This window comes from Microbacterium sp. A93, assembly GCF_051842835.1.
This window is the reverse complement of sequence record NZ_JBPXMT010000006.1, coordinates 1-56111: the sequence shown is the minus strand read 5'-3', so window position 1 is coordinate 56111 and position 56111 is coordinate 1. Positions and strand designations below refer to the sequence as shown.

52 protein-coding genes and 2 pseudogenes (1 of these 54 running past the window's edge) are annotated in these 56111 nt (G+C 65.2%); 25 read left to right on the top strand and 29 right to left on the bottom strand.

Translation table 11 applies throughout. The features are described from left to right. Positions 1–800, bottom strand: partial view of a LysR family transcriptional regulator gene (locus ACSU1G_RS15915; RefSeq protein ID WP_439280943.1) — the 5' portion only. Its footprint begins 163 nt before the window's first position; 800 of the gene's 963 nt are visible here — the first part of the coding sequence; its start codon is at positions 798–800; its stop codon lies off the left edge, out of view. A gap of 98 nt (positions 801–898) precedes the next feature. On the opposite strand from ACSU1G_RS15915, the gene ACSU1G_RS15910 reads away from it, so the two are divergent. The 3 genes from ACSU1G_RS15910 to ACSU1G_RS15900 are packed head-to-tail and all read left to right on the top strand — an operon-like array spanning position 899 to position 3505. Next, complete coding sequence (locus tag ACSU1G_RS15910; protein WP_439280942.1) at positions 899–1891, top strand: 2-hydroxyacid dehydrogenase; 993 nt, start codon at positions 899–901, stop codon at positions 1889–1891. A 4-nt stretch (positions 1892–1895) separates the two neighbouring features. After that, positions 1896–3011, top strand: coding sequence for a glycerate kinase (locus tag ACSU1G_RS15905; protein WP_439280941.1), 1116 nt, complete (start codon positions 1896–1898; stop codon positions 3009–3011). Next, positions 3008–3505: a mycothiol transferase gene (locus ACSU1G_RS15900; RefSeq protein WP_439280940.1), complete on the top strand. Its 498-nt coding sequence runs from the start codon at positions 3008–3010 to the stop codon at positions 3503–3505. The genes ACSU1G_RS15905 and ACSU1G_RS15900 overlap by 4 nt, the downstream gene beginning before the upstream one ends. 352 nt (positions 3506–3857) lie before the next feature. On the opposite strand, the gene ACSU1G_RS15895 is transcribed toward ACSU1G_RS15900, so the two are convergent. Then, a complete protein-coding gene (locus tag ACSU1G_RS15895) occupies positions 3858–4502 on the bottom strand; it encodes a FadR/GntR family transcriptional regulator (RefSeq protein ID WP_439280939.1) in 645 nt (214 codons plus the stop codon). A 314-nt stretch (positions 4503–4816) separates the two neighbouring features. On the opposite strand from ACSU1G_RS15895, the gene eat reads away from it, so the two are divergent. The 5 genes from eat to ACSU1G_RS15870 all read left to right on the top strand — a co-directional run bounded on the left by eat (position 4817) and on the right by ACSU1G_RS15870 (position 10745). Continuing rightward, a complete protein-coding gene (gene eat, locus ACSU1G_RS15890) occupies positions 4817–6253 on the top strand; it encodes an ethanolamine permease (protein WP_439280938.1) in 1437 nt (478 codons plus the stop codon). A gap of 70 nt (positions 6254–6323) precedes the next feature. Further along, entirely contained in the window at positions 6324–7697 is a 1374-nt protein-coding gene (locus tag ACSU1G_RS15885; protein WP_439280937.1) for a glutamine synthetase family protein, read from the top strand. 74 nt (positions 7698–7771) lie between these two features. Continuing rightward, on the top strand, positions 7772–8461 hold the full coding sequence (locus ACSU1G_RS15880; protein ID WP_439280936.1) for a gamma-glutamyl-gamma-aminobutyrate hydrolase family protein: 690 nt from the start codon (positions 7772–7774) through the stop codon (positions 8459–8461). After that, complete coding sequence (locus tag ACSU1G_RS15875; RefSeq protein WP_439280935.1) at positions 8458–9834, top strand: aldehyde dehydrogenase family protein; 1377 nt, start codon at positions 8458–8460, stop codon at positions 9832–9834. Before ACSU1G_RS15880 ends, ACSU1G_RS15875 begins: the two co-directional genes overlap by 4 nt. Before the next feature lie 104 nt (positions 9835–9938). Further along, complete coding sequence (locus tag ACSU1G_RS15870; RefSeq protein WP_439280934.1) at positions 9939–10745, top strand: 3-oxoacyl-ACP reductase; 807 nt, start codon at positions 9939–9941, stop codon at positions 10743–10745. A gap of 253 nt (positions 10746–10998) precedes the next feature. Here ACSU1G_RS15870 and ACSU1G_RS15865 read toward each other — a convergent pair whose 3' ends face one another. Both ACSU1G_RS15865 and ACSU1G_RS15860 read right to left on the bottom strand, forming a co-directional pair. After that, complete coding sequence (locus tag ACSU1G_RS15865) at positions 10999–11709, bottom strand: hypothetical protein (protein WP_439280933.1); 711 nt, start codon at positions 11707–11709, stop codon at positions 10999–11001. 38 nt (positions 11710–11747) lie between these two features. After that, entirely contained in the window at positions 11748–11984 is a 237-nt protein-coding gene (locus tag ACSU1G_RS15860) for a type II toxin-antitoxin system prevent-host-death family antitoxin (protein WP_439281270.1), read from the bottom strand. A gap of 129 nt (positions 11985–12113) precedes the next feature. On the opposite strand from ACSU1G_RS15860, the gene ACSU1G_RS15855 reads away from it, so the two are divergent. From ACSU1G_RS15855 to ACSU1G_RS15845, 3 genes are all read left to right on the top strand, one after another. Then, positions 12114–13727 carry an S-layer homology domain-containing protein gene (locus tag ACSU1G_RS15855; RefSeq protein WP_439280932.1) on the top strand — a complete coding sequence of 538 codons (1614 nt, stop codon included), beginning with the start codon at positions 12114–12116 and terminating at the stop codon, positions 13725–13727. A gap of 54 nt (positions 13728–13781) precedes the next feature. Next, complete coding sequence (locus ACSU1G_RS15850) at positions 13782–14045, top strand: ribbon-helix-helix protein, CopG family (RefSeq protein ID WP_439280931.1); 264 nt, start codon at positions 13782–13784, stop codon at positions 14043–14045. A 100-nt stretch (positions 14046–14145) separates the two neighbouring features. After that, positions 14146–14319: a hypothetical protein gene (locus ACSU1G_RS15845; protein ID WP_439280930.1), complete on the top strand. Its 174-nt coding sequence runs from the start codon at positions 14146–14148 to the stop codon at positions 14317–14319. A 98-nt stretch (positions 14320–14417) separates the two neighbouring features. Here ACSU1G_RS15845 and ACSU1G_RS15840 read toward each other — a convergent pair whose 3' ends face one another. After that, the gene (locus tag ACSU1G_RS15840; RefSeq protein ID WP_439280929.1) at positions 14418–15377 is read right to left on the bottom strand and encodes a LysR family transcriptional regulator; all 960 of its coding nucleotides are present in this window, start codon (positions 15375–15377) and stop codon (positions 14418–14420) included. Positions 15378–15515: 138 nt separating this feature from the next. Between ACSU1G_RS15840 and ACSU1G_RS15835 the strand changes: the two genes are divergently transcribed. The 3 genes from ACSU1G_RS15835 to ACSU1G_RS15825 are packed head-to-tail and all read left to right on the top strand — an operon-like array spanning position 15516 to position 18657. Then, entirely contained in the window at positions 15516–16748 is a 1233-nt protein-coding gene (locus ACSU1G_RS15835; protein ID WP_439280928.1) for an MFS transporter, read from the top strand. After that, positions 16745–17641, top strand: a complete 897-nt coding sequence (locus ACSU1G_RS15830; RefSeq protein WP_439280927.1) for an MBL fold metallo-hydrolase — start codon at positions 16745–16747, stop codon at positions 17639–17641. Before ACSU1G_RS15835 ends, ACSU1G_RS15830 begins: the two co-directional genes overlap by 4 nt. 41 nt (positions 17642–17682) lie before the next feature. Beyond that, on the top strand, positions 17683–18657 hold the full coding sequence (locus ACSU1G_RS15825; protein ID WP_439280926.1) for a fumarylacetoacetate hydrolase family protein: 975 nt from the start codon (positions 17683–17685) through the stop codon (positions 18655–18657). Between the two features lie 22 nt (positions 18658–18679). Here the strand turns inward: ACSU1G_RS15825 and tsaE are convergent, their stop codons facing one another. The 4 genes from tsaE to ACSU1G_RS15805 all read right to left on the bottom strand — a co-directional run bounded on the left by tsaE (position 18680) and on the right by ACSU1G_RS15805 (position 21251). Further along, positions 18680–19321, bottom strand: a complete 642-nt coding sequence (tsaE, locus tag ACSU1G_RS15820; protein WP_439280925.1) for a tRNA (adenosine(37)-N6)-threonylcarbamoyltransferase complex ATPase subunit type 1 TsaE — start codon at positions 19319–19321, stop codon at positions 18680–18682. Positions 19322–19326: 5 nt separating this feature from the next. Continuing rightward, positions 19327–20631 (bottom strand): alanine racemase, encoded by a 1305-nt coding sequence (alr, locus tag ACSU1G_RS15815; protein WP_439280924.1) that lies wholly within the window; start codon positions 20629–20631, stop codon positions 19327–19329. A 147-nt stretch (positions 20632–20778) separates the two neighbouring features. Continuing rightward, positions 20779–20922, bottom strand: coding sequence for a hypothetical protein (locus ACSU1G_RS15810; protein WP_439280923.1), 144 nt, complete (start codon positions 20920–20922; stop codon positions 20779–20781). Positions 20923–21113: 191 nt separating this feature from the next. After that, positions 21114–21251: a hypothetical protein gene (locus ACSU1G_RS15805; RefSeq protein ID WP_439280922.1), complete on the bottom strand. Its 138-nt coding sequence runs from the start codon at positions 21249–21251 to the stop codon at positions 21114–21116. A gap of 330 nt (positions 21252–21581) precedes the next feature. Here ACSU1G_RS15805 and rfbA point away from each other — a divergent pair, with 330 nt between their 5' ends. Both rfbA and ACSU1G_RS15795 read left to right on the top strand, forming a co-directional pair. Then, positions 21582–22484 (top strand): glucose-1-phosphate thymidylyltransferase RfbA, encoded by a 903-nt coding sequence (gene rfbA, locus ACSU1G_RS15800; RefSeq protein ID WP_439280921.1) that lies wholly within the window; start codon positions 21582–21584, stop codon positions 22482–22484. A 224-nt stretch (positions 22485–22708) separates the two neighbouring features. Next, complete coding sequence (locus ACSU1G_RS15795) at positions 22709–23323, top strand: methyltransferase (RefSeq protein ID WP_439280920.1); 615 nt, start codon at positions 22709–22711, stop codon at positions 23321–23323. Here the strand turns inward: ACSU1G_RS15795 and ACSU1G_RS15790 are convergent, their stop codons facing one another. The 4 genes from ACSU1G_RS15790 to ACSU1G_RS15775 all read right to left on the bottom strand — a co-directional run bounded on the left by ACSU1G_RS15790 (position 23324) and on the right by ACSU1G_RS15775 (position 25549). Beyond that, on the bottom strand, positions 23324–23890 hold the full coding sequence (locus ACSU1G_RS15790) for a zeta toxin family protein (protein ID WP_439280919.1): 567 nt from the start codon (positions 23888–23890) through the stop codon (positions 23324–23326). After that, positions 23890–24249 (bottom strand): TA system antitoxin ParD family protein, encoded by a 360-nt coding sequence (locus ACSU1G_RS15785; RefSeq protein WP_439280918.1) that lies wholly within the window; start codon positions 24247–24249, stop codon positions 23890–23892. The genes ACSU1G_RS15790 and ACSU1G_RS15785 overlap by 1 nt, the downstream gene beginning before the upstream one ends. A gap of 128 nt (positions 24250–24377) precedes the next feature. Next, the gene (locus tag ACSU1G_RS15780; RefSeq protein ID WP_439280917.1) at positions 24378–24611 is read right to left on the bottom strand and encodes a CDGSH iron-sulfur domain-containing protein; all 234 of its coding nucleotides are present in this window, start codon (positions 24609–24611) and stop codon (positions 24378–24380) included. Next, the gene (locus ACSU1G_RS15775; protein ID WP_439280916.1) at positions 24608–25549 is read right to left on the bottom strand and encodes an iron-containing redox enzyme family protein; all 942 of its coding nucleotides are present in this window, start codon (positions 25547–25549) and stop codon (positions 24608–24610) included. Before ACSU1G_RS15775 ends, ACSU1G_RS15780 begins: the two co-directional genes overlap by 4 nt. 152 nt (positions 25550–25701) lie before the next feature. On the opposite strand from ACSU1G_RS15775, the gene ACSU1G_RS15770 reads away from it, so the two are divergent. Next, entirely contained in the window at positions 25702–25872 is a 171-nt protein-coding gene (locus tag ACSU1G_RS15770) for a hypothetical protein (RefSeq protein ID WP_439280915.1), read from the top strand. Between the two features lie 70 nt (positions 25873–25942). Here ACSU1G_RS15770 and ACSU1G_RS15765 read toward each other — a convergent pair whose 3' ends face one another. Then, complete coding sequence (locus tag ACSU1G_RS15765) at positions 25943–27445, bottom strand: FAD-dependent oxidoreductase (RefSeq protein WP_439281269.1); 1503 nt, start codon at positions 27443–27445, stop codon at positions 25943–25945. A gap of 468 nt (positions 27446–27913) precedes the next feature. On the opposite strand from ACSU1G_RS15765, the gene ACSU1G_RS15760 reads away from it, so the two are divergent. Further along, positions 27914–28735 carry an alpha/beta fold hydrolase gene (locus ACSU1G_RS15760; RefSeq protein WP_439280914.1) on the top strand — a complete coding sequence of 274 codons (822 nt, stop codon included), beginning with the start codon at positions 27914–27916 and terminating at the stop codon, positions 28733–28735. A gap of 111 nt (positions 28736–28846) precedes the next feature. Here ACSU1G_RS15760 and ACSU1G_RS15755 read toward each other — a convergent pair whose 3' ends face one another. Then, complete coding sequence (locus ACSU1G_RS15755) at positions 28847–30310, bottom strand: NAD(P)H-hydrate dehydratase (protein ID WP_439280913.1); 1464 nt, start codon at positions 30308–30310, stop codon at positions 28847–28849. Positions 30311–30610: 300 nt separating this feature from the next. Between ACSU1G_RS15755 and ACSU1G_RS15750 the strand changes: the two genes are divergently transcribed. Together ACSU1G_RS15750 and ACSU1G_RS15745 are read left to right on the top strand one after the other, a co-directional pair. After that, the gene (locus tag ACSU1G_RS15750) at positions 30611–31000 is read left to right on the top strand and encodes a hypothetical protein (protein WP_439280912.1); all 390 of its coding nucleotides are present in this window, start codon (positions 30611–30613) and stop codon (positions 30998–31000) included. Between the two features lie 33 nt (positions 31001–31033). Then, positions 31034–32065, top strand: coding sequence for a hypothetical protein (locus ACSU1G_RS15745; RefSeq protein WP_439280911.1), 1032 nt, complete (start codon positions 31034–31036; stop codon positions 32063–32065). Here ACSU1G_RS15745 and ACSU1G_RS15740 read toward each other — a convergent pair. From ACSU1G_RS15740 to ACSU1G_RS15695, 10 genes are all read right to left on the bottom strand, one after another. Then, a complete protein-coding gene (locus ACSU1G_RS15740) occupies positions 32019–33080 on the bottom strand; it encodes an O-antigen ligase family protein (RefSeq protein WP_439280910.1) in 1062 nt (353 codons plus the stop codon). The two genes, ACSU1G_RS15745 and ACSU1G_RS15740, sit on opposite strands and share 47 nt — an antisense overlap. 493 nt (positions 33081–33573) lie before the next feature. Beyond that, a complete protein-coding gene (locus ACSU1G_RS15735) occupies positions 33574–33924 on the bottom strand; it encodes a holo-ACP synthase (protein ID WP_439280909.1) in 351 nt (116 codons plus the stop codon). 57 nt (positions 33925–33981) lie between these two features. After that, positions 33982–34644, bottom strand: a complete 663-nt coding sequence (locus ACSU1G_RS15730; RefSeq protein WP_439280908.1) for a hypothetical protein — start codon at positions 34642–34644, stop codon at positions 33982–33984. A gap of 14 nt (positions 34645–34658) precedes the next feature. Next, on the bottom strand, positions 34659–36788 hold the full coding sequence (glgX, locus tag ACSU1G_RS15725; RefSeq protein WP_439280907.1) for a glycogen debranching protein GlgX: 2130 nt from the start codon (positions 36786–36788) through the stop codon (positions 34659–34661). A gap of 75 nt (positions 36789–36863) precedes the next feature. Continuing rightward, positions 36864–38279 carry a sugar nucleotide-binding protein gene (locus ACSU1G_RS15720; protein ID WP_439280906.1) on the bottom strand — a complete coding sequence of 472 codons (1416 nt, stop codon included), beginning with the start codon at positions 38277–38279 and terminating at the stop codon, positions 36864–36866. 8 nt (positions 38280–38287) lie between these two features. Continuing rightward, positions 38288–39286, bottom strand: a complete 999-nt coding sequence (gene rfbB, locus ACSU1G_RS15715) for a dTDP-glucose 4,6-dehydratase (RefSeq protein ID WP_439280905.1) — start codon at positions 39284–39286, stop codon at positions 38288–38290. Between the two features lie 131 nt (positions 39287–39417). Next, complete coding sequence (locus ACSU1G_RS15710) at positions 39418–40401, bottom strand: Gfo/Idh/MocA family oxidoreductase (protein WP_439280904.1); 984 nt, start codon at positions 40399–40401, stop codon at positions 39418–39420. Further along, positions 40398–41522 (bottom strand): DegT/DnrJ/EryC1/StrS family aminotransferase, encoded by a 1125-nt coding sequence (locus ACSU1G_RS15705; protein WP_439280903.1) that lies wholly within the window; start codon positions 41520–41522, stop codon positions 40398–40400. The genes ACSU1G_RS15710 and ACSU1G_RS15705 overlap by 4 nt, the downstream gene beginning before the upstream one ends. Further along, positions 41512–42126: an acyltransferase gene (locus ACSU1G_RS15700; protein WP_439280902.1), complete on the bottom strand. Its 615-nt coding sequence runs from the start codon at positions 42124–42126 to the stop codon at positions 41512–41514. Before ACSU1G_RS15700 ends, ACSU1G_RS15705 begins: the two co-directional genes overlap by 11 nt. Next, positions 42116–43453: a nucleotide sugar dehydrogenase gene (locus tag ACSU1G_RS15695; protein ID WP_439280901.1), complete on the bottom strand. Its 1338-nt coding sequence runs from the start codon at positions 43451–43453 to the stop codon at positions 42116–42118. The genes ACSU1G_RS15700 and ACSU1G_RS15695 overlap by 11 nt, the downstream gene beginning before the upstream one ends. A gap of 918 nt (positions 43454–44371) precedes the next feature. Between ACSU1G_RS15695 and ACSU1G_RS15690 the strand changes: the two genes are divergently transcribed. After that, positions 44372–46072, top strand: a complete 1701-nt coding sequence (locus ACSU1G_RS15690) for a right-handed parallel beta-helix repeat-containing protein (protein WP_439280900.1) — start codon at positions 44372–44374, stop codon at positions 46070–46072. 95 nt (positions 46073–46167) lie between these two features. Here ACSU1G_RS15690 and ACSU1G_RS15685 read toward each other — a convergent pair. The 3 genes and pseudogenes from ACSU1G_RS15685 to ACSU1G_RS15675 form a co-directional block, all read right to left on the bottom strand. Then, positions 46168–46419 (bottom strand): annotated as a pseudogene (locus tag ACSU1G_RS15685) (IS110 family transposase); the annotation flags it as partial. Between the two features lie 290 nt (positions 46420–46709). Beyond that, positions 46710–48005: pseudogene (locus tag ACSU1G_RS15680) on the bottom strand (ISL3 family transposase); the annotation flags it as partial. Between the two features lie 177 nt (positions 48006–48182). After that, positions 48183–49415: a lipopolysaccharide biosynthesis protein gene (locus ACSU1G_RS15675; protein ID WP_439280899.1), complete on the bottom strand. Its 1233-nt coding sequence runs from the start codon at positions 49413–49415 to the stop codon at positions 48183–48185. 347 nt (positions 49416–49762) lie between these two features. Between ACSU1G_RS15675 and wecB the strand changes: the two genes are divergently transcribed. From wecB to ACSU1G_RS15655, 4 genes are all read left to right on the top strand, one after another. After that, positions 49763–50851 carry a non-hydrolyzing UDP-N-acetylglucosamine 2-epimerase gene (gene wecB, locus ACSU1G_RS15670; protein ID WP_439280898.1) on the top strand — a complete coding sequence of 363 codons (1089 nt, stop codon included), beginning with the start codon at positions 49763–49765 and terminating at the stop codon, positions 50849–50851. A 135-nt stretch (positions 50852–50986) separates the two neighbouring features. Beyond that, positions 50987–52168 carry a glycosyltransferase family protein gene (locus ACSU1G_RS15665; RefSeq protein ID WP_439280897.1) on the top strand — a complete coding sequence of 394 codons (1182 nt, stop codon included), beginning with the start codon at positions 50987–50989 and terminating at the stop codon, positions 52166–52168. A gap of 285 nt (positions 52169–52453) precedes the next feature. Next, positions 52454–52816, top strand: coding sequence for an acetyltransferase (locus ACSU1G_RS15660; RefSeq protein WP_439281268.1), 363 nt, complete (start codon positions 52454–52456; stop codon positions 52814–52816). Between the two features lie 297 nt (positions 52817–53113). Next, positions 53114–54385 (top strand): IS30 family transposase, encoded by a 1272-nt coding sequence (locus ACSU1G_RS15655; RefSeq protein ID WP_439280896.1) that lies wholly within the window; start codon positions 53114–53116, stop codon positions 54383–54385. A 76-nt stretch (positions 54386–54461) separates the two neighbouring features. Here the strand turns inward: ACSU1G_RS15655 and ACSU1G_RS15650 are convergent, their stop codons facing one another. Further along, a complete protein-coding gene (locus ACSU1G_RS15650; RefSeq protein WP_439280895.1) occupies positions 54462–55694 on the bottom strand; it encodes an ISL3 family transposase in 1233 nt (410 codons plus the stop codon). Between the last annotated feature and the right edge of the window lie 417 nt (positions 55695–56111).

Sequence of the window (56111 nt, the reverse complement as noted above, 5' to 3'; positions counted from 1 at the left end):
AGGATCGTGAAGTCCCGTTGTCCGGCCGGCGGGCTGACGAAGCGCAGGCCGGCGGTGGAGACCAGGGCCGCCCCGAGCCCGTGGGCGGCGTACCGGGCCAGCTGGCCGGTGTCGAAGACCTCGATGGCGCTGGTCCGCTGGATCCCCGCCCGCTGCCAGGCCCCGTCCACGATGGTGCGCAGCCTGGTCTCCGGGGCGGAATCCAGGACGGGGCCGGAGGCCGCGAGCTCCTCGAGCGTGGTGCTGGCCCGGTCCGCCAGGGGATGCCCCGGATGGCAGACCACCACCAGCTCCTCGGTGGCCAAGGTCACGCCGCGCAGGCCGTGGGGCAGGCCCAGGGCCGCATCATGGGACACGAACGCCACGTCCAGCTCGAAGCTGGCGACGCTCGCCGCCAGCTCCTTCAGCGCCGTGTGGCGGTCCCCGATGACCAGCCGCACGGCCGGGAAGGCCTCGTGGTAGCGGGCGAACAGCTGCACCAGGTCCAGGGCCGCATGGGCCCCCTGGGACAGTCCGACCCTCAGGGTCCCCTTGACCTCCTGGCCGAAGCTGCCGACCTCACTCTCGATGGACTGGGCCATCTGGGTGAGGGCCTCGGCCCGGGTGCGGAGCAGCTCGCCGGCCTCGGTCAGCACCACCCGCTTCGAGGTCCGCTCGAAGAGGCGGACGCCCAGCTCGGCCTCCAGCTTGGCGATCTGCTGGCTCACGGCAGACTGGACCACGTACAGCTCGTGGGCGGTCCGCGTGAAACTCAGCGTGCGGGCGAGGGCCAGGAAGTACTCCAGCTGCCGGAATTCCATGCCCGCGTCCTCCCCCACCGTCACACACGTTTCATCATTGATACTGATGGGCGAAACTCTACCGAGTCATCCTCATCATGGGTTTCACGAAAGGCGATATGAGCACTCCGACATTTCTGGTGACCACTCCCCTGCCCGCCCCGGGGATGGACCTGCTGGCCGAGGCCGGACGGGTGCTGAGCCCACAGGGGCCCATGAGCCGGGAGGAGCTGCACCGGGAATGCTCCTCCGGCCGCGTGGACGTGCTGGTCTCCCAGCTGGTGGACCCCGTCGACGCCACCCTGTTGGCCGCGGCCACCCTGAAGGGCGTATCGAACTACGCCGCCGGCTACAACAACATCGACGTGGCGGCGGCCACCGCCCGCTCGATCATGGTGGCCCACACCCCGGACATCCTCACCCGCGCCACCGCCGACCTGACGCTGCTGCTGATCCTGGGCACCGCCCGCCGAGTGGTGGAATCGGATCAGTTCCTGCGCTCTGGCGCCTTCACCGGCTGGCAGCCGGATCTGCTGCTCGGCCACGACGTCTCGGGGCGGACCCTGGGCCTGGCCGGCTTCGGTCGCATCGGCCGCGCGGTGGCCCAACGGGCCCTGGCCTTCGAGATGCGGGTCAGGTTCTGTCCCCGCCCGCCCGCGGGCCGAGCGGTGGACCCGGCCGAGTACGCCGGCCTGGCCGGGGACATCGCACCAGCCAACTGGGACGAGGTGGTCACCACGAGCGACTTCCTCTCCCTGCACGTGCCCCTCACCGAGCAGACCCGTCATCTGGTCAACGCGGACGTGCTGCGGCGGATGAAGGACTCGGCGATCCTGGTCAACACCGCCCGCGGGCCGGTGGTGGATGAGGCCGCCCTGGTGCGGGCCCTGGCCACCGGGCAGATCGCCGCGGCCGGGCTGGATGTCTACGAGCAGGAGCCGGCCCTCGCCCCGGGCCTGGCCGAGCTGCCCAACACGGTGCTGCTGCCCCACCTGGGCAGTGCCACCGAGGCGGTCCGGGCGGATATGGCCCGGGTCTGCGCCCTCAATGCCGTGGCCATCGCCCGCGGTCAGCTCCCGGCGCATCCGGTCAACCCGGACGCCTGGGCCTAGAGCGGTGAGGGTCCTCATCAGCCCGGACAAGTTCAAGGGCACCCTCACGGCGGCCCAGGCCGCAGCGGCCATGGCCGAGGGTGTGCGGCGCGTTCTTCCCCAGGCGGAGATCGTCCAGCTACCCATTGCCGACGGCGGCGACGGCACCGTGGATGCGGCCCTCGCCTCCGGTTTCACCCAGCGGGGCACCCGGGTGACGGGGCCGCGAGATGCCGCGGTGGAGGCCCGGTGGGCCTTGCGGGACCGGACGGCGGTCATCGAGACGGCGGCGGCCTCCGGCCTGCTGCTGACCGAGCCGAGCGTGGAGTCCGCCCTGTACTCCCACTCCTACGGCTCCGGTCAGCTCATCGGCGCGGCCCTGGATGCCGGCGCCACGCAGATCGTGATCGGCCTGGGCGGTTCCGCGATGACCGACGGCGGTGCCGGCGCCCTGCAGGCCTTGGGCCTGGCGCTCTACACGGCAGGCGGTGCCCTGCTGCATTCGGGCGGCACCGTGCTGCCCGAGGCGGCCCGCCTCGAGGCGAGCGGACTGGATCCCCGGCTGGCCGGCGTCGTCCTCCGGATCGCCACGGATGTGGACAACCACCTGTATGGTGCCGACGGCGCGGCCCATGTCTTCGGTCCGCAGAAGGGTGCCGATGCGCCCGCAGTCCGCCGGCTCGATGAGGCCCTACGGCACTGGGCCGGACTGCTGGGCTCGGCCTCCGGACGGGACGTGAACGTGGCCGGAGCCGGGGCGGCCGGGGGCTTCGCGGCCGGGTTCCTGGCCTTCACCGGCGCCCGGCTGGAACGGGGCTTCGACCTGGTGGCGGACCTGGTGGGGTTCGATGCGGCCCTGGCACACGCCGACCTGCTGATCACCGGTGAGGGACGGGTGGACGCCGGCTCGGCCCACGGCAAGGCGCCCCTGGCGGCGGCCGAACGGGCTCGGGACCGGGGCGTGCCGGCCGCCCTCGTGGCCGGGGACATCACCGTGCCGCGGGAACGGCTGGCCCAGCACGGCATCGTGTCCGCGGCCAGCGTGATGGACCTCGCCGCGGATGCGGACGACGCCTACGCCCGGGCGGCCCACCTCGTCGCCCTCGCCACGCAGCGTGCCCTCGAATCGATCGGGGCATGAGGACCATGATCGGCCAGGACGAATACCAGCACTTCTGCGTCCGCGCCCTGGATTCGATGTCCCGGATCGTCGAGGACCTCGGGGATGAGCGGGCCAACCGGAGACCAGCCGTGGACGGGGCGAACTCGCCCTTCGCCCTGCTCTTGCATTGCCACGGCGTGGTGACCTTCTGGGTGGGCCACGTGATCCTGGGCCGCGCGGTGCACCGGGACCGGGCCGCCGAGTTCGCCGCCCACGGGCCAGTGGCGCCCCTGCTCCGTGAGGTCCGCGAGCTGCAACGGCAGTTCGCCGCCGACCTGCCGGCGGTGGAGCCGGCGGCCGCCGTACGGAATCCGCCTGCGGCCTCAACCCGGGCTGCGGCCCCGCCAAAGCCCATGACCCAGGGTTGCGCCCTGCAACATGTCTATACGGAGCTGGCGCAGCATCTGGGACAGATGGAGATCATCCGGGACCTCATCCTGGCCGAGTACGCCGACACCCCCACCGGCAACTGAGTCACCGGCCCAACTGAATCACCAGCCCAACTGAGTCACACGAATTGCCCGAGATCGACCTGCTCCACCGTCAATTCGTGAGACTCAGTTGGGCCGGGCCGTGGCGGTTTCTTCACCTCTTGAGGGAACACCCGCCGGTGAACAGCCGACAGAATCCGTGGTGCGCGTCAGGATGCCCTCCGGTCCAGCGGGGCCTTCGGCAGGTGTCGGCCTGGCGGCGACTCCAGAACTCCGGGACGCCCTGCTGCAGGAGATGAACCGGACCTCAACACCCGAACCCTGGCGGACAAGCCGCGTCATCAAGGTGCGAATGCCCAGGAGGTCCGGCCTTTCAGCACGCCCAGCCGCGAACTCAGGCCTCGCTGGCGTCAGCCACGGAAGACAGGAAGCCGCGCAGCAGGGACGCGGTACCCTCCACGTGTTCCATCATGACCTCCCTGGCCCGGGAGGGGTCTCCTCCCAGGATGGCTTCAACGATGTCTCGGTGCTGTGATTCCGAGTGTTCGATGTTCCGCGCCAGGAAGGGAATCCGATCCAAGAGGTCACTGGTCGCCGCACGTGCCTCGGCTACGGATTCTGCTAGGCGGGGCGAGGGGGTCAGTTCGGCGATGAAGATGTGCAGCCGCGCATCCAGAGGCCGGTACTGGCCCGGGGCAGCACTCGAGACGGCGTGCAACGCATCGCGGAGTCCGGTTCGCTGCGCTGCCGTCAGGACGGCCTCCGCCGCCAGGGCGGCCGCCGCCGGCTCGACGACGGCGCGAAACGCCAGGATGTCCTCGACCATGGCCTGGTCTCCGGCCGCCAGGGCATTGCGATTGGCGGGCAGCTCGGAGGTCACGACCGCACCGCCATATCGGCCCCGTTGAACGGTGATGTACCCGGCGTTCTGGAGTTCTGCCAGGGCGTCCCGCAGCGTCGCCCGTGAGACTCCGAGCGCCTCGGCCAGCTCGCGCTCCGGCGGCAAGCGTCCGGTGGGAGGAAAGATGCCGATCTTCATTCCGCGAAGGAGAAGCCCGACTGTTTCCTCAAAGGCATTCCCTCGTCTGGCTTGGCCCAGAAGGCGGTAATTGGCACCAGGTCGCATCGCGTTCTCCTGGGACATGTCCATGGTCACATCATGACATGACCATGGCGGTCCCACCCTTTTCATTGGATCAGAAACAAACCCTTCGATAAGAGCGGACCAGTTCGCCCTTGACCGGGTGACGTGTGCTAGGTCACACTAGGTCGCGTCAAAGGCCTGAAATCATTCCAATGAAAAGATCTGCTTTCGCGGCCGCATCCTTTCTCACCCCCAGCGAGGCGACACCCATGGCACGGACATCCCGCATCGATTACGGCTCCGTCGGCGAGGACTACCTCAAGCATCGCCAGCTCCAGAAGGGTGCCGCCGGCTGGGTACTGCTTGCGGGGCTCGGCATCGCCTACGTCATCTCCGGCGACTTCTCGGGATGGAATCTCGGCCTGGCCGAGGGCGGTTGGGGCGGACTGCTCGTCGCCTTCGTCCTGATGGGGCTGATGTACACCTGCATGGTTTTCGGCCTCGCTGAGCTGTCCTCCACCCTCCCGACGGCGGGCGCGGGCTACGGTTTCGCCCGCCGGGCCCTCGGGCCGCTGGGCGGCTTCGCCACCGGGATGGCGGTGCTCATCGAGTATGCGGTGGCACCGGCGGCCATCGCCACGTTCATCGGAGGCTATATCGAGGCGCTGGGCCTGTTCGGCATGACGAACTCCTGGCCGGTCTACCTCGTGACCTATGTGGTCTTCATCGGCATCCACATGTGGGGTGTCGGCGAGGCCCTGAAGCTGATGTTCGGCATCACGGCTATTGCCGTCATCGCCCTCATCATCACGGCCGTCGCCCTCATCCCCCATTTCGAGGTGTCCAACCTCTTCGACATCGTCCCCGATGGCTCGGCCGGTTCCAGCGCGTTCCTGCCGTTCGGGTTCTCCGGCGTCCTGGCCGCCCTGGTCTTCGGCATCTGGTTCTTCCTCGCCGTGGAGGGGGTTCCCCTGGCCGCCGAGGAAACGGCGGACCCGAAGCGGGACATGCCGCGTGGCATCATCTTCGCCATCATCTTCCTGGTGTGCTCCGGCGCCGCGATGCTCATTCTGGTTCCCGGTGTGGCCGGTGCCGAGAGCATGGGCGTCTCGGACTCCCCCCTTCCTGAAGCCCTACGTGCTGCCTATGGCGAGAACGCCCTGGTCGCGGACATCGTGAACTACGCCGGTCTGGCCGGGTTGGTCGCGAGCTTCTTCTCCATCGTCTACGCCTACTCCCGCCAACTCTTCGCCCTCTCGCGAGCCGGGTACCTGCCCCGCTTCCTCTCCATCACCTCCAGCCGGCACACCCCGTGGGTGGCGCTTCTGGTGCCGGGGACCATCGGCTTCATCCTGGCCGCCGTTACCGGCAACGGCGGGTTGCTGATCAACATCGCCGTCTTCGGCGCGACCCTCTCCTACGTGCTCCTGAACCTGAGCCACATCATGCTGCGCATCAAGGAGCCGGACCTCCCCCGCGGTTACCGGACGCCCGGCGGCGTCGTCACCACCGGCATCGCCCTGGTCCTGGCCGTGGTCGCCCTGGTGGCCACCTTCGTCCTGGACGCGCTGGCCGCCGGCATCACCGCCGGGGTGTTCCTCCTGGCCATCGCCTATTACTGGTTCTACAGCCGGCACCGCCTGGTGGCCACCGCACCGGAAGAGGAATTCGCCATGCTCCAGGACTCGGAGAAGACCCTGAAGTAAACCCCGCAGTGAACCCCGCAGAAACCCCGGCCCACACCAGACCACCGACCCCGCAAAGGACGGCAACACCATGACTCCGCAGCCCAGCAATGACCGATTGCTCACCGTCGACCGCCTCAAGGCGGACATCCGCTCCGGTGAGATCGACAGCGTGATCGTCTCCTTCACCGACATGCAGGGACGGCTGCAGGGCAAGGTCGTCCACGGGGAGTTCTTCGTGGAGACCGCCCTGGAGGGTGGCTCCGAGGCGTGCAGCTACCTTCTCGCCGTGGACACGGAGATGAGCACGGTGGACGGCTACACCATGACCAGTTGGGACGCGGGCTACGGGGACATGGAGTTCGATCTCGACCTGACCACCATCCGGCGGGTGCCCTACCTGGACCGGACCGTCATGATCCAGGCCGACCTGAACTACACCACGGGTGAACGCGTCCCGATGTCCCCGCGGAGCCTGTTGGGGGCACAGAAGGACAAGGCGGCGGCCATGGGCTTCCACGCCCTGGCCGGAACCGAGCTGGAGTTCATGATCTACAACACCAGCTACGAGGATGCGCAGCAGGGCCACTACCTGAACCTGACGCCAGCGAACCTGTACAACGTGGACTACTCGATCCTCGGTTCCATGCGCGTGGAACCGCTGTTGCGTGACATCCGCAATGCCATGTACGAGGCCGGAATGATCGTTGAATCGGCCAAGGGCGAGTGCAATTTCGGGCAGCACGAGATTGCCTTCCGCTATGACGACGTGGTCACCACGGCGGACAACCACACCTTCTACAAGCTCTCCGCCAAGCACATGGCGGTCCAGCGGGGCCAGTCGATCACCTTCATGGCGAAGCCCAACGCCCGGGACGGCTCCTCCTGCCACATCCACATGTCCCTGCGCGGGGCGGATGGGGGCCTGGTCTTCTGGGACCAGGAGAAGGGGGAACGGACGGCCCTCTATGACCACTTCATCGCCGGCGTCCTGGCCACCATGCGCGAGTTCACCCTGTTCTATGCCCCGAACATCAACTCCTACAAGCGCTTCGCCAAGGGTTCCTTCGCCCCGACCGCCGTCGCTTGGGGACTGGACAACCGCAGCTGTTCGGTCCGGCTGGTCGGCAAGGGCGTGGCCGCCCGGATGGAGAACCGGCTGCCCGGGGCGGACGCGAACCCCTATCTGGCGCTTTCGGCCATGCTCGCCGGAGGGCTCTACGGGATCGAACATGAGTTGGAGCTGCCGCCCGTCATGGAGGGCAACGCCTACGAGTCAGATGCCGAGCACGTCCCGCATACCATGGCGGAGGCCCGCGACCTGTTCGCCCAGTCGGCGATCGCCCGCGAGGTGTTCGGCCAGGAGGTCGTGGACCATTACACGAACTATGCGGATGTGGAGATCGACCAGTTCAATGCAGCGATCACGGACTGGGAAGTCCGCCGCGGATTCGAGCGCCACTGATGGGTGCGGCGACTCGGCCCAGGATCGGCCTGACCACGTACTGGCAACCGGCCTCCTGGGGGGTCTGGGACAGCATGGCCGCCATCGTCCCCCACCACTACGTCACGGGAGTGGTGGCCGCCGGCGGAACACCCCTGCTGCTGCCGCCCGTCGGCACCGATGAATCCGTGCTGGACATCCTGGACGGACTGATCGTGATCGGCGGCGTGGACGTGGACCCCAGCAACTACGGGTCCGAGGCCCATCCACTCACGGCCGCCCAGCCAGAACGTGATGACCACGATCTCCGGCTGACCCGGGCGGCGCTGACCCAGGGTGTTCCGTTGTTCGCGATCTGCCGGGGAGCCCAGATCCTGAACGTCGCGATGGGCGGCACGCTGTACCAGCACGTTCCGGACCTGCTGCCGGAATCGCGGTACCAGCCCTCTCCGGGGGTCTTCGGCGAGGTCGAGTTCAGCACCGCCCCCGGGACGCTGACCGCGGAGCTCCTGGGCGAGCAGGCCACCGCCCCGTGCTACCACCACCAGTCCATCGAGCACCTCGGCACCGGCCTGAAGGCCACCGCCTGGGCCCCGGACGACACCATCGAGGCCGTCGAGTGCACTTCGACCCCCGGCTGGGCACTCGGAGTGCAGTTCCACCCGGAGGAGAACCCAGAGGACGCCCGCCTGTTCACCGGGTTCATCGAGGCGGCCACCGCCTACCAGCAGCAGAAGCATCAGAACCAGCAAGAGCAGACACTGGAACAGGAGAGCCGCGCATGAGCACCTTCACCGTCCTGAACCCGGCCACCGGCGAGGCCATCCGCGAGGTGGCGCTGGCAGATACCGCGGCCACGGACCGTGCCATCGAGCGCGCCGCCCGTGCCTTCGAATCCTGGCGGGACGTGGCCCCCGCAGACCGCGCCCGGCTGCTGCGCCGCTTCGCCACCGCCGTGGACGCGGATCTGGAGCACCTCGCACAGCTCGAGGTCGCCAACTCCGGCCACACCATCGGCAACGCCCGCGGTGAGGCCGGCAACGTCCGTGACGTGCTGACGTACTATTCAGCCGCTCCAGAACGCCACCTCGGCCAGCAGATCCCGGTCGCCGGCGGCGTGAACATCACCTTCCACGAACCGCTGGGCGTCGTGGGCGTCATCGTCCCCTGGAACTTCCCGATGCCCATCGCCGGGTGGGGTTTCGCGCCGGCGCTGGCCGCGGGGAACACCGTGGTTCTCAAGCCGGCCGAGCTGACGCCGATGACGGCCATCCGGCTGGGCGAGCTGGCCCTGGAGGCGGGGATCCCGGAGGGAGTCTTCACGGTGATCCCGGGCAAGGGCTCCGTGGTGGGAGACCGCTTCGTCACGCACCCCGCCGTGCGCAAGGTCGTCTTCACCGGATCAACGGGAGTCGGCAAGCGGATCATGGCCGGCTGCTCCGAGCAGGTCAAGCGCGTCACGCTGGAACTGGGCGGCAAGAGCGCCAACATCGTCTTCGCGGATGCGGACCTGGAGAAGGCGGCCGCCAGCGCACCGGGCGGTGTCTTCGACAATGCCGGGCAGGACTGCTGCGCCCGCTCCCGGATCCTGGTGCAGCGCAGCGCCTATGACCGCTTCCTCAGTTTGCTCGAGCCGGCCGTGAAGAACGTCCGGGTGGGTGACCCGGCCGACGAGGCCACGGACATGGGGCCGCTCATCTCCGCCGGCCAGCGGGAGACGGTGTCCTCCTTCGTGTACGACGTCGGCGGCGGACTCAGTGCGGAGGTCGCCTTCCAGGGCACCGCCCCACAGGACGGCGGCTTCTGGTTCCCGCCGACAGTCCTCACCCCCACCGACCCGGGCGCGCGGTCCCTGCGCGAGGAGATCTTCGGCCCCGTGGTCGCGGTGGTGCCCTTCGAGGACGAGGCCGATGCCCTGCGCATCGCCAACGATTCGGTCTTCGGCCTCTCGGGATCGATCTGGACCACGGACGTGGGGCGGGCCCTGCGCGTGTCCCGGGGCGTCCAGGCGGGCAACCTCTCCGTGAACTCGCACGCTTCCGTGCGCTATTCGACTCCCTTCGGCGGTTACAAGCAGTCCGGCCTCGGACGGGAACTGGGGCCGGACGCCCTGGACTCCTTCACCGAGGTCAAGAACGTCTTCATCGCCACCGAATAGCGTCACAACCGGCCGCCACCGTCACCGCGCCAAGCGCGGCAATACCAGCATCACCACCCATGAACCCGTCCCGCCCACGGCGGGCCCATCCCAAGGAGAATCCCGTGACCGCAACGAATTCCGCGCCGTACAACGGGCTGGTCAGCAACCGTCTGGAGGGCCGCAGCGCCGTGATCACCGGCGGTGCCTCGGGCATCGGTCTGGCCACGGCGAAGCGTCTGGCCCACGAGGGGGCGAAGGTGGTCATCGCGGACATCTGCCCCGATGAGGTCGGCCAGGCCGCGGCCGAGGCGGTCGGCGGGATGTTCGTCCGAACCGATGTCACGAACGAGAACGATGTCATCAACGTCTTCAAGGCCACGAAGGAGGCCCACGGCCGCGTGGACATCGCCTTCAACAACGCCGGCATCTCCCCCGAGGACGATACCTCGATCCTGGATACTGGGATCGAGGCCTGGCGCAAGGTCCAGGAGGTAAACCTCACCTCCGTGTACTACTGCTGCAAGCACGTCATCCCGTACATGCGTGAGCAGGGCAAGGGCTCGATCATCAACACGGCGTCCTTCGTGGCCGTCTTGGGCGCAGCAACATCGCAGATCTCCTACTCGGCTTCCAAGGGCGGCGTCCTCTCGATGAGCCGGGAGCTGGGCGTGGAGTTCGCCCGGGACGGCCTGCGCGTCAACGCCCTGTGCCCGGGACCGGTCAACACTCCGCTACTCCAGGAACTCTTCGCCAAGGATCCCGAACGCGCCGCACGGCGTCTGGTCCATGTACCCCTGGGACGCTTTGCCGAGCCGGATGAACTGGCCGCGGCGGTCGCCTTTCTCGCCTCGGATGACTCGTCCTTCATCACTGCCAGCCAATTCCTGGTCGATGGCGGCATCGCCGGCGCCTACGTCACGCCCCTATAAATCACCCTGTGACCACCCCGGGCAGCCCGCTCACCGCCCAGCGGGACCCGTATCCGAGGACGACGGCGGTGCGCGGCTCGTCCGCGCCGGTCCCGTCCTCGTCGGGGACCTCGCCGAGAGTTCGCCACGTGGTCCAGGGCCGCCAGACGCACCGGGGCCGAGACGCCGAGTTCGCCGCCAGCGGCCCGGTGGAACCACTACTCCGCAAGGTATGTCAGTTGAAACGGCGGTTCTACTCTCACTGCCGCCCCTGTCACCTGACGTGGGCCCGGTGGGCGCCGGCGTGGCCACGTGGACGGATGCACGGTGCCTTGGCGATCTTCATCGGGGCACCGCATCGCGGCTCGCCACGGAGGGCCAGGAAACGATCAGGATCAGCGCTGGACGTTAGGCGGTGCAGAGCCGCTTCCAACGCCCATTCGGGCCTGTGCTCACCAGTATCCGGATCCCATCCTGCGGACATGGCTGCGGTGATCTCGTCGGTCGTCAGCAGCTTGGCCACGCGCTCATCGAGCAGGCCGGAAGCGACGGTTGCTTGTTGCAGGCCCGCCGGTGCGGGGCCGGGGATGTAATCCCACTGCCCCAGCCCGGTGACCGTGGCCATAGCACCATCGAGGAGTTCGAGCATCTCCCAGATCTGCTGCACCTCGGCGTCGGTGAGGACCCCGGATGCCACGAGGGCGTTGGCCACGTCGTAGACCAGGTTGTCGTGCCGGTGACCAACGGCTACAACCTCCACGAGTTCGGTTCCGCTGTTGGTGATGCTCGAGCGGAAGACGATCCGGTAGGTCCGGTCGACAGATTCCGCGGTGTTGAACCCTGCCAGCTTCTGGCCACCGCGGTTCGACAAGGTGTGTTTGCCCCAGGGCACCCTGCAGATAGCAACGATGTCTTCCAAGACCTGGAGTTGCTCATCGATGGAGACGTTGGAGTCGATCCACTCGATCACTGCGTCTGAGACCACGATCTCCGCTGGGTCGTCTGGGGGATGCTCCCCTCTCCTCAAGTGCGACCGAGCCTGTTCCGCGCTTCTTCTAGGGGTCGAAGGGTGGCCCGGTCAGCAACCAATGCAGCGGCACTGGCCAAAACCTGGGCCTGGGTCTCGCGGACGCTTCTGACCATCTCGTCGTAGTGCTCGGGCGACAGGGTGACGGACACCGGCTTGTTGTGGCTGGTGACCACCACCGGTTGCTCTTGGGCCTTGGCGGTGACATAGGCGGTGCCCTTGCGGTTCGCCAGGGTGGCAGGGTGATCCCCCGCACGTCAACAACGGACACCACACGTGGCCCATGTCATGATGATCTTCCCCGGTCCAGCGGGGGCGTTCGGCATCCCCCTGTCGTCACTTGCAGAAAGCAGAACCCCGCCATGTCCACCCACCCGGAATTCCCGCGGGGGCGCCACCGGCGCAACCTCGCCCGCACGCTGGCCTCCACGGTCATTGCGCTCTTCGTGGCCGCCTCCCTCCCGGCAGCAGCCCTGGCCGCTCCGCCCACCGGTGGGGACCCCCAGAGCCCTGATGTCTCCATCACCTCGGACCCGTATCCGATCACACTCGTCCCCGGCACCGCCGGGAAGGACGCAGAGAAGGACTCCGGCAAGGACGCCGGCACGGACGCGACCCCTGATTCCGACGACGCCAGCCGCCAGGCGGCCGCCGCAAGCCCCTGCCTGGTGGACTTCAGGGACGTCCCCCCGAATCACACCTTCTACCGGGCGGTCACCTGGCTGGCCTGCGCGGACCTGACGAAGGGCAACGCGGACGGCTCGTTCGGGGTCGGGAGGCAGATCACCCGCGGTGAGGCCATCGTCTTCCTGTACCGGATGTCCGGGGACACACACAACGCCGGGACCACGCAGGACTATCCGGACGTGAACCCCCGCCATTTCACCTTCACCGCCGTGTCCTGGGCGAAGGAGAAGGAGATCACGCTCGGCTACCGGGACGGCACCTTCGGGGTCAACCGGGACATCAGCCGCGGTGAGCTGGCCACGTTCATGCTCCGGGCCGCCGGGATCAGTGACTACACACCGCCGGCCACCAGCCCCTACAAGGACATGAGGGACGAGACGGACCGGTACTACTTCGGGCCGGCCGCCTGGCTCAAGGAGACCGGCATGATCTCCGGCTACGCGGACGGCACCTTCCGCCCCATGCGACCGATCACCCGTGGCGAGACCGCGCAGTTCCTCTACGCCCTGCGAACCTATCAGAATGGTGGGACGCCTCCAGCCGCACCGGCCACCCCGCCCAAGCCCTACGTGCCCCCGGCGAGTCCGAACACGGTCTACCTCAAGGTCACCACGGGGATCTACCAGAGCGACAACTACGACTCCACCAAGCTGAAGACCGTGCCGGCCCAGAGCGAGCTCACCAAGATCTCGTCCCAGGGGGACATGACGAAGGTGACGTCCGGGACCACGACCGGCTGGGTGAACTCCACCTTCCTGACCGCCGGTAAGCCCGGGACCACAGCGAAGCGGTACCCGAATCCGAAGACCTACACCCAGTACGCCAACAACAACATGGCCCCATGGTGCTGGGATGTCCCGCTCTCCACAATTCCCGGCTACGGCGGCGGCTTCGCCAGTTACGAGTACAGCCAGTCCAGCTACAACGACGACTCGAAGGAGGTCACGGAGGCCATCGAGCTGGGTGACGTGTATCCGGTGAACAGCGGCCCCAGCGTGGCAGTGCAATTGCACGAGTGCGGCCACGTCCTGCAGTACCGCGCCTACAAGTACGACTCGGCTGCCTTGGATCAGGGCATGAACGCGGTCTACCCGAACAACGGCGCCGGCATCCCCAAGGGTGAGTACCACAGCGGGGTCGAGCACATGGCGGACTGCATCGCCGATGTCATGGGTGCCCAGCGGAGCGGCGTGTTCGGTGCCTACACGTACCAAGCAGGCTACGGCGGCAAGTGCACCTCCACGCACCTCGACGTGGCCCGACAGGTCATCGCGGGCAAGCGCCCGTAGTGACCGCTCCATCACGGCTGGACTGCCAACGTATTTACGTCATACATTAATCCCATGGAGTCGCGAGAGGCAATAGACGGCGTCCCCGTCAGCGAAGAACAGATCCAGGTCTGGGCTGATGAAGCCGAAGCCGGATACGACACCAAGACGTTGAAGAAGCGTGGACGGGGCCGCCCAGGTCGAGGGGCGCTGCCTTCCCAAGTCGTCGCTCTCCGACTCACGGTCGAGGAGCTCGCGGCTGTCGACGACAGAGCAGCGCGCGAACACAAGACCAGATCAGAGATCATTCGAGAAGCCATTGCGGCATTTGCGGCGTGAAACGACTGGCCAACCACAAGGCCAAGATCCTGCCCCACGTTTCACTGCTCACAGTGCCGGGACCGGTCCAGTAGGACGTTGCCAATGATTGGAGACCAGCATGACGCTAGCTGAGGTTCGGAAGCGGCAAGTAGACGAGGCCCTCCACAGCGCAGAACTCGCAGGCTTGAGCGCCTCGGAAGAAACTCGCGCCGATGCCGACTCTTTTGCCTCAGGGCAGATCGACTCAGACGAACTCGTGGACAGAGTTCGCGCAAGAAATGGCCTCTCCTGAAGTCGTTGACCCATATCTGACGCACCCACACCTTCTGCCCTGAAAGTGATGCGACGTCAGGTTGGCAGGCGGACACCCGTCCAGCGGGGAAGGTCCCCTCAACACTCTCGATTCCTCGTGCGGTCAAGTGTCCGCAGCGCCGGCCCGCTGGGTGTCCGCGACAGCATCGGCACCGTACGCTTGAGGGCACCCCGTAGCCACTCGATGGCGGGGTCCTCGTCGTTGCGTGGGTGCCAGTAGACGCGCTCAGCCATCGGAATCGACATGTCCGCTGGTAGCTCGAACACCGAGAGTGCCAGCGTGCGCGATGCCTTGGCTGCGAGCATGCGGGGAACGAAGGCCACCATCTGCGTGCCAGCCACCAGGAGCGGCAGGGTCGCGAGTCCGAAAAGTCGGGCACTGATGTTGTTCTCGATGCCGGCACGGCGGAGCAGGTCATGGACATCATCATGGTCAGGGTCGTTGAGGTAGGCCACGGCGTGCGGCAGCGCTTCAAGGTCCTCGAGTGAAGGGTGGGCGCACGCGAGTACTTCATTGTCCCGAGATGCGATGAGCACGAAGTCATCGGTGAACAGCTCACTCGAGTTCCCTGGGATCCCAAATCCCACTGGCCCGACGATGAGGTCGAGTGATGCAAACGCCCCGAGTGTCCCGTCACGGGACGGCTGCGGCGCGAAGTCGACAGATGTCCCGGGCGCCTCCCTCGCGAACGTCTCGAAGAGCGGACCGGCAAGAATCGCCGTCATGTAGTCGGTGGAGGCAATCACAAAGCGGCGTTCACTGTGCAACGGATCGAAGGACTGCTTGCGATCGATGACCGGCTTGAGTTGCGACATCGCATGCACGACGGCAGGAAGGAGATCACGCGCGAACGGCGTGAGCTGCATCGTCCGACCTGATCGGACGAGCAGCTCGTCGTCATAGTGCCGCCGAAGCCGAGACAAGGTGGCCGACGTTGCAGGTTGACTCAGGTGCAGTCGGCTGGCAGCGCGGGTGACGCTGCGCTCCTCCAGCAGCACATGCAGGGGGTGCAGCATGTTGAAGTCGAATCTGGCCACGGTTCCTCCGATATCTGTCCCATGGATATGCGCTATCTCTTTTCGACGATGGCGTAAATACTACGGGGGTGTGACGATCATCTCGTGCGCTGCCTGAGACAGCACGCCTTTCAACGACGAAGGAAAGCGAGATCGATCATGACCACGATCTTTGAAACGTCCCGGCGACCGATTCCTGCGGGAGAGATCCGGCGGGGATGGCCCGCGCTCCTGTTCTCCACGCTCGGCGCCGGCGTCGGCTTCAGCTCCCTCGGGTACATCCTCGGCACGCTCGTGGTGCCGCTGCAGGATGAGTTCGGATGGGGCCGCGGCCAGATCAACCTCGCAAGCCTCGTGAGCTCGCTCGGACTCGCCTTCGCCTTGCCGTTCGTCGGCAGACTTCTCGACCGGTTCGGCGTCAAGCGCGTCACCCTGGTCTCGGTGCCGTTGCTCGTCGTCACCCTCACGATGCTCGGCCTCTACACGTCGAGCCTTGCAGTGTTCTTGATGTTCTACGCGTTCGCAGGAGTCCTCGGGGCAGGCACTTCAGCCGTGACGTACTCCAAGGCGATCGTCGAGAAGTTCGACACCCGTCGCGGCATCGCGCTCGGCATCATGGCGGCAGGCCTTGGCTGTGCAGGTCTGCTCCTTCCGCCTCTCATGGGTATCGTCATCGCCAACGCCGGCTGGCGGGGCGCCTACCTGACGATGGCAGCGCTAGCGGCGCTGCCGTTCGTGCTCGTCTTCTTCGCGCGGCTGGGCTCACCGTCGACCGCGGCCATCGAACCCGCCGCCGTAGAGATCAACAAACCGGCACATATCCGTCACGCGATGCGACGTCGCGAGTTCTGGATCCTGTGTGCCTCCTTCTTCCTGCTCGGCTGGGCCCTGCTCACCATGGTGCCGCACTTCGTGCCCCTACTCATCGACTCCGGTGTCGCACCGGTGCAGGCGGCCCTGCTGTCCTCACTCATCGGCGTCGGGACCGTGATCGCGCGTCCTGTCATCGGCTGGCTCTTCGACCGCTTCTACGCCACGTACGTTGCCGTGCCCATGTTCATCGCCGCAGCGATCGGCTGCCTCCTGCTGCTGTGGGGAGGCCCCGCAGCAGCTCCGGTGACGGCATTGCTCATCGGCATCGGATTCGGTGCGGAGATCGATCTCATGAGCTATCTGAGTTCGCGGTACTTCAGCCGCCAGGCCTTTGCCTCGCTCTACAGCTTCGTGTACAGCCTCTTCATGGTGGGCAGCGCGCTCGGACCAGTCGTCGCAGGGTTCTTCTTCGACGCCCAGGGGAGCTACTCGAGTCCGCTCGTGATCGCCGCCTCGATGATGGCAGTCGCCGCCGTCCTCCTACTCACCCTGCCGAAATTCACCAAGGATCACGCATGAACGACCGACCAGCACTGCAACAACTCACCGAGGACGTGTGGGCCTACGTCCAGCCCGACGGTGGCTGGATGATCAACAACATGGGGCTCATCGCACGACCGGACGGGTTGACGAGCGTTGACGTCACATCAACCGAGCGACGGACCCGCGACTACCTCGATGCCATCGAGGCGACAGTGGGCGGCCGCGTACAACGCCTGGTACTGACACACGCGCATCCCGACCACTGCAACGGTGCCTCGCTGCTGCCCGAGGCCGAGATCATCGCGCACCGGAGTGTGGCCGAGGAGCTGCGCGCACCGCACGCTGTGGCTCCGCAGATCTTCACGCCGTTCGACCAAGGTTCTGCGGAGCATCGACTGCCGACGATCGTGTTCGACGAGTCCGTCACGATCGCGCCCGGTGACCGGCCGATCGAGGTGCAACACCCCGGGACGATCGCACACACGTCGGGCGATGCCTACGTGTGGTTGCCCGCCGAGCGCGTGCTGTTCACCGGCGACCTCGTCTTCAACGGCGGCACTCCCTTTGCGCTCTCAGGCTCCCTGCGCGGCTGGCTGCGGGCGCTCGACAGGCTCGCCGCACTCGACCCCGTCACGGTCGTACCAGGCCACGGACCGGTGGGCGGCCCTGAATTACTCGAGCCGGTGCGGGTCTATCTCTCGTTCGTCCTCGAGGCAGCAGCGGATGCCGACACCCGCGGACTCGGCCCCTTGGAAGCAGCGAGAGGCCTCGACCTCGGACCGTTTGCGGAATGGCCCGAGCGAGAGCGGATCGTCGGCAACCTGCACCGCGCTCTCGCTGAGCTCCGCGGCACGACGGTCGACATGCCGACGGCCTGGCAAGACATGTATGAGTACAACGGCAGGGCGCCACTCGACTGCCACGCATGATCCACCAGGCCCCGGGACCCAGAAAGTGAAAGGAGAAGACCGTGAAACTAGCACGATGGACGAATCTCGACGGCACTGTCAGCGAGGGTTTCGTGATCGAGGACTCGACCGTGACGTTCCCCGACGGGGCGACCGTCACGTCAGTGCTCGAGCTGGGGATCGAGGGAGCGCGCCACCTGTTCGATCGCGTGCAATCCGCACCGCGGACCCTGCTGAGCCAGGTCCGACTCCTCGCCCCGCTACCGCCGAGCTCGGTTCGGGATTTCGTCGCCTTCGAAGAGCACGTCGAGGGGGTGAGTGCGGGCGTCGAGGGCACCAGCAACGTCCCGGCCGAGTGGTACCAGGCACCCACGTTCTACTTCACGAATCCCCACACGATCTCGGGGACGGGCGCAGTCATCAGGCCTCCGGTCTCCGACCGGCTCGACTTCGAACTCGAGCTGGCGGTCGTCATCGGCGGCGGACCCAGTGCTCCCGAGTCCAACCTCGATGTCGATCAAAGCGCGTCAGTCATCTTCGGGTACTGCATCATGAACGACTGGTCAGCGCGCGATCTGCAGGCCCGCGAGATGCAGGTGCGGTTGGGGCCCGCGAAGGGAAAAGACTTCGGGATGACCCTGGGCCCCTGGATCGTGACAGCCGACGAGCTCGCCCCGCATCTGGACAACGAGGGGTTCCTCGCAGTGCGCGCGGAGGCCTACGTCAACGGTGACCTGGTCGGCGAGGACCTGGTGTCGAACATGGGGTGGCCGTTCCCCGAACTGGTGGCCTATGCTTCCCGCAACTCACGTGTGGTGGCGGGAGACGTGCTCGGCTCAGGCACCGTGGGCAACGGTGGCTGTCTCGGAGAGCTCTGGGGGCGGAACGGTGGGCTCACTCCACCGCCGCTGCAACCGGGCGACTCAGTGCGCCTCGTGATCGAGGGAGTCGGGGAGATCCAGAACACCGTGGGCGAGCCGGTTTCGGCCCCGCCGATTCCGATGGCCCGCCCCCGCACGAGACAGCGTTGGACGTAGTACTCCGGAAAGTGATGCGACATCAGGTCGGCACTCGGACACCCGTCCAGCGGGGGCCGTAGGCCAGCAGCACAGCGGTGCGCACCTCGTCCGCTCCGGTCCCGTCCTCGTCGGAGAAGTCGGTGATGAAGGGCACGACGCCGGCCCCCGCCTCCGCCTGTCCGCCCACCTCGGGCGGTGCTCCAGCCGCGGCCACGGCGCCACCCTCGGCACGGACCAGTTCCAGGTCCAACCAGGAGGCCTCCGGGTCGTCCGGCCAACCGGCCAGGGCTTCAGCCAGCCCCCTCCCCCACTCGACCACGGTCACGGAGCGGTCCACGGTGGCGTCGAGATCCAGGTCCAGCAGCTCCCCGGCGGAACCCAGCCGGTAGGCGTCCACGTGCACGAGGTCCGGGCCGGCGCCGTCGTCGTCTCGCACCGAGGGGTGGATCCGGGACAGCACGAACGTCGGCGAGATGATCCCCTCGCGCACGCCCAGCCCGGCCCCGAGCCCCTGGGTGAAGGTGGTCTTGCCCGCCCCGAGCTCCCCGGTCAGGATCACCAGGTCCCCCGCCCGCAATACCGAGGCCAGCTGGGCGGCCCAGGCCTGGGTCGCCTCGGCGCCGTCCAGGGTCACCTCCACGCGCCACACCGGCTCCGGCAGTCGCCCGGCAGCCCCCGTCATGTCCTTCAACGGCCGGGGCCTGTCGGGGCGCCGGTGTCCTCGTCGGGCCGGCTGTCCACGTGGATGCGCGGCACGCGGGAGCCGATCCGGGTGACCAGCTCGTAGTTGATGGTCCCCGCCGCCGAGGCCCATTCATCGGCGGTGATCCCGGATTTCGGACCGAACAGCTCCACGCCGGCCCCCACGGGGGCCACGGACTCGTCCACCGTTTCCAGGTCCACCACGAACTGGTCCATCGCGATCTTCCCGGCCACCTGGTAGCGGTGCCCGCCGATCGAGACGGGCGCGGCGATCGCCGTGCGCGGGACCCCGTCCCCGTAACCGAGGGGAATCAGCGCGAGCCGCGTGGCCGCCGTCGTGCGGTAGCGGTAGCCGTAGGAGACCCCGTGGCCGGGGCCCACCGCCTTGTTCTGGGCCACCGTGGTGGTGATGGACATGGCGGGTTGCAGGTCGAAGTCCGAGGCGGGGCGGCCCGCGAAGGGGGTGAGCCCGTAGATGCCGAGACCGGCGCGGACCAGGTCCAGGTGGGAGTCCGGGCGGTCGAGGATGCCCGGGGTGTTGGCGATGTGCCGCACGTCCGGGTGCAGTCCGGCGGCGCGCGCGGTCTCCACGGCACCGTGGAAGAGGTCGAGCTGCTCGTCCGTCTCGGCCTCGCGCTCCTCCTCGTCCGCCACGGCCAGGTGGGAGAAGATCCCCACCACGCGGATCAGCCCGGCCTCCTGCAGCTCGGCGGCGCGGGCCACCACGTGCGGCCAGTCCTCCAGGGTGGCGCCGTTGCGGCCCAGCCCCGTGTCCACCTTCAGGTGCACGCGGGCGGGGCACTCCAGCCGTTGGGCGGCGGCGGCGATGGGCTCGAGCTCCCAGCCGGAGGCGCCGAGGTCGATGTTCTCCTCCACCGCGCGGCCGAAGGGGGTGTCCTGGGTGTGCAGCCAGGCCAGCAGGGGCGCGGAGATCCCGGCGTCCCGCAGGGCCAGCGCCTCGGAGGCGTGCGCCACGCCCAGCCAGGTGGCCCCGGCGTCCAGGGCGGCGCGCGCCACGGGCACCGCGCCGTGGCCGTAGCCGTCCGCCTTGACCACGGCCATCAGCGCGGACGGCTGCACCCAGGAACGCAGGGCGGCCACGTTGTGCCGGATGGCGGCCAGATCCACGACGGCGGCCCGCTCGGCCGGTCCGGTGTGCCTCAGCGCCGCGGTGGTGCTGGAGGACCCGGTGGGACTGTGCCTGGGACGGGGGCGGTCCCACGGGGCCGGGGCTTGGGGGTGCTCGGTGCGGTGATCTGCGGGGTGGTTGATGACGTGGTCTGCTGACATGATGCCGATCATTCTTCCACCTGCACCGGACAACGGCAGGGCACGCCCCGCGGTTGGAGTGATCCCCGGGATGGAAGAATGCACGTCAGCATTCGGTCGACTGCTCGTCTTGGGCTCAGCGGTGACGGATCGATTCGATCCTGGGTACTACTGGATGCTGAGCAAGAGGATGAAGAAGACGGCCAGGGCGGCCAGCACTAACACCATCGAAGCAAGGGTTGCCGCATTGAAACGGCTGTGGCGCCGGACATACTCGGTGCGGTAGCGGATGTGTGGCTGAGAAGCAGACATGGTTCCCCTTTGGGGTGCAAGGCACCCGATGGGCGGGCACCATGAAACGGGTCGAGGAACTAGAAAGACGAAGTGCCTACGGCGGGGATGCCGAAGAACACTATCCAATTCCAGCGGTTAAGGTTTTCCTCACGTTATTGTAGGTTCAAATTAGTCTTCTCACAAGGAGAGTTTATTGACCCCGTGGCCCTTCAGAAGTTCAGCAGGAGAACGAAGAAGGCCACCATGACGGCCACAATCAGCACGGTTGACACCACCACGGCAGATCCAGAGCGATTCCGGCGGACGTACACGGTGCGGTACCGTACCTGCTTCTGGTCGCTGGGCATTGCCGTTCCTTACTGGTCCACGACGCGACAGGCTCACGCAGAACGGGGAAAGCTCTGAGAGCGCGATGAGACGGTGCGTGGACCCGGGTGAGTGGCTTCACGAGGTGGAACGCCGCGCGAGCCAGGCGTCAGCCGGGGGGAGGACGGACTCTCGCGGCGTTCCACTGAGAACCTAGGCAAGAACAGGCCCTGATTCCAGCCGAAAGCACGGCTGAGCGGCATTTCATGGGAAATCGAGAGGGCAGCTGCTCTCGGGACCAGCCAAGCCGGGTAGTGAACAGGTACGGCCCCGCCTTACCCGGCCATCCCGGCACCCCTAGGTTCGAGTCCATGAAGGGCATCATCCTGGCCGGTGGAACCGGCTCCCGACTGCATCCGATCACCCTGGGTGTGTCCAAGCAGCTGGTCCCGGTCTATGACAAGCCGATGATCTACTACCCCCTGTCCACCCTGATCCTGGCGGGCATCCAGGACATCCTGATCATCACCACCCCGCACGACGCCGAAGCGTTTCATCGCCTCCTCGGGGACGGCTCCTGCTTCGGCATCAACCTGTCCTACACCGTCCAGCCCTCCCCCGACGGCCTGGCCCAGGCCTTCGTCCTCGGCGAAGACCACATCGGCACGGACACCGTGGCCCTGGTGCTCGGCGACAACCTGTTCTACGGCGCCGGCATGGGCGAACAACTCACCCGCTTCCAAGAGATCGACGGCGGCGCCGTGTTCGGCTACCAGGTCAAGAACCCCTCCGCGTACGGCGTGGTCGAGTTCGACGAGGATGGCCGGGTGCTGTCCCTCGAGGAGAAACCCGCCGCCCCCAAGTCGACCTTCGCCGTGCCCGGGCTGTACTTCTATGACAACGACGTCATCGAGATCGCCCGCGACCTGAAGCCCTCCGCCCGCGGCGAGCTGGAGATCACGGACGTCAACCGCACCTACCTGGAGCAGGGACGCCTGCAGGTCTCCATCCTGCCCCGGGGCACCGCCTGGCTGGACACCGGGACCTTCGACGACCTCACCGACGCCTCCGACTTCATCCGCACCGTGGAGAAACGCCAGGGCCTGAAGGTCTCCGCCCCCGAAGAGGTCGCCTGGCGCCGCGGCTTCCTCACCGACGACCAGCTCCGCCGCGTGGCCGAACCCCTCGTCAAATCCGGCTACGGCCAGTACCTGCTGGAGTTGCTCGAGAACGAACGCAGCATCCCGGAGCTGAGTCTGCGGGCGGCGTCCTGAGCCGCCCACCGATCATGGTGTGCATCTGCATCCGCGACGAACGCGACCCGCGGACGGTGGCGATCCTGGATCCCGAGTGCCCGCGGGTGGACCAGCATTGACGGTCCTGGCGTCCTGGCGTCCTACCCCAACAACCCATGTGTCACCTGCTGGGTCAGGGCGGCAGCCCCGATCACGGCGCCAATCAGGTCCAGGTCGCGCGGCAGACTGACACAATGAAACCCATGCCCCACCTGATCTTCTGCGGCCTGGACATCACCTACGACCACCGCGTGCTCGAACCCCGCCCCTGGACCGAGGCCCAGTCCACCTGGGCGGCCGAATTACTCCCCACAGCCCCCGTGGGGCCGGTGCTGGAGCTCTGCGCCGGGGCCGGGCACATCGGCCTCGGCGCCGTGAAGGACACCGACCGCGCACTGGTCATGGTGGACGTCAACCCCGCGGCCGAGGAACTCTCCCTGCAGAACGCGGCCGCCAACGGCCTCGCCGCGCGGATCGATTTCCGGCTGGGCCGGATGGAGGAGGTCCTGGATGCCGGCGAGCGCTTCGCCGTGATCGTGGCGGACCCGCCGTGGGTCCGCTCGGACGAGACCTCCCGGTTCCCCGAGGACCCGGTCCTGGCCATCGACGGCGGCGGGGACGGCCTGGACCTGGCACGCACCTGTGTGGACCTGATGGACCGGCACCTGTCCGACGGCGGCGCCGGCCTCCTGCAGTTGGGCAACCTCGCGCAGGCGGAGACGATCGCCGCCTATGCCGCGGCGCAGACTGCCGGGCGGCTCACCCTGGCGGAGTCCCGGGAGTTCGAGCGCGGCGTGCTGGTGCGCCTGAGCCGCTGATCACCCGCGCAAAGCATCCGGCGACCAAGCCGGCCAGTTCGGAGTACCGATGAGTGCACCATTTCGATACGTCGCGCACAAGCGAAACGGAGCACGTGCACTGCTGTTGTCGAACACCTCTGCCACGTCGGCAATCTGGATCGCGACACCAACGTGCTCCCACAGTCGCTCATAGCGATCGCGGATCTTCTTCTCCGGCACGGAGTGACCGCCGCGGCGGACTCGCTCGACGACGCGCTGAACGGTCAGTTCAACGGGAACCATGATCACGTGCAGATGCACGAGGTAGCCGGCATTCACGGCGTCCGAGACAAGGTCGACCTTGCTCGGGTGCGAGAACACGGTTTCCGATATGAACGAATCCCCCGCAGCGGTCCGGTCGCGACGCTGCGCCTCTGCGATCCCCGCGGCCTCATATGCATGTTCAGCTTGGGCATCGGGCCACCTCGAGGCTGAGATCTCGCCTGCATTGATCAACAGCAGGTGTGTGGTGGGCGTCAGGACGTCGCGAGCGTAGCTGGACTTTCCAGCACCGTTGGGCCCTGCGAGCAGATGCAGCAGTGGCATCAGTCGCGAGCCGGGCGCACGACGAGGTTGCCGTCTTCGTCGATCTCCGAGTAGGACTCCCCCGCCGCAGTAAACTCGGCTTCGTAGTTCAGGCCACTGCGCAGAACTGTCACTCGGTCAGCCCACTCTTCTCGGACGATCGCTTGTTCCCGCTCGCCAAGTGAGTCATATGAGATTGCACCGGCGAGGACCTCGGCGATCGCGCGATGGTGCACTCGCGGCGACATCTCCAGCTCGCGGCCAATGCGCGCCCAGTGCGCGATCTGCTGCGGCACCGTGCGCGAGGTGACGAGTGCCGCCGAAACGGCGGACTCGTACACGTCTGCAGGGAGACGGGTCGGCTGGCTGCTCCTAGTCATAAACATATGGTAGCACCGTGCTACACGAATGACCTGACCTGGGCGGCGCCGCTGGACCGAGGCGGAGACCACCGCGGCCTACCGTACGCCGCCGAAACGTCAGCGGATTCCTGAGCCGCTGACCGGGCTCAGGGTCGTTCCTGGCGTCTCTCGCGGGCCTGCAGGATCTTGTGCGTGCCATCGCACCACGGTTTGGTCGAGGACGCCCCGCACCGGCAGACGGCGCTGACCGGGCGAGTAGTCCGATGCTCGGTGCCGTCCTCGTCCTGCACCACGTGGTCCCCGCGCAGCAGCATCGGCCCACCGGGGCAGAGGATGACGTCCGGGTGGCTCAGATCCTGCCCCGCGTCGGAGCCGCTCACGCGGCCCACTGCGCGAGCATCCGCTCGGCGTAGCGGTCGGAGAGGTCCATGGCGGAGAACGCCCCGAGGTAGACGTCGTCATGCAGCTCCGGCTCCTCGGCCAGCAGGGCGCCGCAGATGGTGCGCACGGCGAGCTGCTCGTGCACGGCGTCAGCCTCCACGTGCTCGGTGTAGTAGGCGATCATGGACGCCGGGAACCCGAGCCGATGCAGCCCCTGGGCCATCTTCCGGGAGGGCGACGAGCTGGTGGCCTCGAACGCGGCCAGGAACCCCAGGGAGGCCGCGCGCAGCCGGCGGTTCAGCCCGAACAGGGACATCGCGTTGTTCTCCTCGAGCACCTCCAGCGGCGCCTCGTTGATGTACGCGCCGTAGGTGGCGTCCAGCCCGGTGTCCTGCAGCCCACGCACGAACAGGTGGGCGTGCAGCCGGTTGGGGTCCCCGTTGCCGTACTCGTCGAACTGCAGTTCCATCACCGCGGCCTTCACCCGGTCCGAGAGGCGCGGGATCACCCAGGTGGTGTGGTCCGCCTCCTTCAGGTGGTAGATGGTGCGGTGGCGCAGCAGCTCGTGCACCTGCTCCTCGGTGGCCTTGCGCTTGACATGGGCGGCCAGCGAGGGCCCGTCATGGTCGGCCACGAACGCGAAGAACGCCTCCTCGAACCCCTCCGGGTCCGGGATCTCGGGCATCCGCGCGCGCAGGGTCGCCTCGAACTCGCGCTCCAGCCCGCGGCGTACCGCGATGAGCTGTGGGTCCCACTCCAGCTCCCCCGCCACGTCCTCGAAGCCGCGGTAGTGCTGTTCGTACAGGGCCCACAGCGTCAGCTGGGCGTCTTCGGCAGTGTCCGACGGCGGCGCCTCGCCCAGGTGCGCCGTCTCACCGGAGCGCATGGCCGCGAACACGGCCTCGCTCAACGCGCCTCGCGCGTTCGGTATCAGCACCGGCCCGCCTCCGTCCCGGACTGCGCGGGCCAGCCATCCGCTGATCTGCTCATGCTCGTCCTCCCGGTCCTCACTCCTTCAACGATAGAGCAGAAGCGCGCCATTCTCAGTAGTGCAGACTGGGATTCCCATCCCTACTTCAGGAGGACACGATGAGCACTGATCCCATCAACCCCGAGAGCTCTGACGAGGAGCGCGCCGCCCACCCGGATGCCGCGGAAAAGGACAGGAAGAAGGATAAGAAGGGCCCGGAGACCGAGGAGGAGTTGGACGAGCAGGTGGAGGAATCCATGCCGGCCTCGGACCCGCCCGCCAACTATTGATCGCCCCGGCCCGGGCGGCATACCTGCCGTCCCGGGCCGGAGCCGGGTTCCGATTCTCGTTCGGCGAAAGTCAGGACTCCGGCTCCCTCCGGGGCAGGGCCTTGACCGCTGGACCTTCCAGGACGGAGCCGTCGGCGGCGAACCGGGATCCGTGCAGGGGGCAGTCCCAGGAGTTCTCTGCGTCATTCCACGTGACGATCCCGCCCAGGTGGGTGCAGACCGCCGAGAGCCGGCACGTCACGCCGTCCACGGTGGACACGGCGGCCGGGGTGCCGTCCAGTCGGCCGACGATCCCCTCCCCCTCCACCGGCGGCTCCGGGGACAGCGCCCGTGACGCGGCCGTGGCCCAGCCGGTGGCCGCCCGGACGCCCACCTCGAGGTTGTCCCTGGCCCCGGTCAGCAGGTCCGAGGGGGTGGTGATGCGCTTGCCGAGGGTGTCCGCCCACGGGATGTTCCGGCCGAGCAGTTGCCCGGAGATCGCCAGGGCCGCGGCCACGCCGTTGGTCATGCCCCACTTGTTGTACCCGGTGGCCAGGTAGATCCCCCCGCCACCGCGCGGCAGGGTGCCGATGAAGGGGATGTAGTTGGCCGAACGGTAATCCTGGGCGGACCAGGCGTGGGTCCGCTCGGCGCCGGGGAAATGCTGGCGGGTCCAGGCCTCCAGATCCTCGACGGCGGCCCGCGGCGAGTCCTTCCGGCCCACCCCGTGCCCGTTGCCGCCCACCAGCAACAGCTCATCGCCTCCGACCGGCGCTGTGCGCAGGGACCGGGACGGGGCATCGGCGCTGAGGTACATCCCCTGGGGGATCGACTGCGGCGCACCCGGCACACGGAAGGCCAGCGCATAGGAACGGTTCGGCAGCAGCTTGGCGAAGTACCCGCCTCGGTCCAGGATCGGCGCACCCGTGGCGAGCACGAGGTGATCAGCCCGAACGGGACCGCCGGTGGTCTCCACGCTCAGCGGTGAGCCGATCCCGGCGCCGGACACGCGCACGCCCTCGATCAGCTCGCCACCGCGCTCGCGCAGCTCCGCGGCCAGCGCCTCCAGCACCTGCATCGGATGGATCTGGGCCTGGTCCTCCAAGGCGATCGCCCCAGTCACCGGGAAGGGCAGCTCGGTCTGCTCCGTCCAGGTGACGGGCAGGTCAGCAGCCTGCGCGGCCTCCAGCTCTGCGCGGAGCGTATCCGCCCCCTGCTCGGTGGTGGCATAGGTGTAGGCGGTGCGGCGCTGGTAGGCGATGCCCCGCTCGTCCAGGTAGCGCAGCAGCCACGCCTGGCCTTCCCGGTTCCCCTCCACGTAGGCCCGGAGCACCCGATCCGTCTGGTGGCTGCGGATCTGCGCGAGGGTGGTGCCCTGCAGCAGCGAGACCTTAGCGGTGGTGTTGCCGGTGGCTGCGGCACCCACCGAGCGGGCCTCCAGCACGGCCACCCGTTGCCCCGACCGCGCCAGCAGCACCGCGGTGGTCAGCCCGGTCAGGCCGGCCCCCGCGATGATGGTGTCGTACTGCGTCCCGGCGGTGAGTTGCCCGGTACCTGCCGGGACGGGGTTGGTGTCCAGCCAGAGTGACGTCATGGGGGTGCTCATGCGGGCACGGTAACAAGGTCGGGGCGCTGACCCAAGGGTTGGACCTCGCGGCGCCCTGAGAGCATTGGGTCAACTGCCCATTCAACGCGACCCACCAGGCAGTCCTCCGGTCGGCCGCCCATGTCTGCGACAACCCGAAGGCAGCGATGACCGCCGCGATGATGAGAACAGCTCTGATAGCGGTCTGTTAGATCCGTTTCAAAGGCCGAGGTGCTTCTCGTAGTGGTTATAGGCGGTGACGTCCCCGGTCTGCAGCACGAAGTCCGGATCATCGACTGCGTTCGCCTACAGGGTGGCGCGCAGCCGGGACTGCTGGGCAGGGACTCGTGAAGGACTTGGACCGGGTGCAACCCACGAGTGAACTCTCTGGTGCCCTATACATCGCCCCGCGACTCTGCCTACGGTGGCCCCGCCGCGGATGCTCCGCGGCACCAACTACGGGAAGGGCCACCTCACATGGGAACCGTCACCGGCGCCAACGAGAACCAGCTGCACTACGAGGACACCGGGGGCACCGGACGGCCGGTGGTCCTGGTCCACGGCTGGCCGCTGCACGGCCAGTCCTGGAAGGACCAGACCGGCCCGCTGTCCGCCGCCGGTCACCGGGTGATCACCTACGACCGCCGCGGCTTCGGGCAGTCCGAGCCCCAGCACCCCTACACCTATGACGCGCTGGCCGGAGACCTGGCCGCCCTGATCGAGGCCCTGGACCTGCGCGACGTCGTCTTGGTCGGGTTCTCCATGGGTGGCGGCGAGGTGGCCCGTTACCTCGCCAAGCACGGCAGCGAGCGGGTGGGTTCGGTGGTGTTCGCCGCGGCGGTGACGCCGTACATGCTGCACACCTCCGGCAACCCCGAGGGGCCGCTGAAGAAGACCGAGGCCGCGGCCATGGCAGCGCAGCTGACCGCCAACCGGGAGAAGTTCTTCGACGGCTTCACCACGGACTTCTTTAGTGCCGGAGACACGCTGTGCGTGAGCGAGGCGCAGCGCCAGGAGGCGATCGCGATGTGTCTGCAGGCCAATAAGCTGGCCGTACTGGAGTGCATGGCCTCCTTCGGCGCCACGGACTTCCGCGAGGACCTGGAGCAGGTCACCGTGCCGACGCTGGTGCTCCACGGCGACGCCGACGGCGTAGTGCCTTTCGAGGGCTCCGGCCAGCGCACCCACCAGGCCATCCCCCACAGTGAGCTCGTGGTGGTCCCCGGCGCACCCCACGGTTTGAACGTCTCACACGTGGAGGAGTTCAACACCGCGCTGCTGGACTTCATCGGCCGCTGACCGGCAGTCGGAAAGGGTTAGAGGCTGGTCAGGATCACTGCGAGCAGGATGCCGATGACCACCACGAGGGCGATCACGTCACCATCAGGGATACGCGAAGCTAACTGCCAGCTACCGCCCGGTTAGCGCGTGACGCACGGCACTGGGCAGCGACGACGCACCGAACGGCCCCGCTTCAGCGGCCACCGTCCCGGCCGTCCCATGCAGCCAAGCCGCGGCAGCAGCCTTCTCCACGGTGGAAGCCGGACCACCGTGCGAAGTCCGAGCCAAGGCCGAGCCGACCAGCCCCGCAAGGCAGTCACCGGTGCCGGCCGTGGCCAGCTCCGCACCACCCTCGTTCTGCACCAGGGTCCGACCACCTGGCGCGGCACAGACGGTCGTGGAGCCCTTGAGGAGCACGACGACGGCCAGCGCCTCGGCCGTGCGGCGTGCGGCGGTCACGGGGTCGGCTTTCGCGAGTTCCGCGAAGCCCTCGGCCAAGTCCGGAACCAGCCGATCAGCCAGCCGCAGCAGCTCCCCCTGATGAGGCGTCAGCACCACCTCGCACCCGGCATCGCGGAGCCGGCCCAGGTCCTTCAACCCCACCAGATCCAGCGCGGAGGCATCCAGCACGAGCGGCAGGCCGCCGTCAACGCACACGTCAATCACCTCGGCCAACCGGCGGCGCGCATCATCGTCGGAGCCCAGCCCCGGCCCGACCACCCACGCCTGCGCCTTGCCCTCCACGCCGGTACCGGCCACCACCTCGGGGTGCGCCGCCAGGACGAGATCAGCAGCCCGACGAGGGCCGGCGTACTGCACCATGCCCAGCCCGGTGGCGATCGCCGAGGAACACACCAACACCGCCGCCCCCGGGTACTGCTCGGAACCGGCACAGACCCCGAGCACCCCGCGGCTGTACTTGTGGTCGTCCCAGGCGGGCGGAGCATAGACCGCGAGCACATCCTCGCGCTCCAGCGTCAAGACATCCGGTTCACCCAGGTACGGGCCGAGGCCGATGTCCACCAGCTCTACCCGACCGGCAGCGTGCGCTCCAGCGCCCACCGCCAGTCCGGTCTTGAGCGCCCCGAAGGTCACGGTCACGTCGGCGAGGATCACTCCCCCGGCCACGTGTCCTGTGTCGGCGTCCACCCCGGAGGGCAGATCACAGGCAACGACGACGGCCACCCCCTCCGGCACGCGCGGCGGCTCCCAGCCGCCCCGGGCCCCGGTCCCGAGCACGCCGTCGATGAGCAAGGCGGTATTCTCGGGCACCCGTTCGGCCACCCGACCGCCAGCGCGACGCAGGGCATCCAGTCCAACTTCGTGCATGCGGTCCCCGGACGGGACGGCCACCGCGTCGACACCGCGGCGTCGCAGGAAGGCCAACGCCCAAAGAGCGTCTCCCCCGTTGTTGCCGGTTCCCACCAGTGCGGCCACCGTCGAACCGACCACAGGGCCTCGAGAGCGCAGTTCAAGCAACACCACCACTGCCAGCCCCCAGGCGGCCCGGCGCATGAGCGCATCTCCCTGGCCGGAATCGAGCAGGGGGCGCTCCGCGGACCGAACTGCAGTGACGGTGTAAGCGTGGTTCACGTCTGATTCCTCCAGGGGCGTGGCGGGCGAATAGTGGACACGAATCATGTCCGCGTATACCTCAACACCGAGTTGGCTGATTTGCCTACGATGCTCCGCAATCGCCTATGGCGATCTTTGCGCTTCGAAACTCGGCTAAACGCACAGAGTGTCGACGTGGCGAAGAATACGCTGGCAACTCAGACATTCACCGGCACTGGTATTGGGGACCAGTCGGGGTTTTCAACAGCAGTGGGGTCCCTCTCGCCCGGGGAAACGCTGCTGGTGCGCGGAACCGTCGCCCTGACTTCCACTATCACCTTGGCTACCCCGGACACGGGCATCCGGTTCACCCCCGGCGCGAAGATCGTCACCACCGTCTTAGCGGCCGACGTGCTGACCATCACCGGCACAGGCGTGCCCATCGAGGGCGGCACCATCGAATCGCCCTCAGTGTGGGACGGTGCCAACGTCGCCCCCACCTACGCCGTGGTCCACGTCAAGACCGAAGACGTCCGGATTGCCGGACTCCGGTTGGTCAACGTGCCCAAGGTCGGCATCTACTTCGATGACGTGCAGACCGGAACCGCCGAGGGGTGCTGCATCACCGGCAACTACCCCGCCGCATCATGGACCGGCATGGAGACCGGACACTTCGGCATCGCCTACAACCCCGCCGGGACCGGCTCTGGACGACTGATCATCACCTGAAACCACCTCAAGTCATGCGTGCAGCGTCTGTTCATGGGGGCATACGGCGGTTCGGAACCAACCTACGGCGTGGTCATCTCCGGCAACATCTTCGACGGGTGCCACAACCACGGCGTCTACTCGTCCTTCGGCGTGGATGCCGCAGCCGTCACCGGAAACACCTTCACCCGGTGCTCCATGCCCGTGGCCATGACCGGCTCGGGTCACACGATCACCGGCAACACCACGTACACGCACACCACCGGCACCAACCTGGACGTGGCCGGACTCAGCATCCGTGAACCCATCGGCTGCACCATCACCGGCAACACCATCCGGGGCGATGTCCTCGCCGGGCAGGTCGCCGTGGAGCTGGGGAACTACCTCGCCGGGTCCGTCGAGGTCTCCCGCAACACCATCACCGGCAACACCATCATCCTGACCGCAGGCGCAGGGGTCGCCATCCGCGTGGGCCGGGCTGGGCAAACGACCATCTGCAATGACAACATCGTCAGCAACAATGTCGTCCGGGGCCTCGGACAGGTCAACGTGGGGCTCGTCACCGTGGCCCCGTCAGCCGGGACCGCCTACGGGAACAAGGTTGACAACAACACCATTGTCATCCGGGGTAACTCCCACGGCATCTACCTCATCAACGCCAACCACACCACGGTCAGCGGCAACACCATCCGCTTCGAGTACAACGCGGCCGCCGCAACGACGGTGGCGGGCGTGCGGATCTACGACAGCCGGGGCGTGACGGTCCGGGGCAACTCATTCCTCACCGCCACCGGGCACGGGGCCAACCTCAGCGTCCGTGCCATCTGGGAAGCCGCCGGGAGTACGTTGGGCAAGTACGGGCCGAACGCGCACGACCCTCTGAATGCGACCACCTACACGCCCATCGTCACCGTCACCGTCACCGGCACCAACTGCTTCGTGGACGAGTCCGGGACCGGCGACCCCAACGGGGCGTTCTTCGCCTCCGCCGGGTCCCGCTGGGCGCGCACGGACCGCACTGTGGGAACCAGCCTCTACGTCAAAGAGTCCGGGTCAACCGCCGCGTCCGGGTGGGTCGGGAAGTAGCTGCTGCCCGTCCGGCCGCATCCTCATCACCGACGAGGGAGCGGCCGCCACGGACCCGCCACAGTTCGAGCCCGAGGCCCACCGCGATCATCACCCAGAGCAACCGGTTCCCAACAAGATCAGATGACGACAGGGCACTGATGAACGCGAATGTCCACACAGCGAGCAGCAACCCCCCCGCCCTGGTAGCGGACTCCTTGATGAGGCGGCGAAACGAAATGACGAGCACGACAAGAAGCCCGGCGAGTGCAATCCACCCACCTTCGACGGCCGTCTCAAGCAGGATGTTATGGCTGTATTGCGTGTATCCCGTGGCCGCCGCACCCGGGGACAGAGTGACATGACCGTAGAGGCCGCCAAATCCGAGACCCCCCGGGGTGGTGAGCGCAATGTCCAGTGATTCTGCCCAGAGGCTATCCCGGCCGGAGCTGTCCTGGCTGAAGATCCGGTTTGACGAATCGAGGCCCCCGCTCCGGAGAAACAGGTAGACGCCTGCAAGGACGCCACCGACACCGATTACCCGGGCAAAGGGGGACGTTGGGCGTCGGCTCATTAGGAGCGAAAACACAATGGCGACCCCCGCCGCCAGGAGGGGCCCCCGGCTGCCAGTCGAGGTGGCGGCGAATGCCGCAATAGCCCCCGCGACGAGCATCAGGGCGCGCCACCAACCGCGCCCCCAATAGGCCATGAGGACGCACAGCAGCGATCCAAGAGAGGCCATCCGCCCGAGGCCGATGGGGTTCATGCCGAGCACGGATGCGCGGCCGACGAACGTGGAAACCTCGCCGAAGACGAGGAGCGTCAACGCGACGCCCACACCGAATGCGGCCAGGGCCAAGAGGAATGTCCGCGACACGGCCCACCTGGCGACGATCTGAGTGGTCACGACCATGATCAGCAAAGTCAAGAACAAACCGATCGTCTTGGATTGACCGTAGTGGTGCGGGGCGGCAGTCACGAGACCCGGAAGGAACGTAACGGCCACTAGCAGGATCAGCAGGTGCGGCCTGCCCATGTACCCAGAGTCCTTGAACCAAGCATGACCGGCAATGATCGCAGCGAGGCCGAGGGATACCGCGGTTGGGTCGGTCAAGATCGACCCGGTGAGGTTCGGGACAAACAGATTTGAGGTGGCAAGTACAGCAAGAATTAGGGCGGGCAGAAGGTCCGGATGCACCGGAAATGCCCTGCCCCGAGGCCCTGCCCCGCGTCGGACTCGGCCCTTCTTATCCAACGTGTACAGACCCTTCGGAGACATGCGCTCCATGATAGCTGTGACCTGGCTGAGAGTCCGCTGAAAGACCTCAACAACCGGCCCAACCGCCGGATTAGCCCAGACCCATCACAACCGAACTCCAGAAGGCACCATCTGCGCTGGGCAAACACTCGTAACCAGAGAGGGCCATAGACCTGACTGATGTAAATTGTGGGTCGCGCCCACCCCATCCACCCTGCTCGGCATTGTTCTGCTGTTCTGATCAAGTATCTGAGACAGGCTCTTCACGACCTCAGCCCTCGGCCACGACCATGGCAGTAGCCACGTCACCATCATGGCTCAGGGACAGGTGCCACTTCTTGACGCCCTTGGCATCGGCCACGTCGGCCACGGTGCCGATCGCCACCACATGCGGGGCCCCGGCGGCATCGACGTCCACCTGGCAGTGCTGCCAGTTCATGCCGGCAGGGGCTCCCAGAGCTTTCGCCACGGCCTCCTTGGCGGCGAAGCGTGCCGCGAGCGAGCGGATGTTGAGCTCGCGCTCGGCCGGGGTGAAGAGACGGTCCCGCAAGGCCGGCGCCTTCTCGAGCTGCTGTTGAAAACGGGATACCTGGACAACGTCCACGCCAATGCCGATGATCATCCAGCCATCCTAACGACCCGGGCACGGCCGGCAGGGGCCAGAAACCCAGCCCGCCAGCTACCGGTCCAGCTTGAACTTGTCGATCGGCGTCTGCAGCCACTCCATCGGTTCAGCAGTGCACCCCGGCGTGAGGAACGTCTTAGCATACGCCGCCATGGCGTACACGAAGTCGTAGACGTATCCCCGCTTGCCGCGTACCGGCTCGAACTCGTACATGTACAGTTCGCCGTCCCAGCACCGGTCCATCAGCATGCGGGACCGCTCGATGTGGTGGTCGAACGTCAGCACCCCGAGGCTCTGCACCCCGTGCTGACGCGCCAGCTCGGTCCCGACGATCGCCTCCCCCTGCGTCGTCACCGGGTCCGGGGCGAAGCACTCCACGGTGGCCCCACCCGGCGACTCCTGGCACAGGCTCGCCGGAGCGTTCTCCGGAGTCGAGACCAGCAGCAGGTCGGTCACGCCCTCCTCGGCCAGTCGCCGGGCCTCGTCGTGGGCGCCGGCCTGGGTGGCGAGCACGATGAGCGCGTCCACCTGCGGCGCAGCGTTGACTCGCGGGTTCACGGTCAGCCACGCCAGAACCGCGCCGACGCCCAAGAACACGATCACCACCAGTCCCGCTCCGCGCAGGATCCAACGGCGGGTACGACGCCGGCCGGTCGCCTTCCGAAGGCGCCGCACCCGGGCGTCGCGTCCCTGACCATCGGCATCTCGGCCGTCCATCAACTGATCCAGGTTCACCGCTGACCGGACTGCAGGATCACGATGCCGCGGCCCGGAACCGAGATCCGGTCCCCGGCGGAGAACTCGGTGGTGTCCGGGGTGGCGTCGGCGGTGTCCACCACCAGCTCCCAGGTGGCAGGGAACGGCTCACCGGGCAGGGTGTACTCCACCGGCTCCCAGTGCGCATTGAGCATCACGTAGAAGTCGTGGTCTCCACCGTACCCGGTGTCGTCGCCGCCTCGCTCGGACGCGTCGAGGTCGTGGCCGTTGAGGAAGAAGGCGATCGACTGGGCGTAGTAGGTCTCCCAGTCCGATTCGTCCTTGGCCGTGGCGTCCGGCTCGAGCCAGACGATGTCCGGCAGGGCGTTCGAGTCCGCTCGTGCGGCGGGTCGGCCGTCGAAGTAACGCCGGCGCCGGAACACCGGGTGGTCCTGCCGCAGCGCCACCGCCCGCGCGGTGAACTCGATGAGGTCCTCGTCCGCCTCATCCCAGTGGATCCAGGAGAGCTCGTTGTCCTGGGCGTAGACGTTGTTGTTGCCCTGCTGGGTCCGTCCCAACTCGTCACCGTGGCTGATCATTGGCACGCCCTGGCTGATCATCAGCGTGGCCAGATAGTTGCGCTGCTGCTGGGCGCGCAACCGGCGGACCTCGGCATCATCCGTGTCTCCCTCCACGCCGCAGTTCCACGAACTGTTGTGGGATTCGCCGTCGTTGTTGTCCTCGCCGTTGGCCTCGTTGTGCTTCTCGTTGTAGGAGACCAGGTCCCGCAGGGTGAACCCGTCATGGGCGGTCACGAAGTTCACCGAGGCCCGCGGGGTGCGTCCGTCGTCCTCGTAGAGGTCGGCCGAGCCGGTGATACGGGTGGCGAACTCCGCCAGGGTCCCCGGCTCCCCGCGCCAGAAGTCCCTGACGGAGTCCCGGTACTTGCCGTTCCACTCGCTCCACAGTCCCGGGAAGTTGCCCACCTGGTAGCCGGCCCAGCCCACATCCCAGGGCTCGGCAATGAGCTTCACGGTGCGCAGGACGGGGTCCTGGCGGACCACGTCGAAGAACCCGCCCAACATGTCCGGGCCCTGCTCCCCCTCGGAGCGGGTGAGGGTGGTGGCCAGATCAAAGCGGAAGCCGTCCACGTGCATCTCCTGCACCCAGTAGCGCAGGGAGTCCATGACCAGCTGCAGCACCATCGGGTGGGAGAGGTTCAGCGAGTTCCCTGTCCCGGTGTAGTCCATGTAGTGGCGCTCGTCGCCCTCCACCAGGTGGTAGTAGTTCACGTTGTCGATGCCACGGAAGGACAGGGTGGGTCCCATGTGGTTGCCCTCGGCGGTGTGGTTGTAGACCACGTCCAGGATGACCTCGAGTCCGGCGGCGTGCAGGTCCTTGACCATCTGCTTGAACTCGCGCACCTGCCCGCCGGTGTCTCCGGCAGAGGAGTAGGTGTTCTGCGGGGCGAAGTAACCCAGGGTGTTGTACCCCCAGTAGTTCGAAAGCCCCTTGTCCTGCAGGGAGGAGTCGTTGGTGAACTGGTGCACGGGCATCAGCTCCACGGCCGTGACGCCCAGCTTCGTCAGATGATTCAGTACCGCGGGGTGGGCCAGTCCGGCGTAGGTCCCCCGCGCCTCCTCGGGCACCTCCGGGTGTAGCTTGGTCATGCCCTTGACGTGGGTCTCGTAGATGACGGTCTCATTGAAGGGGATATCCGGCTGCTTGTCCTCGCCCCAGTCGAAGGAGTCGTCCACCACCACGCCGAGCATGGTGTGGCCCAGCGAGTCTGAGGTGTCGATCGCGTCGTGGTCCTCGAAGTCGTAGGAGAACTGGTACTGGCCCCAGTTGAAATCCCCCGTGATGGCCTTGGCGTAGGGATCGAGGAGGATCTTCGCCGCGTTGTACCGAAGGCCGGACGCAGGGTCCCAAGGACCGTGGACGCGGTAGGCGTACTTCTGCCCGTCGCCCACGTCGGCCACGTGTGCGTGCCAGGTGTTTCCCGAGCGCTCAGTCAGCTCCACGCAGACCTCAGTGCCGTCGGCATCTACGAGGCACAGCTCGACCTTCTCGGCCGTCTCGCCGACGGAGAGCGCAAAGTTCGTCCCGTCCTCGTCCGGGGTGGCGCCCAGGGGGTAGGGCACGCCGGCAGTGGTCTCGACCATGTTTCTCCTCGGATGGATGTGGACTCCGAGGAACAGTCTAAGGTGGCGGAGTCCTCACGCCGGTGTGATCCCGGTCTACGGCAGGGACACCGAGAGGTATTCCTCCAGCGCTTCCCACTGATCCCTCGGAGCGAACCCGGTGGCCTCGAGTTTGGCCAGGTCCAGGACGGAGTTCAGCGGGCGCTGCGCCACGGCCTTGCCGCCGAAGTACTCTTCGGTGCTCACCTCGGACACGTCCGACGCCGGCCGCCCGGTCGCCGCGTACACCCGGCGGGCGACTTCGGCCCAGGATCCCGGCTCCCCCGCATTGGTGACGTTGTACGTCCCGTAGGGGGCGTCTCCGTTGCGCAGGTGGACGATCGCCTCGGCCAAGTCCCGGGTGAAGGTCAGCCGTCCCAGCTGGTCGGACACCACGGACGGTGCGATGCCTCGCTCGGCCAGTTGCTGCATGGTGCGCACGAAGTTCTTTCCGTCCCCGATCACCCAAGAGGTCCGCAGCAGGTAGTGGCGGGGAACTACCCCGACGGCGAGGTCCCCGGCGGCCTTGGACGTCCCGTAGGCGTTCACCGGGTGCAAGGCATCGGACTCGGAGTACGCGCCGTCCTTCGCCCCGTCGAACACGTAGTCCGTGGAGATATGGATCAGGGTCACCTGGTGCTGGGCGCAGGCAGAGGCCAGCCGCGCCACGCCCTCAGCGTTGGCCTCCCAGGCAGCCCGGCCGCCATGAGGCGTCTCGGCCTCATCGACCGCGGTGTAGGCGGCGGCGTTCACCACGGTGCTCACGCGGCGCCAATCAATACGCTCGACGGCGGCCGGGTCGGCCAGGTCGAAGCGGTCCCGTCCTAGGAACTCCACGCCCGGACGGTCGGCCAGCTGCTGGGCCAGCTCCCGGCCGAGCTGCCCGGTGGCCCCCAGCACCAGCGTGGTCGCCGGGGCCATGGGCACCACCTCCGCCAGCGGCGGGTGGGCGCGATCCTTGTCCGAGAGCTCGGCCTCGTCGAAGGGGATGGGCCAGTCGATGGCCACCGTGGAGTCGGCGAGGTTGAGGAAGGTGTACTGCTCCTGGGCCTCAGCGGACCAGTGGTCGTTCACCAGGTACGTGTAGGCGGTGTTGTCCTCCAGGGCCTGGAAGGCGTTGCCGACCCCACGCGGAACGAAGATCGCGGTGGACGGGTCAATCACGGCCGTGAAGACCGTCCCAAAGGTGCTGCCTTCACGCAGGTCCACCCAGGCGCCGAACACCGAGCCCGCGGCCACCGAGATGTACTTGTCCCACGGTTCGGCGTGAATACCCCGGGTGGTGCCACGGGTGGCGTTGAAAGAGATGTTGTTCTGTACGGGGCCGAAGTCCGGCAGGCCGAGCTCGGTCATCTTCTGCCGCTGCCAGTTCTCCTTGAACCAACCGCGGTTATCCCCGTGCACCGGCAGGTCGAAGAGCGTGAGCCCCGGGATGGTGGTGGGCTGAGCAACGAGTTGCTTTGCATACTCCATCTACAGATTCACTGTCCCGTCAACTGGTACTTGGCCTCCGCTGCAGCCTTCTGGGGCCGCCACCATGCATCATTATCCCGGTACCACTGCACAGTGGCTTCCAATCCCGCCTGGAAGTCGGCGTATTGCGGGAACCAGCCCAGCTCGGTGCGCAACTTGGTGGAATCGATCGCATAACGCAGGTCGTGGCCCGGGCGGTCCACCACGTGATCGTAGGCGCCGGCGGGTTGGCCCATGATCTCCAGGATGTCCTCAATGACGTCCTTGTTGTTCCGCTCACCGTCGGCCCCGATGAGGTACGTCTCCCCCACGACGCCCCGTTCGAGAATGGTCAGAACTGCCGAGGAGTGGTCATCGGCGTGGATCCAGTCCCGAACGTTGAGCCCCTCCCCGTACAGCCGGGGACGCACACCGTCGATCACGTTGGTGATCTGCCGCGGGATGAACTTCTCCACGTGCTGGTAGGGACCGTAGTTGTTGGAGCAGTTGGAGAGGGTGGCCCGCAGCCCGAAGGAGCGCACCCAGGCCCGCACCAGCAGGTCCGAGCCAGCCTTGGTGGCGGAATACGGGCTGGAGGGGTTGTACGGGGTGGTCTCGGTGAAACGCTCCGGGTCCTCCAACTCCAGGTCCCCGTAGACCTCGTCCGTTGAGATGTGGTGGAACCGAACATCATGCCGGCGGGCGGCCTCGATGAGCGCGTAGGTGCCCATGATGTTCGTGTCCACGAAGGGCCGCGGATCATTGAGCGAGTTGTCGTTGTGGGACTCTGCCGCGTAGTGCACCACAGCGTCCACCTGAGGCATGAGCTCCTCCAGCAGGTCGACGTCCGCGATGTTCCCCTGCATGAACGTCATCCGGTTCGCGGGCAGTCCGGCCAGGGAGGCGCGATTGCCAGCGTAGGTCAGCTTGTCCAGCACAATGACGCGGTGGTCAGTGGACTCCAAGACATAGTGGACGAAGTTGGACCCGATGAATCCGGCGCCGCCGGTAACGAGGAAGATGCTCACAGGTCTACGGTAGTTGCGTGCCTTCCCGGAGTCCCCGGTGCCGGGTACTCAACCAGCACTCGTGACTGGGGACACCCCGTTCGAGCCGGACAGACCGGGGCGCGTTGACAGCCCCGGTCCGCCCGGATCACTCATGAGCCGTTGAAGGTTCCGGAGACCGACGGCCCATTGATGACGGCCTCGGCGGCCCGAAGCGTGTGGAGCCCATCCTCCAAAGTCACGATCCCTTCGGTACCGTGGAGGATCGCATCGCGGAAGGCCTCGTGCTCGGTCTTCAGCGGTTCCTGCTTGGGGAAGGCGAATCGTGTGACGTTCCCTTCCTTGACGCCTCGGAAGCTGGCCAGAGCCTCCCATTCCGTTTCGACACTGCCGTTCTCGTAGAACGTCAGATCGGCGGTGAGGGTGTCTGCCACGAACGCCCCCGCCTCCCCGGTGACGGTGGTGACGCGTTCCTTCATCGGTGAAAGCCAGTTGACGAGGTGGTTCGTGATGATCCCGTTCTTGAGCCTGCCAGTGACGGCGATCAGGTCTTCCCGGCCGTCGCGGACCAGAATGGCGGATTGAGAGTGAATCTCGGCAAATCGCTCCCCACCCAACCACATGGTCAGGTCCAGGTCGTGTGTGCCCAGATCGCGAGCGACTCCCACGTCCGTGATGCGGCCAGGGAACGGCCCCTGCCGGCGCGTAGCAATCTGGTGCACCTTACCGAGCTCTCCGGCTTCCAGACGCCGCTTGAGTTCCTGAAGGGCCGGGTTGAACCGCTCGATGTGACCCACTGCTCCGACGAGACCTCGAGCCGCAAACGCATCGACGAGCCGCTGGCCGGCTTCCGCGTCCGCGGCGATGGGCTTCTCGATGAAAGTGTGGATCCCGGCCTCGGCAAGCTTCATACCGACGGTCTCGTGGAATGCCGTCGGTACTGCCACTACCGCAGCGTCGAGTCCGTGAGCGATGAGACCGTCCACATCCGTGTACAACGCAACGCCAGGGGCTGCGCCGTGGACATCTCCGCCGGGATCCGACACGGCTACCAGTTCAACGCCGTCCAGGTTCCGGAGGACACGGGCATGGTGGCGGCCCATCATGCCCAGGCCGATCAGTCCGACGCGGATCATGCGGAAGCCCCTGCCCGTGCCACTGCGTCGACAGCAGTGACGATTCTCTGGAGGTCACTTTCCTCCAGAGCCGGGTGAACGGGAAGCGAGAGCACTTCCTGAGCGGCGCTCTCGGTGTGCGGCAGGTCCGCCTCCACCAAGAACGACTCGAGCCGGTTCACGGGGACCGGGTAGTACACCCCGGCACCCACACCGTGTTCGTCCTTCAGCGCCGTGACGAATGCGTCTCGTTCCTGCGCCGTACTACCCGAGAGTCGGATGGTGTACTGGTGGTACACGTGCGTTGCTTGCCCTGCTACCTGAGGTGTCACCACACCGCTCAAGCCTGCGAGACCTTCGTCTAGCACGGCGGCATTCGACTGACGCCGGGCGGTCCAGTCGAGGATCTTGGTGAGCTGCACCCGACCAATCGCCGCATGGATGTCCGTCATGCGGTTGTTGAGTCCAACCACCTCATTCCGGTACTGCTTCTCCATACCTTGGTTGCGCAATACGCGGACCCGTCGAGCGAACTCACCGTCGTTCGTGGTCACCATGCCGCCCTCTCCGGACGTCATGTTCTTAGTGGGATACAGGCTGAACGCTGCGAAGGACCCGAACGAGCCGACGGGCCGCCCATTCCACGACGAAGCGTGGGCTTGAGCTGCATCTTCGAGGATCGCCAGGCCGTGCTTCTCTGCCAGAGCCTCGAATCCGTCCATGTCAGCGGCCTGACCATACAGATGCACGGGCATGATCGCGCGTGTCCGCTCCGTCACTGCTTCAGCGGCAGACGAAGGATCGAGGTTGAAGGTTCGCGGATCGATATCGGCAAACACTGGAGTCGCCCCGGTGAGGGCTACAGAGTTGGCCGTCGCCGCGAAAGTGAATGCAGGAACAATGACCTCGTCTCCGGCACCGATACCGGCTGCCAGCAATCCCAGATGGAGCGCTGACGTGCCGGAGTTCACAGCCACGCTGTGCGCGCCGGGGACGAGGACCTCGCTGAACTCCACCTCAAAGGCGGCGACCTCTGGACCCTGCGCAACCATGCCCGTGGACATGACCCGGTCCACCGCTTGACGCTCCTCTGCGCCGATCTGTGGCTTGGCCACCGGAATGGTGGTTCCCTCAAATGCCATGCTGTTCCCCTGATTCCAATTGTCCGTTCATTTCCACATACCAGTCTCCGCTGACCGGGCGCACCCAGGCATCTCCGTCCGACTCGAGCTTGCGCCCTGCCGGCCAAACCCCGCCGATCCGACGGGCAGGGACGCCCGCAACGAGAGCGAAATCGGGAACGTCCCTAGTGACCACGGATCCGGCCGCGACCATGGCCCAAACACCGATGGTCACGGGAGCGACGCACACGGCTCTGGCGCCCACCGAGGCGCCACTCCTTAGCGTGACCCCGACTGCTTCCCAGTCGCCAGCAGACTTCTGGGACCCGTCCGGTGCGATAGCGCGAGGATAAGTGTCGTTCGTCAGGACGGTTGCCGGACCGATGAACACGCCTTCTTCGATAACGGTCGGCTCGTAGACGAGCGCGTAGTTCTGTATCTTGCGGTCCGCTCCGACGCTGACAGCCGTCCCGATGTACGATCCCCGGCCCACGATGGTTCGGGGGCCGATCTCGGCCGCCTCTCTCACTTGGGCCAGGTGCCAGACCTTAACGCCCTCCTGAAGCGACGTGTCTTCCGCGATGTCAGCCGTCTCCGCCACAAAAACGGTTGGATCAACGCTCACGCCCACCGGTCCAATCCCCAGAAGTCGACTGGTCCAGCGGCCTACCAATCGTGCGGACCGTCACGCCGTCCCACCTGGTGGCGTCGAGGATGCTACGACCGTCGATCAGGGTGCGGATGCCGGGCAAGTCGGCCGACATCCACTCCTTGTAATCGGCGTGGTCAGCCTGAAGTACAGCCGCGTCTACGGGAGTCGAACCCTGCGTGTATGCGGTGAATCCGTAGTTGGCCAGTTCCTCGTCCGAATACATCGGATCGTGGACGAAGACCGTGGCTCCCCTGCTCTCCAACGCGCTCACCGAACTGAAGACGCCCGAGAACGCAGTCTCTTTCACTCCACCGCGGTAGGCGGCCCCTAGCACTACAACAACCTGCCCCTGGAGATTTCCGTGCACACCTTCGAGCAGTCCAACCGTGTAGTCCGGCATTCCAGCATTGGTTTCTCGGGCCGACCGGACAATCGTCGCTGCAGGATCATTCCATAAATAGAGGCGAGGATAGACCGGAATACAGTGACCCCCGACGGCGATGCCAGGACGATGGATGTGCGAGTAGGGTTGCGAATTGGACGCCTCAATAACCTTGTAGATGTCAATTCCCTGCTCAGAGGCGTAGCGAGCAAACTGATTGGCAAGTCCGATATTAACGTCTCGGTAAGTAGTCTCCGCCAGCTTGGCAAGCTCCGAAGCTTCAGTAGACCCAAGATCCCAAACTCCGTTGGGTCGTGCCAAGTCCTCTCGATCATCAAAGTCAAGTACTGCTTCGTAGAAATCCTTCGCAACGCGTGCGCCATCTTCGCTTAAGCCGCCAATCAGCTTCGGGTACTTTCGTAGATCAGCGAAGACGCGGCCAGTAAGAACCCGCTCGGGTGAAAACACCAGGTGGAAGTCCTTGCCCTCAGCCAGTCCGGAGCCCTGCTCGAGCATGGGCTTCCAGCGGTTCCGTGTGGTTCCCACCGGAAGAGTCGTCTCAAAGGAAACCAGGGTACCCGGAGTGAGATGATTAGCTAGCTCAGTGGTAGCAGCGTCCATCCAGCCAAAATCGGGCCTTGCGTCGTCGTCCACGAACAGCGGTACGACCAGGACAACCGCATCAGCTTGCGGCACCGCTTCACCGTACTCGGTGGTGGCACGAAGGGTACCGTTCGCCACTGCTGTGGCGAGGTTCTCCTGAAGGAGATCCTCGCCAGGGAAAGGCTCGTGTCCTCGATTGACCATCTCGACGACATTCTGGTTGATGTCCACCCCGATGACAGAATGCCCCTTTGAGGCGAACTGGACGGCCAGCGGGAGACCGATTTTTCCGAGAGCAATTACAGCGATGCGCATAGATCTCCACAACCGTTGGTTTCATATCGGTGCCTCGCAGCACGCGGCGAAGCCTATTAGGAGAATACCCGTTGAGTTAGCGCAACATCGCCCTTACGTCAGCCTGGCCTACACCGAGACTGGCGGAATACAGTGCCGTCGCTTTAGTCGGGACCGTCGGGGAATCTTACGCTCGTCAATCTTCGTGAGCCGAGTCTGGAGGGGGTTCGGGAGTCTCTACCGGCGCGGGTTGACCCGCTCTTGCGATGGGCACCTCAGGTGCCTCCGCCTTCAACTCTCAGCCGTCCGGTCGTGAGTCCCTCCGCGTTGTGGCCGGAGGTGCGTGACATGACCAGGATCCTGAAACCGTCTCGCGGAACGTCCGCTTGACAGTCCTGTCCACCCGCCATCGGCATCGGCATCGATACCCGCATACTCCTCCTCGTCACTGCAGTCTTGGACCTCGTCGGTGAAATCCCCGACAGCTCCACGATCCCCATCGAGACCGTTGGCGACCGAGACCTGCTGTAGCGGGCCCGCGATGCACAGAACGCGGCCCGGGCCGCGCTGGCCGGCTACGCCGCAGCCATCCCCACGACAGTCGTTGCCTCCGTAGGGATGCTCCGCCAGCTCACCATCGCCCATGACACCGCGGTCACGGCCTGCCCCTCGCCCATGGTGACTTTGAAGGCCATGCTGGTGCACGCGCATGGGGGGGATTGAGAGGTGGCCGGTCAGACTCAGACCATGATGGACAGGCGCCTGGCCGCACGCGCCCCGCACCCCACGTCATTGCCGTCAGCACGGAAAACAGCTGGCCGTCCTCCCTTTTCCTATTAGGGCCGACAATCCGAGGGTGTTAGCCTCGGGACTCGCCTAATGCACAGTTCGGAACACCGCGATGAGCAGAATTGCTCCCTGCCAGAGCAAGGAATCACGTTGACCACGGAGAATCGCCAAAAATCAAGTCGACGAACTGTTCTAGCAGCCATCACAGGACTCACGTCGATCGCACTCGGCGGGGCCATCAAGCAGAACGCCGCCCCAAAGGAGACGAGCGGGCCCGCGTCCAACGACGCAACGTCGACGTTCGTCGGGAAAGGATTCGGCGACCTATCAGGATTTTCCGCCGCCCTGGCCTCCTTGTCTTCCGGCCAAACGTTAGTCGTCGAAGGCACGGTTGGACTTTCTTCTACCGTCGCGATCGATACCCCAGACGTCAGAATAGAGTTCGCACCGGGGGCGAGGATCGTCACAGACGTCACGAACGCAGACGCGATCACGATCAATGCTTCTGGAGTAACAGTCTCCGGAGCCGAGATCCACTCCCCGCAGGTATTCGATGCGACGAACGCAACGCCGACCTTCGGAGTCGTCCGCATCACGGCAGAAGACGTCAGCGTAGACGGCCTCAGGCTCACGAATGTTCCCACAGTAGGAATATTCTTTGATGGAGTCCGAAGCGGCACCGTGTCCGATTGCACGATCCGTGGGAACTACCCCGCTGATTCCTGGACGGGTTCTGAGACAGCCCATTTCGGCATTGCCTACGACCCATCCGAGAATGGCGGGCGAATAAAAATCACCGGCAACCACATCATGGACTGCGTACAAGGAATATTTCTTGGGAATTATGGGGCAGGCTCAAACGCGTACGGTTGCGTCATTGCCGGCAACATCCTCGAAGGCTGCCACAACCATGGTGTCTACTCCTCCTCCGGAACAGACGCGTGTTCCATCACGGCCAACACCTTTGCACGATGCTCCATGCCCATAGCTCTCACCGGCCGAGCCCATGCGATTACCGGAAATACCATGTACACCCACGCCACGGGGCATCATCTCGATGTCTCGTCCGTCAGTATCCGAGAAGCTATTGATTGCATCATCACAGGCAACACCATCGTGGGCGACGCAGCGCCAGATACAGCCGTGGTCGACTTGAGTAATTACAAAACCGACTCGTTTGAGATTTCGCGAAACATCATTTCGGACAATACTATTTATATCAAGGATGGGATGTCGGTTGTCATTCGGCTCGGAAGAGACGGACACACCAGGCAAATGATAGACAATGTTATTTCTAATAATATAATACGAGCTCCGGGAATAGAGAATCTGGGGGTCATCACTCTTGCACCATCCCCCGGTAAGAACTACGGAAATAGAGTTCTGGGAAACACCATCACCCTTCACGGATTGACTCACGGAATTTTTGCCCGAGATTTATCCCATCTTACTATACATGGAAATAGTTTTCGTTTCGAGGCTAACAGCGTAACACCGAAAATTGTCGGAGGCGTTACATTGGCCAAGTGCAAACGACCCGAAGTCTCGGGGAATACGTTTTACACTGCCCCGGGATTCGGCTTAAACATGAATATTCGAGCCCTGTATGAACTACCGGGAAATAGTGATGGGCAGTACGGACCGAATAATTACGACGCATCAAACGCGTCTTCATTCACGAGTCTGTCCCTGGCGGCGGGCACCTCGCCCACCCTGAACGAATCGGGACCGGGAGTACCGACGTTCTTTGCAGCGCCTGGATCAGTGTGGAGACGGACAGATGGAGGTGCCGGCTCCACCTTCTACGTCAAGGAGACCGGTGCGCTAGAAAGTACATGGGCAGCAAAATAGGCAGCGACACCACTCGACTTGGCTCAGAATTAGTGCCCTGACTGGCTGAGACTGTTGAGGATTTCCTTGTCTTGGGGGTGCCCCTATGTTCTCTGTCAAGCGACGGCGGGGGTTTTCACTTCGTAGAGGATGCCGTCGCGGAGCATGGCGTAGATGACGTCGCAGCGGCGTCGAGCCAAGGCGATCAGGGCCTGGTTATGTTTCTTACCCTGGGCTCGTTTGCGGTCGTAGTAGGCCCTCGAGAGCGGGCCCTTCAGGGCGGCGAAGGCCGAGAGGAACAGGGCCCGTTTGAGGATCTTGTTGCCCCGTCTGGAGGAGTGGTCTCCACGGATCGAGGACTCGGACCTGACTCGTGCCACATTTAGTGCGCAGATTTCGCCGCGATTGAGTTGAGGATTTCCTGGGTGTCGGCGTCGATTGCCGGGGCGGCGGTGAGTTCGTGGCCGTTGACGTCGATCGTGACCGACCGCAGCGGCCTGAGCGTCTGGACGAGCTTCTTGATACTGACCTCGGTGACGTCCTGCAGGTGGCGGGCGACGGCCAGGGCGCAGAACACCACGGTCAGGTGCGCCTCGATGGAGTCTCGCTGGTGGTGGAACATGGGCCGGGCCCGGATATCGGGCTCTTCACAATCAACGTGTAGACGGGGCCTGAATCCACCGGATTCCAGCAGGGAACGGGCGATGTAGTTGGGCAGGTTCCGGAAGCCCAAGGCAGACCCGCGCAGGTGCTCGAGCCGGCCGTTGATCGCCTCGGTAGGACCGTTGGAAGTGCCGGGGCGGTCGAAGTAGGCCAGGATGTCCGCCGACCTCTTCTTCAACGTCCTGCCCAGCGCGGCCAGCTCGGTGAGCTTCTTCGGCACGGCCCGGCCCAGCTTGGTGATCAGTGACTGCATCATCGTCTTGCCCTTCGTCCGGACCGGTTCCCGGTAGGCGGCGACCATGTGCTGGTAGAACACCCACGTCGCCTCGACCTCCACATGCTCATCACCCTCGAAGGCGTCCTGGATGCGAGAGTACTGCCGATCAGTCAGCAGGTCAGCCCCGGTGAGCAGGGTGCGCCGCGCCTTGTACAGCGGATCCTCCTTGCAGCCGCGGTGGCCGAGGACATGTTGCTGGACCCGCCGCCGACACTTCTCCACGGCATCCCCGGCCAAGCGGACCACGTGGAAGGGATCCATGACCGCGGTCGCCTCGGGCAACTCTTCCTCCGCCGCGGTCTTGAACCCGGTGAACCCATCCATGGCCACCACCTCGATCCCGTCCCGCCAGACCTGGTCGCGCTCGGCGAGCCAGGTCTTGAAGGCCTTCTCGGAGCGGCCCTCGACCATGTCCAACAGCCTGGCCGGGCCGGTCCCGGCGCGTAGCGGTGTGCGGTCGATGATCACGGTGACGTACTTGTCCCCACGCCGGGGATGGCGCCACACGTGCTCGTCCACGCCGATCGCCGTGACCCCGTGGAATCGGGTCGGGTCGTCGATGAGCCTCCGCTGGCCCTCGACCAGTACGGCGTCGTTGGCGGTGTTCCAACGCACCGCCAGTGACTCGGCGACCCGGGCCACGGTCAGGTGCTGCAGCACGAGCGCTTCAAGCGCCCACCGCAGTGCACGGCGTGAAAGTTTGGCCATGGGTTCGGCCGCGGCGGTGGTGTCCTGGCGCCACACGTGGGCGCCGCCATCACACCGGTAGCGCCGGACCGTGATGTGCAGGCTGGACGGCCGTCAGCCCAGAGGCTCGTGGGCCAGCCGGCGAATCACCGTGCCGCGCGGGGTGCCCTGGGATCCGCAGCGGTGGCACCAGTCATCCGGGTCCACCACCTTGCAGGCCAGCACCGCCCGATCGGGTTCCAGGCGATGGCCGACGGCTTCGAGGCCGAGCTCGTCGAGTCGGCAGAACTTGGTCAGGTCACAGTCGCGGAAGGTAGCGTGGGACACGTCGAGGTCTTTCAGATGGGCAGTGTGAGAACTTCCATCTTCGGAAGGCCTCGACCTCTATCCAGCTAACGACGCGCCGATTCTCCGAGAACCTCGTCTACACGTTTGTGAAGAGCCTGGAAAGTACCTGGGCAGCAGAATAGGCAGCGACACCACACCCCGGCGTATCCCGTGCTCTCAGGTGACCGCTTCCTTCGGCGGGGAGATGTTTGTCGAAACGCGGTACACCAGAACAAGGAAAACCACGTAGCCGAAGGCGAAAACACCGGAGAGCAACCAGGTCATCAAGACAGGTCCGGCACCGGCCATCCCTGAGACGAGCGCAACGAGGAACAGCACCACGAACCTGCTGACGTCCCAAATGAACTGAGTTCTCCGTGCTCCCATGGCCACCAGCGCCTGCCCGAGGGGACCAGCAACAATCTGCGTTCCGATCATCAGCGCGAGCGCATCAACATATTGCCCGGCACCTGCATATTCGGACCCCAAGATGTTCAATAGCCACACATCGGGCACGAGCACGAATACCGCAATACTCACGAGCGCCGCGGGCGCCAAGATCCCAAACCAGCGCCGAAGCGCCGCGGCACTCGACGAACCTCCGCGAACGGCGCTACCGAGACTCCCCGTGACAACAGGAAGAAGGCCAGCTGTCACAAATCCGGCTGGCGCCACCAGGAGCCTCTGTATGGCTGAGAAAACGCCTGCATCCTCAGGTGTGTGAAACAGCGATATTGCAAGCAAGATAGCCCAAACACTCAATGCATTCATTACCCCACCGACGCAGAGGAGCAGCGAAGATCGGATCAGCGACCGTTTTCGGGAAGCTGAAGGGGACACACTTGATACGTCGCTTCGAGGCTGGGACCTCTGCGCAATCAATGTTGCTATGTATCCGACGGCAAAGCCAAGTTCGATTCCTTTGAAGCCGGGCCATGCAAGGCCAATGGGTACCTGTGTACCGACTTGACCAAACCCATTCACGGTCTTGGCGAGTCCGATCCGCCTGTATTTGTGCTGCCTGATCAGCATCTGCATGGATACCGCACTACCAGCGATGGCCAGACATGTGAGGCCGAACATCAGGGCGACCAGAGGTTCATTGGGCCTGATGAGCACTCCGAATGCGACAGCTGCCATGAGACTGCCGACGAGAGTGACCTTGAAGGTGTAACTGTTTATCCATCTCGCCTCAATGTCACTGGCAGACGGAATCAAGAATTCCATTCTCATGGTCAGGACGGGCGCCAAGATACTCGCCAAGGCCAGGAAGGTAGTCGCGACGCCCAATGCGGTGGGTCCATAAATGCCAGCTATGAATGGAGTGGCGCCAATGATCAACATCTGACTGACGACCATGCCTACAGTAATCCAGCTGGCCCCAGATACCTCGCGACTGAAATTACTCATTATTCTCCATTGATAACAAGAGGATAGTTGTGAGAATGCCCGTCCGAGAATCAGTAAACGCACACCCGCTCATTTGATACTGATATGTCGGCGGCGTTCTGTTGCTAGACGGTCGCGCTCCTCAGCCGCGACCAAGCATACGTCGCTATCGATCGAAAACTCTCAGAAACGGGCGACCTCCGCCTCCCGAGTGCAGTGACCTCCGGCTCCTCTCTACAGTAACGGTGGGGTTGGAGGGATTCGCAGTGCGGGATGGGGCAATCATTCCCCCTAGTATGGAATCTAGAGGGCAGTCGTTGCACACCAACTGGCTGTGAAATCATGCTTCCGCTCAGCTAGGAGAAATAGTGAAGATCTTGTCGGTCGTGGGTGCACGCCCGCAGTTTGTAAAACTCGCCGCGATCTCTCGTGGTATCGAACGTCTGAAGCAGGTCGGTCACGACCTTCAGCACACTATCGTCCACACGGGCCAGCACTACGACGCTGGCATGAGCGACGTATTCTTCAACGACCTACAGATTCCAACGCCCGACGTCAATCTCGCGATTGGGTCTGCAGACCATGGGGCTCAAACCGGCCGCATGTTGGAGGCCATCGAACAGGTCCTCATCAACGAGCGGCCCGACTGGACACTGGTATACGGAGACACGAACTCCACACTGGCTGGCGCGCTGGCCGCCACGAAATTGCATCTGCCCGTTGCACATCTGGAAGCGGGACTACGATCATTCAATCGTCGAATGCCGGAGGAGATCAACCGGATCCTGACAGACCATTCTGCTGATTTGCTGTTGGCGCCGACGACAGTTGCATCAGGTCACCTCGCCAACGAGGGACTGGCTGATCGCACCGTGGTCACCGGTGATGTCATGGCGGACGTCTGCCTATCCGTTGCCGCTTCGGTATCCACTGATCCGACAATGCTGCAGCTCCCGGAACGCGTCAATCCTGAGGAGCCCTACTTCGTCGCGACTATTCACAGGGCAGAAAACACTAACAGTGAAGCTCGTCTTCGACAGGTCATCTCAGGGCTACAGGCGCTCGATAGGCCGGTGGTCCTCTTTGCTCATCCCCGGCTGGTCAAAAAGGCTGCGGACGCAGGAATCGACCTCGATCGAGGTCAGGTCAACGTAGCCGCACCGGCGCCATACCCTCAGTTGATCGCCGCGGTACAGCGCTCGACTGGAGTAATCACTGACAGCGGAGGCCTGCAGAAGGAAGCCTACATTCTGGGAATCCCCTGCACTACTGTCCGATCTGAAACGGAATGGATTGAAACCCTCGCGGACGGTTGGAACGTACTCGTAACCGATCCGGCACTCCTCGCTTCCTCAGCGTCGCGCCCTCGCCCCAATTCTCCCCAAGGGTCCCCGTATGGGCACGGTGACGCCTCTGAGAAATCAGTTCAGGCCTTGATCCACGCTGACCGCGCATAATGCCGGTCAGGAGTCGTTACGCAGAAATATGAGGGGTATGCAGACGAGACCCTTGGACGACAATCCCCGTCCCCGTGTTCCTGCTAGTTGTTCCGGATCAATCTGCCTCACCAGTTAACCGAAGAAGGCATTGTCATGAAGATCGCCATATTCACCACGGCACACCCGCTCGATGACGTTCGTGTCTACAGCAAGTTTGCGAAATCCTTCCTCAGCCAAGATCTCGCACTTGACTGGATCGGACCTTCGAAATCCTACTTCGCAGGAGATGATTTTCGTGATTCGGCGATTACTTATAACCTGTTCAGTTCAAGCCAGGGAAAACTGGGTCGACTTTTAGCGATACCCCGTTCAGCCATACGACTTGCACAACACCGGGGCGCCGATTGGATCTATTGCCCGGACCCGGATGCGGCCGCCGTCGCCGTCGCATTGAAGCCACTGCATCGTGCTTCGGTCATTTTCGACGTTCATGAGGAATTCCACACTGGCATCCTCTCGAAGTGGCTAGGCCATAGAGTCGGGAGATCGGCAGGTAACGTGCTGGTTCGTGCTCTCCGGGTCGTCACGAAAAGGAGTGATCTCGTAGTCGGTGTCAGTCCAGCGGTTCTCACGCCTTATGTGGACCACATGAGAAGATCATTGATCGTCAAGAATTCTGCACCGGACTGGTTTGCGGACATCAGCGGAAAGTCTCCGTCGATCTCTGAACCCGCACATAAGATGCGCTTCTTTCATGGGAAGGCTTTGAATAGCAACGGGACCACGGAGGTCCTGGAAGCACTGAGCATTGTGCCCGATGGGGTTGACGTCCTCATGTTTCCGTCGCCCGGAGAAAAGACTGGACTGCCATATATGTCAGGCTTCGACAGCCTGGTAGATCAGCATGGAGTGCGGAGCAAGTTGGCTTTTCGCGACTCGGTACCCCATGCATCCGTTCCGTCACTCATGGACAGCTGTCACGTGGGCATGATTGGTTACGGTCGGGAACTGGGTAGGGCGAGCCTCCCGAACAGGCTCTTTGAGTACATGGCTCGGGGATTAGCCGTGATGGCTCCGACCTATTCGCCCCTCATTCGCGAGATCGTTGAATCGTATGAAGTGGGGATCTGTCGTGACTTCGAGGATCCCCGTTCCATCGCCGATGGAATCAGATGGTTCCGAGATCATCCCGAAGAAGCAGTCTCCATGGGGGCCAGGGCACGAGAGGCGTTCCTGGAAGAATTCAGCTGGCAATCCGAGTATATGAAAATGAGCTCGGCCATGGAGGAGATTCACTCCACCGGGTTGACTGCAGCCAAAGATTTCACTATCTAACGAAGCAGATGCTGCTCATACATTGTTTTTCGATGTACTTTTACAAGTCGCCTTAGTTCTCAGGAGGTCCAATAATTGAAGGTATCAAGGGAAAGCGACGCCTACCTGCGACTCAGGACTGCTCGCAATGTGTTCTCACAGTGGAAACACGGTCTGAATCGTTTACCTTCGACGGTCTCTCTGCATTCAACGGCGATCGTTTCGAATGATTTGGTGGCCGAAGAGTACGTTTTCATCGGTCGGCAGTGTGAAATCGCCCCGAATACGTCTATTGGGCGCTACTCCATGCTGGCTTCCGGGGCATGCGTCATAGGCGGTGACCACATCCACGATGCCGTTGGCCAACCCATGCAATTCTCAGGTAGACCCCGACTCGGTTCTACTCACATCGCTCGCGACGTCTGGATCGGACGTAATGCGCTTGTCATGGCCGGCACGGCAATTGGCGAAGGTGCAATTGTGGCCGCAGGCGCAGTGGTTACGAAAGACGTTCGGCCATACACAGTCGTCGCCGGGGTCCCTGCAACTTTTGTCCGCAACAGGTTTGCGGACGACGAACTCGAAACCGAGCATTCCAGAGTCATCAATGGCCCACTCCTGAGACCATCCTTCGCCGGCCCACGCCTCCCCGAAGACGTCGATGGATAGATAGACGCCAAGCTCTCTCGGCGCGTACTGCGGTGATCTCCGAAGGTGCTGATGGTCGGCCATCTCCTGACTCGTGCCACTTCTGACTGATTCGACGGTTGTCAACCTGTTGTGAACCGTTCTATCGGGTGATGAGTGCTTGAAGGGTTGAGGGGATCTCGAGTCGGCTGCCGTCGTTGGCGAGGTTGATCGTGACCCGTTTTGGCGTGGCCGGATTCGTATCGCTCCTTCGGCAGGAAACCCGCCAGGCCAATTCAAGTGGTCAGTGCAATGCCCTGATTTCTGAGGTTGGTCGTCATGGGCTTCTCGTATCCTGTCGGTTTTCGTGCCAAGGTCATCGAAAGGGTGCTCGATGGGGCATCGACTGAATCGGTGGTCGCGTCCGAGGGGATCGCCTTGGACTCGGTCTATCGGTGGCTGCGATGGGCGGGCGTGAAGATGCGTCGGGGCGATACGGTGCACAACGAGTTCAGGGTGGTGTTCCCGCCCCCGCCGGTCGTAGACGTTGGAGGAGGGACCGGGCACGGTCGTCGACTGAATTTGGCGGACCGGACCCTGATCCAGCTCGGGCAGGAATCCGGTGCCAGGCCGGCGCAGATTGCCCGGATGGTCGGGGTTCATCCATCGTCGATCAGTCGGGAATTGGCCCACCATGGTCTGGTCCAACGGATCCAGAACGGGCAGGCTCAGTATGGGTACTCGGCGAAACTGGCCCAGTACCGGACCGACGTCGAACGGGCCAGACCGAAGAAGCGCAAACTCGACGAGGACTGCCACCGGCAGCTGCGCCAGGTGGTGGTCGAGGAGCTCAACGCCGGGTGGTCCCCGGCCCAGGTCGCAGTGAGACTGCCCGTGGACTACCCGGATGATGGTCGTATTCGGATCAGTCACGAAACGATCTATCAGGCCCTCTACGTCCAGTCGGCTGGATCCCTGCGTCATGAGCTGAAGGTCGAGAAGGTGCTGCGCTCGGGACGCACCGCCCGCAAGCCGGCCTCGAAGCTGCCGGCCCGCCAGAAGCGGCCCTGGCTGGCCGGGGCGATGCTGGCCGACCGGAACGAGAAGACCGCCGCTGAGCACGCCGGCCGGGCCGTGCCCGGACACTGGGAAGGCGACCTGGTCGTGGGCCCGGAGAGCTCCGGGGTCGTCACTCTGGTGGAGCGGGCCAGCCGGTTCAACCTGCTCGGGCGCCTGCCCGGCACCCGGGACTCCGAGACCGTGATCGACCGTTTGCAGCAGATGGTGCAGACCCTGCCGGAGGCGGTGCTGGCCTCGATCACCTGGGACCAGGGCAGCGAAATGGCCCACCACGCGAAGTTCACCGTGGCCACCGGATGCAAGGTCTACTTCTGCAATCCGCACTCGCCCTGGCAACGCCCCACGAACGAGAACTTCAATGGTCAGCGGCGCTGGGACTTCCCCAAGGGCACCAACTTCAACGACGTCACCGACGCCGAGCTGAAGGCCGTCCAGGACAAACTCAACTCCCGGCCACGCGTGATCTTGAAGGGATACACCCCCGCTGAGAAACTAGAGGAACTACTCACCGGCATTGCACTCACCCTCTGAATGAACCCCACTGATCTGGCAGGAAACCCCTGCTCAACCGGCCTACAAATAGTGGCGCTTCCGGGAAGTCCGTGGGTCAAGGGGTGGCTGGGTAGAGCTGTAGGCCGCCGAGGTGGAAGTAGATCGCGGTCTTGAAGTGTTCCCGGTTGCGGTAGCCGCGGGCGGAGACCCGGATGGCCTGGATACGGGAATTCAGGCCTTCTGCGCCGGCGTTGGTGATCGGGTGGGCGAAGTAGGACAGCATTCCCGCCTCGTGGCGCTTGAAGGTCTTGGCTGCGTCGATGATCGGCTTCAGCCGGGAGTGGGTGGCCCAGAAGTACCAGCGTTTGAAGTGCTTCGCCGCCCAGCCGCGGCGCTTGTACGACCAGAAGTGGCGCAGGTCTTCCTTGATCGCCCAGGCACGGCCGGTCTTCAGGTCCGCGGCCCGCAGGACGTCGAACCGGTCCTGGTGCTTGTCCGGCAGATTCTCGGCGGAGTACAGCCAGAGGTATTTCGTCCCGGCCAGGGCCTTGTCGCCGGTGGAGGCCAGTGCCCGGTTCTCCTGCTTGCGGACGGTGTCCACGGCCGTGGTCAGGTAGCCCATCAGGTGGTACCGGTCGAAGACGATCTTGTCCTCGGCATCGGACAGGTGCGCCCGCGTCGAGGCGGCGAAGGGCTCCCACATGTCCATCGCCACCGCCTGAATGCCCTCGAGCTGCTCGGGTGTGAACCTCTCGAAGTAGCCGTCCAGGCTGGCCTGGCGGCGTTCGTCGGCGATGTAGTCGACGGTGCCCGCGTTCAGGTCGGAGACCACCGTGATGTAGTCCTGTCCCTTCCCGGCCGCCTTCTCGTCGACCCCGACCTGATTCGGTGCCTCCAACGGTTTGACGGCCAGTCCGCGGGCCACGGCGCGGTCCATCAGGTGCCAGGCCTCGTCCCAGCTGACCCGCAGCAGCCGTGCGGCGGCGTTTACGTCGCAGGCCTGAAGGACGTCGATGGCCAGCCGCTCGAACAACAGCGTGAACCGCCCGTGCGGCTCGGCCCACGGTAGGCGTGCCTGACGCACCCCGTGCTCGGGGCAGGCCACCCGCGGCGGGTCGGCATGCAGGAAGGTCAGGAACGCACACGAGTCCAGATGCCGCCACGCCCGTTCCTCGGAGTGGTCATAGACGGCCAGTTCACGCCCGCAGTCCGGGCAGCCGAACAGGGTCCGGCCGGGGTGGACCACCCAGACATCGACCCTCCCATCCTCGGCCGAGAGTTCGACCCGGTCCACCTTCCACGGCGCTACCACGCCCAGCAGATGGCGGTACAGCTCGGTGTCGCGCATGAATCAATTCTGTCCCCGACCGGCCACTCACAACCAGCCACTACCCACGGAAAACCCCGAAGCGCCGTTAAAAGGCACCACCGTGCAGGGCGGGCCAAATATTCGCCGAGTCACGCCCGGCAGGTGCGACTCCAGTCTGCCAGCCGGTCCCAGACCAGCCACTAACCATTAGAGAATATTCGCGTCACTGGGGTCCACCGATAGTGCCGCTGGAGGCCAGTCGGTGATGCGCGCGTTCTTGTGGTGGGGAGCCACCGATGGTGTCCTTGGGAGCCACCCGACTGCATTCTGCGCCCAGGTCGCTGGGTGTATAGACGGGGTTCTCGGTAGCGGGTGTGTAGCGATCGGGTAGCAGTCGGGTAGGGATCCGGTAGCGCACCGGGTGGGGTTCTTCGGAGGATGTCTTTCATCTACAGC

What these genes read in the sequence shown, in the direction of transcription:
- ACSU1G_RS15675 (WP_439280899.1), bottom strand. Translation starts at nt 49,415, where the DNA reads ATGAGTAATTTCAGTCGCGAGGTATCTGGGGCCAGCTGGATTACTGTA.
- ACSU1G_RS15855 (WP_439280932.1), top strand. Translation starts at nt 12,114, where the DNA reads ATGTCCACCCACCCGGAATTCCCGCGGGGGCGCCACCGGCGCAACCTC.
- ACSU1G_RS15880 (WP_439280936.1), top strand. Translation starts at nt 7,772, where the DNA reads ATGGCCGCCATCGTCCCCCACCACTACGTCACGGGAGTGGTGGCCGCC.
- ACSU1G_RS15770 (WP_439280915.1), top strand. Translation starts at nt 25,702, where the DNA reads ATGAGCACTGATCCCATCAACCCCGAGAGCTCTGACGAGGAGCGCGCC.
- ACSU1G_RS15695 (WP_439280901.1), bottom strand. Translation starts at nt 43,453, where the DNA reads ATGCGCATCGCTGTAATTGCTCTCGGAAAAATCGGTCTCCCGCTGGCC.
- ACSU1G_RS15845 (WP_439280930.1), top strand. Translation starts at nt 14,146, where the DNA reads ATGACGCTAGCTGAGGTTCGGAAGCGGCAAGTAGACGAGGCCCTCCAC.
- ACSU1G_RS15830 (WP_439280927.1), top strand. Translation starts at nt 16,745, where the DNA reads ATGAACGACCGACCAGCACTGCAACAACTCACCGAGGACGTGTGGGCC.
- ACSU1G_RS15910 (WP_439280942.1), top strand. Translation starts at nt 899, where the DNA reads ATGAGCACTCCGACATTTCTGGTGACCACTCCCCTGCCCGCCCCGGGG.
- ACSU1G_RS15655 (WP_439280896.1), top strand. Translation starts at nt 53,114, where the DNA reads ATGGGCTTCTCGTATCCTGTCGGTTTTCGTGCCAAGGTCATCGAAAGG.
- ACSU1G_RS15765 (WP_439281269.1), bottom strand. Translation starts at nt 27,445, where the DNA reads ATGACGTCACTCTGGCTGGACACCAACCCCGTCCCGGCAGGTACCGGG.
- alr (WP_439280924.1), bottom strand. Translation starts at nt 20,631, where the DNA reads ATGTCAGCAGACCACGTCATCAACCACCCCGCAGATCACCGCACCGAG.
- rfbA (WP_439280921.1), top strand. Translation starts at nt 21,582, where the DNA reads ATGAAGGGCATCATCCTGGCCGGTGGAACCGGCTCCCGACTGCATCCG.
- ACSU1G_RS15850 (WP_439280931.1), top strand. Translation starts at nt 13,782, where the DNA reads ATGGAGTCGCGAGAGGCAATAGACGGCGTCCCCGTCAGCGAAGAACAG.
- ACSU1G_RS15885 (WP_439280937.1), top strand. Translation starts at nt 6,324, where the DNA reads ATGACTCCGCAGCCCAGCAATGACCGATTGCTCACCGTCGACCGCCTC.
- ACSU1G_RS15835 (WP_439280928.1), top strand. Translation starts at nt 15,516, where the DNA reads ATGACCACGATCTTTGAAACGTCCCGGCGACCGATTCCTGCGGGAGAG.
- tsaE (WP_439280925.1), bottom strand. Translation starts at nt 19,321, where the DNA reads ATGACGGGGGCTGCCGGGCGACTGCCGGAGCCGGTGTGGCGCGTGGAG.
- ACSU1G_RS15790 (WP_439280919.1), bottom strand. Translation starts at nt 23,890, where the DNA reads ATGCCACTGCTGCATCTGCTCGCAGGGCCCAACGGTGCTGGAAAGTCC.
- ACSU1G_RS15895 (WP_439280939.1), bottom strand. Translation starts at nt 4,502, where the DNA reads ATGAAGATCGGCATCTTTCCTCCCACCGGACGCTTGCCGCCGGAGCGC.
- ACSU1G_RS15875 (WP_439280935.1), top strand. Translation starts at nt 8,458, where the DNA reads ATGAGCACCTTCACCGTCCTGAACCCGGCCACCGGCGAGGCCATCCGC.
- ACSU1G_RS15705 (WP_439280903.1), bottom strand. Translation starts at nt 41,522, where the DNA reads ATGGCATTTGAGGGAACCACCATTCCGGTGGCCAAGCCACAGATCGGC.
- ACSU1G_RS15720 (WP_439280906.1), bottom strand. Translation starts at nt 38,279, where the DNA reads ATGGAGTATGCAAAGCAACTCGTTGCTCAGCCCACCACCATCCCGGGG.
- ACSU1G_RS15795 (WP_439280920.1), top strand. Translation starts at nt 22,709, where the DNA reads ATGCCCCACCTGATCTTCTGCGGCCTGGACATCACCTACGACCACCGC.
- ACSU1G_RS15650 (WP_439280895.1), bottom strand. Translation starts at nt 55,694, where the DNA reads ATGCGCGACACCGAGCTGTACCGCCATCTGCTGGGCGTGGTAGCGCCG.
- ACSU1G_RS15760 (WP_439280914.1), top strand. Translation starts at nt 27,914, where the DNA reads ATGGGAACCGTCACCGGCGCCAACGAGAACCAGCTGCACTACGAGGAC.
- glgX (WP_439280907.1), bottom strand. Translation starts at nt 36,788, where the DNA reads ATGGTCGAGACCACTGCCGGCGTGCCCTACCCCCTGGGCGCCACCCCG.
- ACSU1G_RS15745 (WP_439280911.1), top strand. Translation starts at nt 31,034, where the DNA reads ATGGGGGCATACGGCGGTTCGGAACCAACCTACGGCGTGGTCATCTCC.
- ACSU1G_RS15735 (WP_439280909.1), bottom strand. Translation starts at nt 33,924, where the DNA reads ATGATCATCGGCATTGGCGTGGACGTTGTCCAGGTATCCCGTTTTCAA.
- ACSU1G_RS15900 (WP_439280940.1), top strand. Translation starts at nt 3,008, where the DNA reads ATGAGGACCATGATCGGCCAGGACGAATACCAGCACTTCTGCGTCCGC.
- ACSU1G_RS15810 (WP_439280923.1), bottom strand. Translation starts at nt 20,922, where the DNA reads ATGTCTGCTTCTCAGCCACACATCCGCTACCGCACCGAGTATGTCCGG.
- eat (WP_439280938.1), top strand. Translation starts at nt 4,817, where the DNA reads ATGGCACGGACATCCCGCATCGATTACGGCTCCGTCGGCGAGGACTAC.
- ACSU1G_RS15710 (WP_439280904.1), bottom strand. Translation starts at nt 40,401, where the DNA reads ATGATCCGCGTCGGACTGATCGGCCTGGGCATGATGGGCCGCCACCAT.
- ACSU1G_RS15785 (WP_439280918.1), bottom strand. Translation starts at nt 24,249, where the DNA reads ATGACTAGGAGCAGCCAGCCGACCCGTCTCCCTGCAGACGTGTACGAG.
- ACSU1G_RS15665 (WP_439280897.1), top strand. Translation starts at nt 50,987, where the DNA reads ATGAAGATCGCCATATTCACCACGGCACACCCGCTCGATGACGTTCGT.
- ACSU1G_RS15740 (WP_439280910.1), bottom strand. Translation starts at nt 33,080, where the DNA reads ATGGGCAGGCCGCACCTGCTGATCCTGCTAGTGGCCGTTACGTTCCTT.
- ACSU1G_RS15660 (WP_439281268.1), top strand. Translation starts at nt 52,454, where the DNA reads ATGCTGGCTTCCGGGGCATGCGTCATAGGCGGTGACCACATCCACGAT.
- ACSU1G_RS15805 (WP_439280922.1), bottom strand. Translation starts at nt 21,251, where the DNA reads ATGCCCAGCGACCAGAAGCAGGTACGGTACCGCACCGTGTACGTCCGC.
- ACSU1G_RS15730 (WP_439280908.1), bottom strand. Translation starts at nt 34,644, where the DNA reads ATGGACGGCCGAGATGCCGATGGTCAGGGACGCGACGCCCGGGTGCGG.